The organism is Nocardioides fonticola, assembly GCF_039536805.1.
Classification (GTDB): Bacteria; Actinomycetota; Actinomycetes; order Propionibacteriales; family Nocardioidaceae; genus Nocardioides; species Nocardioides fonticola.
The window spans coordinates 18,419-76,089 of sequence record NZ_BAAAZH010000010.1 but is presented as its reverse complement, the minus strand read 5'-3'; the positions used below and the strand labels follow the sequence as shown (position 1 = coordinate 76,089).

Below are 57,671 nucleotides of genomic sequence, written 5' to 3'. Positions count from 1 at the left end.
GTGCGCGGCGCGGCGCCCGTGGCGATCAGCACGGCGTCGGCGTCGATGACCTCCTCGCCGCCGTCGTTCAGCGCGGCGACGACGCGACCGGGGCCCTCGAGGCGACCGCGACCTCGCACGATGCGGACGCCGTCCCGGTCGAGGCGCCGGGAGATGTCGGAGCTCTGCTCGGCGGCGAGCGCCTTGACACGCGCGTTGACGCGGGCCAGATCGACCCGGATCGTCGTGGCGGCGTCGCCCTCGCTGTCGTGGAAGGCGACCCCGAGCTCGGCGGCCGAGGACACCTCGGTCATCAGCTCGGAGGTGGCGATGAGGGTCTTGCTCGGCACGCAGTCGGTGAGGACGGCCGAGCCGCCGGGGCCGTCGGTGTCGACCAGGGTGACGTCGCTGCCGAGCTGCCGGGCGACGAGCGCCGCCTCGTAGCCGCCGGGGCCGCCACCGATGATCACCACGCCGTCCGCCATGGCCCTCATCCTCTCAACTGACGGCGCCGGACGCACATCGGGTCCCGGCCGACCGGCCGGGACCCGATGGGGGTGAAGCGTTGGACGCCGGAGCGGCTCAGAAGTTGATCATGTGCCCGGCGATGCCGTGCACGGCCTCCTTGACCGCCTCCGAGAGCGTCGGGTGCGCGAACACGTTGCGCGCCACCTCGTCGGCGGTGAGGTCCCACTGCTGGGCCAGGGTCAGCACCGGCAGCTGCTCGGTGACGTCGGGGCCGATCATGTGCGCGCCGAGGATCTCGTTGTGCTCGGCGTCGGCGACGACCTTCACGAAGCCGACGGCGTCGCCGAGGCCCTGCGCCTTGCCGTTGGCCGAGAACGGGAAGGTGGCGGTCTTGACGTCGTAGCCGCGCTCCTTGGCCTGCGCCTCGGTGTAGCCGAAGGAACCGATCTGCGGCTGGCAGTAGGTGGCGCGCGGGATCATGTCGAAGTCGATCGGCATGGTCTCGGCACCGGCGATGGTCTCGGCGGCGACGATGCCCATGGCCTCGGCCACGTGGGCGAGCATCATCTTGCCGGTGACGTCGCCGATCGCGTAGACGTGCGGCACGTTGGTGCGGCCGTACTCGTCGACCGCGATCGCGCCCCGCTCGGTGAGCGCGACGCCGGTGGCCTCCAGCCCGTAGCCGGCGGTGCGCGGCGCGAAGCCGAAGGCCGCGAGGAACTTGTCGGCCTCGAGCACCTGCTCCTCGCCGCCGCCCGCCGGCGCGACCGTCACGCGGACGCCGGAGCCGGTGTCGACGACCTGCTTGACCGCGGTCGAGGTGAGCACCTGCACGCCGAGCTTCTTGTAGTGCTTGGCGAGCTCCTTGGACACGTCGGCGTCCTCGGTGGGCACCATGCGGTCGAGGAACTCCACGATGGTGACGTCGACGCCGAAGTTCTTCATCACGTAGGCGAACTCGACGCCGATCGCGCCCGAGCCGCCGATGATGATCGAGCCGGGCAGCTGGTCGGTGAGGATCTGCTCCTCGTAGGTGACGACGTTCTGGCTCAGCTCGACGCCGGGCACGAGGCGCACGGTGGCACCGGCGGCGATGATGAGGTCGGTGCAGGTGTAGGAGGTCACCGAGCCGTCGGGGCCCTTGACGTCGATCGACTGCGGGCCGGTGAGGGTGCCCCAGCCGTCGATCTCGGTGATCTTGTTCTTCTTCATGAGGAAGTGGACGCCCTTGACGATGCCGGCGCTGACCTGCCGGCTGCGGGCGTGGGTGGGGCCGAAGCTCATGGTGGCGTCGCCCTCGATGCCGTACTTGGCCTTCTCGTGGGTGAGCACGTGGGCGAGCTCGGCGTTCTTCAGCAGCGCCTTGGAGGGGATGCAGCCGACGTTGAGGCACACCCCGCCCCAGTACTTCTCCTCCACCACGGCGACGGTCTTGCCGAGTTGGGCGGCGCGGATGGCGGCGACGTACCCTCCGGGGCCGGCGCCGAGGACCAGGACATCGAAATGGGTCACGCGGTCAGCCTAGTGCCGTCGCCACCCGCCGCCGAACGCGGGCGGCACGAGGCACTACGCTGCGATCCCGTGACGCTCTACGCCGCCTACGGGACCAATCTCGACCCGACGCGGATGAGCGAGCGGTGCCCGCACTCCCCTCTCCAGACGACGGGGTGGCTCCAGGGCTGGCGACTCACCTTCGGCGGCGAGGAGCACGGCTGGGACGGCGCGCTGACGACGATCGTCCAGGACCCCTTCGAGCAGGTCTTCGTGGCGGTCTACGACATCACCCGCGAGGACGAGTCGTCCCTCGACCAGTGGGAGCAGGCCGACCTCGGCCTCTACCGCAAGACCCGGGTGCGCATCTCCACGCTGACCGGCGAGCAGGTCGTGTGGACCTACGTGCTCGACGCCTACGAGGGCGGTCTGCCCTCCGCGATCCACCTGGGTCTGCTGGCCGACGCGGCCGAGGCCGCCGGCGCACCGGACGACTACGTGGCCGAGCTGCGACGTCGTCCGTGTCGGTCGACGGGGCTCTGAGCCTGCATCCACCGGTGCGCCGCGTAGCGAGCGGCACCAGGCGGGTGTCCTGGCAAGGCGCCGGCGCGACGGCGGTCTGGTTGCACCATCGAGCGTCGGCAACGAAGCCAGGGCGCCCGGATGGTGTCGCGCAGTAGCGGGGAACCGGTGGATTCAGGCTGAGGCGGCTGCAGGTTTCGCCCCTCACAGGTGACGGGAGTGGCGGAGGTGACTCCGCTCGATCAGACCGGGGTGGACGGCGTCCCGGCGGCCTCGACCCCGGCCACCTCGACCCCCGCCACCTCGACCCCGGTCATTTCCGCCTCGGCGAGCTCGGCGGCCTCCGCCTCGTCCTTGTGGCGGCGCACCGCCTCGACGCCGGGCAGCAGCAGGCTCGTGAGCGCCGCCATCCCCAGCGCGATGCCCGGCACCCACAGCGCGTTCAGCAGCGCGTCGCGGTAGACCTGCGGGGAGGGCACGCCCTCGGCGGTGTGGAAGAAGACCACGCCGACGACGGCCAGCAGCACCGCTGCCCCGACCTGCTGCACCGTGCCCAGGACGCCGGAGGCGGCGCCGGCCGAGCGGACCGGCACCGTGGCGAGGGCGACGTCGAGCAGCGGCACGGCGGCGAACGCGAGCCCGACGCCACCGAGGAACATCGGGCCGATGAGCTCCTTGGCCTGCAGCGCGTCGCCGTGGTGGGCGACGCTCTGGCCCAGCCAGCCGACGGCGACGGTGAAGAACGCCAGTCCGGTGAACACCAGACCCTTGCCGAGCCGCGTGACCAGCGGCACCGAGGCGCCGGAGGCGAGGAAGGCGCCGATGCTGAACGGAAGCGTGGCGAGCGCGGCCCGGATCGGGCTGAACCCCAGGCCGATCTGGAGGTAGAGGATCAGGCCGAAGAACATCGCCCCGATCGAGCCGAAGAACGCGAACGACGTCAGCGCGCCGGCGGAGTAGCCGCGGTCACCGAACAGCTGGAGCGGTACCAGCGGGTCGCCCCCGGAGCGCTCGAGCACCCGCTGGCTGAGCACGAAGACGCCGAGCAGGACGACGCTGGCGGCGAGCATCGTCCAGATCCACCACGGCCACCCCTGCGGCCGGCCCTCGATGAGCGCGAACACCACGAGGAAGAGCGCCAGCGAGGAGAGCAGGACGCCGCGCAGGTCGAGCCGGGCGGCGTGGTCGCTGCGCGACTCCGGGATCGCCGAGGAGCCGAGCACCATCAGCAGCACGCCGACGGGGATGTTGATGACGAAGATGCTGCGCCACTCCAGGCCCAGGACGTCGTAGGTGGTGAGGATGCCGCCGAGCAGCGGGCCCGCGACGGCCGCCGAGCCGGTGATGGCGCCGTACGCGCCGAGCACCCCGGCGCGCTCCTTCGGCGCATAGAGCACCTGGATGATCGAGAGCACCTGCGGCACCATCGTGGCCGCGAAGAGGCCCTGCACGAGTCGCGCTCCGACGAGCACCTCCGCCGTCGGCGCGAGGCCGGCCGCGGCCGAGGCCACCGTGAAGCCAGCGACTCCGACGAGGAACACCCGCTTGCGGCCCAGGAGGTCGCCCAGGCGCCCCGTCGTGATGAGCACGACGGCGAAGGCCAGCACGTAGCCCGAGACGATCCACTCCAGCTGGGACGGCGTCGCGTCGAGGTCGCGGGCGATCGAGGGCAGGGCGACGTTGACGATCGTGGTGTCGAGCAGGTCCATGAAGGAGGCCAGGAACAGCACGAGCACGGCGATCGCCCGTGCTCGGTGGGCGGTCGTCGGTGCGGCGGTCGTTCCGGGAGCGGGCGCAGGCGTGGTCACGGGTCGTCCTCGGGCAGCGTCGGATCCGGGGCGTCCCGGACGGGCAGGGGCGGGGGCGTGCAGCAGCGACGCCGTCGTCGCGGTGGGCGAACACCGAGGGGGCCGGGTGCATTCCCGCCGCCCTTCCGCGGCCTGGTGCCGCACTAGGGTGGGGCGGGTGAGTGCCACGATCCCGACCTCGCCCGCCGGTCCCGCCGATCCCGCCGCCCCCGGCGACCCTCGGGTCGCCGACGCCCTCGCCGCGGAGGCCGCCGCCCGGCTGGCCGAGCTCACCGGCGTCGAGCGTCACGACGTCGCCCTCGTCCTCGGGTCCGGGTGGCTGCCCGCCGTCGACGCCCTCGGCGAGGCCACCGCCGAGATCGCCACCACCGATCTCCCGGGCTTCTCCGCCGCGGCGGTGGCCGGGCATTCCGGCCGCATCCGCTCGGTGCGCGCCGGCGACAAGCAGCTGCTGGTGTTCCTCTCCCGCACCCACTACTACGAGGGCAAGGGCGTCGACGCGGTCGTCCACCCGGTGCGCACGGCCGCGAAGGCCGGCTGCCGCACGATCGTGCTGACCAACGGGTGCGGCGGCCTGAAGCCGCACTGGACCCCCGGCACGCCGGTGCTCATCAGCGACCACATCAACCTCACCGGCCGCAGCCCGCTCGTCGGAGCGACGTTCGTCGACCTCACCGACCTCTACTCCCGGCGACTGCGCGCGCTGTGCCGCGAGCTCGACCCGAGCCTCGAGGAGGGCGTGTACGTGCAGTTCACCGGCCCTCACTACGAGACGCCGGCCGAGGTGCGGATGGCCGGCATCATCGGCGGCGACCTCGTCGGGATGAGCACGTCGCTGGAGGCCATCGCCGCCCGGGCCGCGGGCATGGAGATCCTCGGCATCAGCCTGGTGACCAACCTCGCCGCCGGCATCAGCGACCAGCCGCTCGACCACGCGGAGGTGCTCGAGGCCGGTCGCGCGGCGGCGTCCCGGATGGGCGAGCTCCTCGGCCGGATCGTGCCGCGGCTGTGAGTGACGCGCCCCCCGCCGGTGCCGCGAGCACGGTGCTCTCCCGCGAGACCAGGGCCCGCCTGGTCGAGGCGGCAACCCGCGCCTTCGCCGCCCACGGGGTGCGCAACGCATCGCTGCTCGACATCACCCGGCAGGCGGGGCAGCGCAACCGCGGCGCGGTGCACTACCACTTCGGCTCGCGCACCGGTCTGCTGATCGCGGTGCTCGACCAGCACGTCGACTTCCTCGGCGTCCGCGAGCGGGAGCTGCTGGCGTTCGCGCGCACCCGCCCGGACGACGATCTGGCGAGCGCCGTCGAGGCGATCGTGCGACCGACCACCGAGCTCGCGGCCACCGGCTGGAGCGGCCGCTGCTTCCTCGTCATCGTCGCCGACCTCATCGCCGAGGAGGAGACCGCCGCGCTGGCCGCCGTGAGCGAGACCCTGGTGCGCAGCGGCGGGGTGGAGGTCTACGAGCTCATCGAGCAGCGCCTCCCGCCCCTGCCCGGCGAGCTGCGCGAGGAGCGGCTCGCGCTGATGACGGCCTTCGTGCTGCGGGCCGTGGCCGACCGCGCGCGAGCACTCGATGAGGACGTCGAGGCCGGACGCCTGCGGCGTCCCCAGCTCGACGACGAACGGTTCGTGGCGAACCTCGTGGCCATGACCGTCGCCATGCTGCGCGCCCCGGCCTGACCCTGCCCTAGGTCGACAGCGGACCGGCCGCGGGCCACCGGCGCATCACCCCTGAGGTCTTCCGTGCTCCCCGGACGCGCGGGAAGCTGGCGATCATGAGCATTCCGACCCGCACCCTGGGCACCGCCGCGCCCCTCACCGTCTCCGCCCTCGGCCTCGGCTGCATGGGCATGTCGGAGTTCTACGGCACCCCCGACGAGGCCGGCGGCATCGCGACGATCCACCGGGCACTCGACCTCGGCGTCACCTTCCTCGACACCGCCGACATGTACGGCCCCTTCACCAACGAGCAGCTGGTCGGCCGCGCGATCGCCGACCGCCGCGACGAGGTGCAGCTGGCCACCAAGTTCGGCAACCAGCGGCTGCCCGACGGCACCCGGCTCGGCGTGAACGGCAAGCCCGAGTACGTCCGCGCCGCCTGCGACGCCTCGCTGCAGCGCCTCGGCGTCGACCACATCGACCTCTACTACCAGCACCGGGTCGACAAGACGGTGCCGATCGAGGAGACCGTCGGCGCGATGGCCCAGCTCGTCGAGGCCGGCAAGGTGCGTCACCTCGGACTCTCCGAGGCCTCGGCCGAGACGATCCGGCGCGCCCACGCCGTCCACCCGATCACGGCCCTGCAGACGGAGTACTCGCTGTTCACCCGCGACCTGGAGGCCGAGATCCTCCCGACCCTGCGCGAGCTCGGCATCGGGCTCGTGCCGTACTCCCCGCTGGGTCGCGGCATCCTCACCGGCCGCCTGACGCCGGGCAGCCTCGAGGCCGGCGACTCCCGCAACAGCGCCTACTTCCCGCGCCTGAACGGCGAGGCGCTCGAGGCCAACCTCCGACTGGTCGACCGCATCGGCGCGATCGCGGCCGAGAAGGGCGTCACGCCTGGCCAGCTCGCGCTCGCGTGGGTACTCGCCCAGGGGGACGACGTCGCCCCGATCCCCGGCACGCGCCGCATCCCCTACCTGGAGGAGAACGTCGGCGCGGTGGCGATCGAGCTGTCCTCCGCCGACCTCGACGGGCTGCGCGAGGCCGTGCCCGCCGACGCCGTGGTCGGCGACCGCTACGGCGACCTCAGCACGATCGACGCCTGACGGACGACGTCCCGCCGTCGCCGGTGCCGGCAGCCCCGCCGCCGGGCGTTAGGTTCAGGGCATGAGTGAGTCAGCCGAGCTCCTGGACCGCGTCCGGCGGTGGGTCGCCGAGGACCCCGACCCGGCGACCCGCGACGAGCTCGGCGTCCTGCTCGCCGCGGCCGAGGCCGCGGGTCCGGACGCGCCGGCGGCACTGGACGATCTGGCCGACCGGTTCGCCGGCACCCTCGCCTTCGGCACCGCAGGTCTGCGGGGCGCGCTCGGCGGGGGGCCGAACCGGATGAACCGGGTCGTGGTCATGCGGGCGGCCGCGGGCCTCGCCGCCTACCTGCGCGATCAGGGGCACACCTCGGGCCGGGCGCGCGTCGTCATCGGCTACGACGCCCGGCACCGCTCCCTCGACTTCGCCCGCGACTCCGCGGAGGTCATCGCGGGCGCCGGTTTCGAGGTCGACCTCCTCCCCCGGCCCCTGCCGACGCCGACCCTCGCCTTCGCGATCCGCGAGCTCGACGCGGTGGCGGGCGTGATGGTGACGGCGAGCCACAACCCGCCGCAGGACAACGGCTACAAGGTCTACCTCGGCGACGGGTCGCAGATCGTGCCGCCCGCCGACGCCGGCATCGCCGCTCGCATCGCCGAGGTCGGCCCGGTCGCCGACCTCCCCCGCGGCACGAACGTGCGGGTGCTCGGGGAGGAGATCGTCGACCGCTACCTCGACGCCGTCGCCGATCTGGCCGCCGACGGCCCCCGCGACCTCGCGATCGTCTACACGCCGCTGCACGGGGTGGGCGCCGCTCCGGTGCTTCAGGTGCTCGAGAGCGCCGGCTTCGACGCCCCGTCGGTGGTGCCCGAGCAGGAGGAGCCCGACCCCGACTTCCCGACGGTCGCCTTCCCCAACCCCGAGGAGCCGGGGGCGATGGACCTCGCCCTCGCCCTCGCCGAGCGCACCGGCGCCGATCTCGTCGTCGCCAACGACCCCGACGCCGACCGGTGCGCGGCCGCCGTCCCGACCGGGGCCGGGTGGCGGCTGCTGCACGGCGACGAGATCGGCGCCCTCCTCGCCGATCACCTCGTCTCCCGCGGCGCTCGGGGCACCCTGGCCACGAGCATCGTCTCCTCGACTCTACTCGCGCGCATCGCGGCGGCCGCGGGGCTGCCGTTCACCGAGACCCTGACCGGGTTCAAGTGGATCGGGCGGGTGCCCGACCTCGCCTTCGGCTACGAGGAGGCCCTGGGCTACTGCTGCGACCCGGCCCGCGTGCGCGACAAGGACGGCGTCTCCGCACTGCTGCTGCTCTGCGATCTGGCGGCGCGGCTCAAGGCCGAGGGCCGCACCCTGGTCGACCGGCTCGACGACCTCGCCCGCGCGCACGGTCTGCACGCCACCGACCAGGTGAGCATGCGGGTCGCCGACCTCGGCCTCATCACGACCGCGATGGAGCGGCTGCGCAGCGACGCGCCGTCCGAGCTCGGCGGGCTGGCGGTCGAGCGGGTCGACGACCTCGGCACCGGCGTCGACAGCCTGCCGCCCACCGACGGGCTGCGCTTCGTGCTCGCCGGGGGCGCCCGCGTGATCGTCCGCCCCAGCGGCACCGAGCCGAAGCTCAAGTGCTACCTCGAGGTAGTGGTGCCGGTGGCGGCCGACGGCGACGTCGACGCCGCCCGGATCACCGCGGCGTCCCGTCTCGACGCCCTCGGGGGCGACATCCGGCGCGCGATCGGCCTGTGAGCCGATCTCCGATCCGTCCGATATCCGGAGTCACTTCTCAGGGGAAACTGTCACTTATCGGCCGAAGTTTTCCCTGAGGAGTGACAAATTCACCGGTGCACCGGTGAATTCGTCACGCCCCCTCAGACCGCGAACAGCACCCCGCTGACCACCCCGAGCAGCACCAGGGCGGCGATCTCCAGCCACGCCCACGAGCGGGCGACGGGCCCGGAGGGCACCCGGTGGACGGCGGCGTCCTGGCGCGCCCGCTCGATCCGGCCGAGCACCACCTCGGCCACCGAGGGCGCGGGCGCCCCGCCGGGCCGCTGGGCGTCGGGAGCGTTGAGGCTGCCCCACGGTCCGGTGCGCACGACGAAACCCGCGGCGGTGTCTCCCGGGCGGCGCTTGCCGCGCGTCAGCTCACGTCGCGAACGGCCGAGCGCGGTGGAGTGCCAGAGCCGATCGCCGGCGTGGACGACCAGGGTCTGGCGGACGTCGACCGAGGTCACCGCGGCGAGCGGGATCGAGACGGCGGAGACCATGCCCCGCAGCACGAGGTCGACCGGCACCTCGGCACCGCGCTGGGCGCGCTGCCGCAGACCCACCCGCGGGCGCACGAGCACCACCCATCCGGCGAGCGCGACGAAGGCCGCGGAGGTGAGGGCGGCGAGGCCGCCGGCACTCGGCAACGACGGTCCGGCCAGCACCACCAGGCCGCCGACCGCGATCACGGCCACCACGACCCCGAAGGTGTTGCCGCTCCCCGGCAGCCAGTGCACCGCACCGCCGGTGGGCATGGCCCCAGCGCCGCTCGGGTCGTCGCGCGGCCCCGTGCCCGAGGGGGTGGGAGCCGGGTTCGAGGGTTCGTCGCTCACGCCCACCAACCCTATGCTGGCGGCCATGGCGGCACCGGACACCACCCTCGACCTGCCGGACTTCAGCGACGTCACGAGCACCGACGCCGCCCTCCGTCGGTTCCTGCACGGTCTGCCCGGGGTCGACAAGGTCGGCGCCGATGCGCGGGCGGCGTCCCTCGGCACCCGCTCGATCAAGACCTCGGCCAAGGAGTTCGCGATCGACCTGGCCATCCGCATGGTCGACCTGACGACGCTCGAGGGTCAGGACACCCCCGGCAAGGTGGCCGCGCTGGCCGCGAAGGCGATGCGGCCCGACCCCACCGACCGCACGTGCCCGCCCACCGCGGCGGTGTGCGTGTACCCCGACCTCGTCCCCACCGCGAAGGCCGCGCTCGGCGACTCCGGCGTCCAGGTCGCCGCGGTGGCGACCGCCTTCCCCAGCGGCCGCGCGTCGATGGCGGTCAAGCTCGCCGACACCCGGGACGCCGTCGCGGCCGGCGCCGACGAGATCGACATGGTCATCGACCGCGGTGCGTTCCTGACCGGCCGCTACCTCCAGGTGTTCGAGGAGATCGAGGCCGTCCGCGCGGCGTGCGCCCGGCCCGACGGCACGGCGGCCCATCTGAAGGTGATCTTCGAGACCGGCGAGCTCCAGACCTACGACAACGTACGGCGGGCGAGCTGGCTGGCGATGATGGCCGGCGCCGACTTCATCAAGACCTCCACCGGCAAGGTGCAGCCGGCCGCCACTCCCCCGGTCACGATGATCATGCTCGAGGCGGTACGCGACTTCCGCGAGCAGACCGGCCGGATGATCGGCGTCAAGCCCGCGGGCGGCATCCGCACCAGCAAGGACGCCCTGAAGTACCTCGTGCTCGTCAACGAGGTCGCCGGTCCCGACTGGTTGAGCCCGCAGTGGTTCCGGTTCGGCGCCTCGACCCTGCTCAACGACCTGCTCATGCAGCGCAGCAAGCTGCGCACCGGGCACTACTCCGGCCCCGACTACGTGACATTGGACTGACGTGACCTCCGAGACCAGCACCCCCAGCCCGTTCGTCTACGCGCCGGCGCCCGAATCGCGGGCCGTCGTCGACATCCGGCCCTCCTACGGCCTGTTCATCGGCGGCGAGTTCGTCGAGGGCCGCGGCGGCTCGTTCAAGACCGTCAATCCGGCCACCGAGGAGGTCCTCGCCGAGATCAGCGAGGCCACCGACGCCGACGTCGACGCGGCGGTGAAGGCCGCCCGCAAGGCGCACGAGAAGGTCTGGGGCCCGATGCCGGGCCGCGAGCGGGCGAAGTACCTCTACCGGATCGCGCGGATCATCGCCGAGCGCAGCCGCGAGCTGGCGGTGCTGGAGTCGATCGACAACGGCAAGCCGATCCGCGAATCCCGCGACGTCGACGTCCCGACCGTCGCCGCCCACTTCTTCTACTACGCCGGCTGGGCCGACAAGCTGGAGTTCGCCGGCTACGGCACCACGCCGCTGGGGGTCGCAGGCCAGGTCATCCCGTGGAACTTCCCGCTGCTGATGCTGGCCTGGAAGGTCGCCCCGGCGCTGGCGTGCGGCAACACGGTCGTGCTGAAGCCGGCCGAGACCACGCCGCTCACCGCACTGCTGTTCGCCGAGATCTGCCAGCAGGCCGAGCTCCCGCCGGGCGTCGTCAACATCGTCACCGGCGCCGGCGCGACGGGCGCGGCGCTGGTCGCCCACCCGGGCATCGACAAGGTCGCCTTCACCGGCTCGACCGAGGTCGGCAAGGCGATCGCGCGCAGCGTCGCCGGCACCGACAAGCGCGTCACCCTCGAGCTCGGCGGCAAGGCGGCCAACATCGTCTTCGACGACGCCCCGCTCGACCAGGCCGTCGAGGGTGTCGTCGACGGCATCTTCTTCAACCAGGGCCACGTGTGCTGCGCGGGGTCGCGCCTGCTGCTCCAGGAGTCGGTGGCCGAGGAGTTCCTCGGCCGGCTCAAGCGGCGCATGGGCACGCTGCGCGTGGGCGACCCGCTCGACAAGAACACCGACATCGGCGCCATCAACTCCGCCGAGCAGCTGGCCCGCATCCGCGAGCTCAGCGACATCGGGGACGCCGAGGGCGCCGAGCGCTGGTCGCCTGCGTGCGACCTGCCCGCCACCGGCTACTGGTTCCCGCCGACGCTGTTCACCGGCGTCACCCAGGCCCACCGCATCGCCCGCGAGGAGATCTTCGGGCCGGTGCTGTCCGTGCTCACCTTCCGCACGCCGTCCGAGGCGATCGAGAAGGCCAACAACACCCCCTACGGCCTCTCGGCAGGCGTGTGGTCGGAGAAGGGCTCGCGCATCCTCGAGGTCGCGAACCGTCTCCGCGCGGGCGTCGTGTGGGCCAACACGTTCAACAAGTTCGACCCCACCTCGCCCTTCGGCGGCTACCGGGAGTCCGGCTACGGACGCGAGGGCGGCAAGCACGGCCTCGCGGCGTACCTGAAGGGAAGCGACCAGTGACGCGCCTCGACGTGAAGAAGACCTACAAGCTCTACATCGGCGGCGCCTTCCCGCGCTCGGAGTCCGGGCGCAGCTACGAGGTGCTCGACGCCAAGGGCCGCTTCTGGGCCAACGCCTCGCACGCCTCGCGCAAGGACGCCCGCGACGCCGTCGTCGCTGCCCGCAAGGCGTTCGGCGGCTGGTCGGGGCGCACCGCCTACAACCGCGCGCAGATCGTCTACCGCATCGCCGAGGTGCTCGAGGGACGCCGCGCCCAGTTCGAGGCCGAGCTGAAGCAGGCCGAGGGGCTCTCGGCGAGCAAGGCGGCCACCTACGTCGACGCCGCCATCGACCGGCTCGTCTGGTACGCCGGGTGGGCCGACAAGATCGCCCAGGTCGTCGGCAACGCCAACCCCGTCGCCGGCCCCTACTTCAACCTGTCGGTGCCCGAGCCCACGGGCGTCGTCGCGATCGTCGCACCGAAGGGTCCGCTGCTCGGCCTGGTCAGCGTCGTCGCGCCGGTCATCGTCACCGGCAACACCTGCGTGGTGATCGCCAGCGAGGAGCACCCGCTGCCCGCCATCACCGTCGCCGAGGTCATGGCCACCGCCGACGTGCCCGGCGGCGTCGTCAACATCCTCACCGGACGACGCGACGAGCTGGCGCCGCCGCTGGCCTCGCACCTCGACGTCGACGCCCTCGACCTCACCGGCATCGACGACCCCGCGCTGGCCGCCGAACTGGAGGGCCTGGCGGCCGAGAACCTCAAGCGCGTGCGGCGTCCCGGCCTCGAGGACCTCCTGGCCACCCCGCCCCTCTCCCGCATGACCGACGTCCTGGAGACCAAGACCGTCTGGCATCCGCAGGGCGTCTGACCGGGTGGCGCGCGTCATCGTCCTCGCCGGGCCGTCGGGGTCGGGCAAGTCCCGGCTCGCCGAGCGCCTGGGGCTGCCGGTGCTCCGGCTCGACGACTTCTACAAGAACGGCGACAACCCGACGCTCCCGCGCATCACGACGGGTCCCAATGCCGGCATCGTCGACTGGGACCACCCCGACTCCTGGCTCCTCGACGACGCCGTGACGACGCTGCTCGACCTGTGCCGCGACGGCCGGGCCGAGGTGCCGATCTACGAGATCGCCCAGGACGGCCGTTGCGGCTGGCGCACCCTCGACCTCGCCGGCTCGCCCCTCGTGGTCGCCGAGGGCATCTTCGCCCAGCGGGTGGTGCCCGCGGCGCAGGCCGCCGGCGTCCTGGCGCTGGCGGTGTGTGTACGGCGCTCGACGGCCGCCACCTTCTGGCTCCGGCTCGGCCGCGACCTGCGCGAGCATCGCAAGCCTCCCGTGGTGCTCCTGCGTCGCGGTCTGGCGCTCGCACGAGCACAGCGCACCGTCGTGGCGGACGCCGTCCGGCACGGCTGCGTGCTGATGAGCCCCGCGGAGGCCGCGCGCGCCGTCGCCGCCCTGCGCTGAACGGCCGGAACACCCGGAACAGCCGGAGGGGCCGGCGGATCCTCGCGGATCCACCGGCCCCTCCGGGTGTGCTTCGTCAGCAGCCGTAGTTCACGCCAGCGTCCGGGAACGCCGGCGAGGACTCGGTGCGGCTATCGGCCACGGACGCGACCTCCGCGTCACCCACCGCGCCGATCGCCACCGCGATGTCGATCAGACGCTGAGCGACCGTCGCGTTGTAGGTGGTGATCGTCTGGATGCCGTTCGAGGGCGTGCACTGGACGTACTTGTTGTACGAGCCGTACCAGTCCGCGAGTCGGTCACCCTGGACGCCGCCGGCGTCGGCCTGGTCGCCCTGCATGGCGTCCGGACCCGAGCCACCGAACAGCAGGTCGCTGCCGTTGACCGTGGTCTTGACGTTGTCCATGTCCTCGGTCGGAGCGACGGAGGTCCACAGCGCCGAGTCGACCGAGCGACGCTTGACGTCGAGGAAGTCGGCACCGGCACCACCGAAGATCCGGTCGTGGTCGGCACCGCCCCACAGGGCGTCGTCGCCGTCGCCGCCGAAGACCGCGTCGGCACCCGCACCGGCGTTGACCACATCGGCTCCGGCACCCGCGTGGATGGAGTCCACGCCGGTCTGACCGAGGATCACGTCGGCACCGCCCACGGTCGGCTGGGTGAGGGTCACGACCCGCACCAGCGTCCCGGTGACCCGGACGAGCTCCCGCGCGAAGGTGTTCGGGACCTCGATGGTGGTGTCGACCCGGCCCAGCGAGGCTGCCGCGGTCGGCACGTCGACACCCTGGTCGCCGACGAGGGCATCCTCACCGGTGCCGCCGTCGAGGATGTCGCCGCCCACGGTCTGACCCAGGTAGGTCAGCTTCGCCCGGTTGGAGCCGGTCGCGTCGAACTGGCCGTACAGGTCGTCGTCGCCCGCGCCGCCGGTGATCCGGTCGCTGCCGGCGGTGGCACCCGGTGCGGTGTCGCCCATGGCGACCTGACGCACCGCGAACACACCGGAGGCACCGGTCATCGACTGCCCGTTGCGGGTGATCCGACCGTTGTCGCCGAGCACCACGTCGGTGCCGTCGCCGCCGTCGATCGTGTCGTTGCCGTCGGTCACACCGGCCGCCGAGGAGTCCGTCGTGCCGTTCGGCGAGGTGAGCAACCGGTCGACGACCAGGTTGATGACCACGCCGTTGGCTGCCGAGGCGCCACCGAGCAGGTCGTCCTGGCCGGCGTCACCGTTGATCGAGTCGTCTCCGGAGTCGCCCTCGGCGTAGTCGTCGCCCGTGCCGGCCGAGATCTGGTCGTTGCCGACCTGGCCGAAGACGAGGTCGCGACCGTCACCGCCGGTGAGGACGTCACCAGCACCGACACCCGTGACACCGGTGGAGCCACCGGTCTGGACGTCGAAGAGGGTCACCCAGCGCGACAGCGAGCCGTCGAGTCGGATGTTGGCCGTCCGGTCGAGACGGGCGTTGTCACCCGCGATGACGTCGTCACCGAGGCCACCGTCGATCTGGTCGACGCCGTCCGGCTGACCGGTCGCGCTGCGATCGGCCGACATCTCGCCCGTCGCGGTGGAGTTGCCACCGGTCAGGGTGTCGTCGCCGGCGTCACCGGTGATCTGGTCGGCACCCGCGTCGCCCTCGACGATGTCGATGCCGTCGCCGGCCCGGATCGTGTCGTTGCCGGCCTGGCCGTAGAGACGGTCGTCGCCGGTACCGCCCACGATCAGGTCGCTGCCCGACACGTCCGCGGCCGCGGGCACGTCGGCGCGCAGCTGGATGTCGTACAGCTTGACCACCCAGGCGGGCGAGGTCGCGGTGACGTTGGCCGTCCACGGGTCGAGGCGGGCGTTGTCGCCGGCCACGATGTCGTTGCCCGCGCCCGCGTCGATGCGGTCGTCGCCGTCCGGCAGGTCGGCGCCGCTGCGCTGGTCGTTCAGCGCCCCGGCCGTCGAACCGCCGCCGATGATGGCGTCGTCGCCGTCGTCACCGGTGATCTGGTCGACACCGGCACCACCCTCGGCCAGGTCGTTGCCCGACCCGGAGAAGATGCTGTCGTTGCCGGCCTGGCCGAAGAGCAGGTCGTCCTCGGTGCCACCGCTGATGGTGTCGCCCGCAGCCGTCGACGTCGGGGCCGAGCGACCGGTGTCGAACAGGAACACCGACGGCTTCGCCCCGGCCGCGGACGGCGGGAGGATGCGCGCGTTGTCACCGGCGACGGCGTCCTTGCCGGTGCCGCCGTCGAGGACGTCGGCGCCGTCACGCTGGCCCTGACCCGAACGGGTCGCGTCGATCGCACCGTCCGTGGTCGAGGTGCCGCCGACGATGATGTCGTCGCCGGCGTCGCCGCGCACGGTGTCCGAACCCGACATGCCCTCGAGCTGGTCGTTGCCGCTGCCGCCGCTCAGGTTGTCCGAGCCGGACTGGCCGTAGACCTGGTCGTCGCCGTCGCCGGCGGAGACCACGTCGTCGCCGCCCACGTTGCTCGCCGCGGCGGCGCCGGCCGCCGGGACGTCGTGGAGCTTGACGATGTCGCGGAAGAAGATCGGGTCCTCGGTGATGGTGCCGTTGTCGGCCACCACCACGTCGTTGCCCGCACCCGCGGTGATCGTGTCGCCGATGCCGGAGACGTTCGCGTCGTAGGCGTTGGGGGTCCACGAGCCACCGATGATCTGGTCGTCGTCGTCGCCACCGCTGAGGGTGTCGGCACCCGAACCGCCCTCGAGGGCGTCCTCGCCGGCCTCGCCGGTCAGGACGTCGTTGCCGCCCTGGCCGAGCAGGAGGTCCTGCTTGGCGCCACCGGTGAGGGTGTCGTTGCCGCCGATCGTCGGCGCGACCGTGGTCGTGCCGTCGAAGAGCGTGACGTCGGCGGTCGGCATGATCCGCGGCCAGGTCGAACGCACCGAGCGACTCGGGTCGGCCGGGTTCATCCGGGCGTTGTCGCCGGCGAGCACGTCGATGCCGTCGAGGCTGTCGACACCCACGTCGCCGTTGACGGTGTCGTTGCCGTCGGCGATGCCGGCGCCCGACCGGTCGAGCGTGATCGCGCCGGAGGTCGACGAGCCACCCACGAGCATGTCGCTGCCGTCGTCGCCCTGGACCAGGTCGTCGCCCTGGTCGCCCTCGACGACGTCGTCGTCGGGACCACCGAACACGGAGTCGTTGCCCGTCTGACCGAACACCCAGTCGTTGCCGTAGCCGCCGTAGACGGCGTCGTCGGCACCCGAGCCCACCGGGGTGGTGAGCAGGGTGGCGCCGACCCCCGCGATCGCCGTGTTGGCGATCGGGGTACGCGAGAGCAGGGCGTTGCCACCGGCGAGGACGTCGTTGCCGCCGTCGCCGATGATCTCGTCCGTACCGTCGGTCGCACCGGCGACATCGGAGCCGCCGGCCAGCAGGTCGCTGCCCAGACCACCGCGGACGACGTCGTTGCCGGCGTCGCCGTAGGAGATGTCGTCACCGGCGTCGGAGACCATGAGGTCGGCCCCGGCGTCACCGTGCAGCAGGTCGTTGCCGTTGCCGCCGCGCACCAGGTCGTCGCCCGCGTCTCCGTGCACCGCGGTGTCGTCACCCTCGCCGGCGTCGATGTAGTCGCCGCCGGTCTGGCCCGAGATCGTGTCGGCGTCGTCGCCGCCCAGGAGGCAGTCGCCGTCGCCGATCGCACCGGCGTCGTTCGGGTTGCCCGTGCTGTTGAGCGTCATCCCGGCGAGCTGGAGCACGCCGGTGTCACCGAAGACGGTCACGACGCCGTTGACGCGCGCCCGCTTCTGGATGACGCCGTTGCCGTCGATGTCGGCCTGGCCGGACTTGAAGACCGTGCCGCCGAGCATGCCGGTGTAGAGCGCTCCGTTGACGCCGTACAGCTTGCCGTCCTGGACCCGCAGACCCTCGAGCGTGCCGTCGTCCAGCAGGTCACCGGACAGGTCGCCGTTGAGGTCGATCAGGCCGTTGACCACCGTCGTCGCCGGGGCGCAGACGATCAGACGCGCCGTCGACTGCGTGGTACCGGAGGAGGCGCCGCCGTCGCCGGTGAGGGTGTCCTTGCCGCCCTCGCCGAGCAGGAGGTCGCGACCGAGGCCGCCGTCGACGGTGTCGTCGCCGAGACCGGCGCGCACCAGGTCGTCGCCCGCGTCGGCGAAGACGTTGTCGGCACCGCCGCTGGCGTAGATGCGGTCGCCACCGGCGCCACCGCGGATCTCGTCCGCACCCTGCTTGGAGGTGACGACGTCGTCGCCATCGCCGATGAGCAGGTCGTCGCCGGACCGACCGCAGATGAGGTCGTCGCCGCCACCGCCGGTGAGCGAGTCGGCACCGCCGCCGCCCACGACGTAGTCACGGCCGTTGCCGCCGGTCACCGTGTCGATGACCAGACCCGAGACGGTGCCCGGCTGGGCGCACTCGTTGCGGATCGATGCCTCGGACGGAAGCGCGAGCGTCTTGATCGTGACGGTCACGTTGACCAGGTCGTCGACGTTGATGCCGGTCACCTTGACGGTGGTCGTGGCGTCGAACGACGGCGTGCCGCCGTACGAGCCGCCGACCACGACGTCGGAGCCGTCACCGCCGGTGATGTTGTCCGAGCCGTCGCCACCGACCACGAGGTCGCCGGCGTCGAGCACCGGAGCGATCTTCGCGGCCACCGAGGTCGGGAACAGCGAGTCGGGGTCGACACCGAGGCCGCCGTCGAGCGAGTCGTCGCCCGTCGAGCCCTCCACGTCGTCGGCACCCGGGCCACCGCTCACGCGGTCGCGGCCGTCGCCACCGTCGACGGAGTCCTGGCCGCCGGCACCGTCGAGGGTGTCGTCGCCGATACCGCCGATCAGGTTGTCGTTGCCGTTGCCGCCCTTGATGGAGTCGTTGCCGTCGCCGCCGTCGAAGGTGTCGTCACCCTCGCCGCCCTCGATGGTGTCGTTGCCGTCGCCGCCCTTGACGTCGCCCTTGAGCATGAAGGGGATGGAGTCGACGGTGATGCCGGAGGCGGTCGTGGTGACCGTCTGGCCCGGGTAGAGGCGCACGATGTCGGTGCCGCCGCCCATGTCGGCCTTGACGGTGCCGCCCTGCGGCACGTCGTAGCTCTGGACGACACCGAACGCGCTCACCTCGATGGTGACCTTGCCGTCGTGGACGCCGGTGGTCTGCTTGAGGGTGAACTTCTCGTTCGGATTGCCGACGCTGACCTTGCGCTGAGCGGCTCTGCTGCCCGCGTTGAGGATCAGGTCGTTGCCGGAGACCTCCGCGAGGACCGGCTTCTCGGTCTCGCAGCTGAACTCGAAGAGCGTGATGCGCGGGCTCTCCACGATCGTCCAGGACTCGTTGATCTCGGTGATGAAGAGATCGACGTTGAAGAACGCACGCAGGAAGAAGATCAGCCCGGAGGAGACGCTGAAGGCGCACTCGGCGTTGTCGGTGCCGACGAACTCGTCGGTGTAGATCTTGCCGTCGCCGTTCGGGTCGTAGGCGTCCAGACCGAGGTCCATGGTGACGCCGCCCTCGATGCCGGCGCTGGCGAAGCCGATGTCGATCTTCGCACCCGCCTTCACCGTGAAGGTCAGGTTGATCTCCGGGACGTCGGCGCCCGAGGAGTCGAGGTCGTCGATGTAGAAGCCGTCCTTGAAGATCTTCAGCGTGCCGCCGGCGTCGCTGAGCTCGTGGGTCGCGCCCTCGTCGGCGTTCTCCACCTGCTGGCTCAGCGCCCGGGTGTCGAAGCCGAAGGCGGCGCGCGCCTCGAGGCCCACGTCGAAGCCGATGAACGCGGTCACCGGCACCGGGCCGAGCATGATCGGGCCGTAGCTGTACTCGACGCCGGCGGTCGCCGAGGCAGTGCCGAGGTCGACGTAGGCCAGGGTGACGTCGCCGTTGCCGAGAAGCAGGTCGCTCATCTGCGAGGCGTCCTCGAGGATCGGCAGCGAGAGGCTGGCGCCGGTGTAGCTGGCCTCGGCCGAGAACGAGGTCGAGCCGGACGGCGGGTCCTGCGGAGCGAGGCCGGTGGCCTTCTTGAAGGTGTCGCCCGGGGCCTCGCAGGCCTCGACCTTGCCGCCCTTCTCGCCCTTCTTCTCACCACAGGCCGAGACCTTCATCGCCCCCGCGGAGACGGTGAACCCGTGGGTCTCACCGACCTTCACGAAGCGGTCGGAGCCGGTGTAGCCCGGGAGCTTCGCCACGGTGCTGATCAGCGAGACCAGCTTGGTGAACATCTCGATGGACCTGCCGCCGAAGGTCGCGAGCAGCGAGAGCAGGGTGACGGGGTCCTTGCCGATGAGCTCGGAGATGTCGCTCACGACCGGGATCGGCGCGTTGAGGACGTCGAGCACCGGGTTGAGCGGCTTGAGCCAGTCGACCGCCTTCGCCAGACCACCCACGGTCATGTCGTAGAAGGTCTTGGAGTCCATCGTCAGGTCGGACAGCTCGAGGCCGGAGTCGGCGAACTCGCCGTCCTTCCAGTCCATGTCGATGCCGCCGAGCAGGTCGAAGAAGCCGATCTCGGAGGCCCAGCCCTCGAAGTAGAGGTGCAGGCCGCCCTCGCCGACGACGGTGGTGCTGAAGGGCACCTTCACGTCGTAGAGCGCCGGGAGGAAGGACCGGTAGTCGTTGGCCGAGTCGCCGCCCGCGAGGGAGACGGTGACGACGGCGTCGTCGAAGCCGTTGGTCTCGTCGGTGCGCTCCACCAGGACCGCGGGCATCTTGCCGACGAACGCGTCGGCGCAGCCGGCGGCCTTGTTGGCGGGGACGGTGTTGGCGCCCTTGCCGTTGAGGTTCTCCCAGTTGTCCGCGCGACCCCACTCGTGGCAGTTCTGCGAGCTGTAGGGCGCGAGGTGGGCGCTGACCTTGGCGGTCAGGACGTCGACCTTCGAGGCACCGGCGTCCGGCTGGAGCTTGATGTAGGGGCCGCTGCCGCGCTTGATGCCGATGGCGACCTTGAGGGTCCACTTGGTGGTGGTGGGCACGTCGCGGTCGCTCTTGATCGGCGAGCCGCCGAGACCCGCGTCGAAGGTGACCTTCTCGTTGGGCGCGTTGCCGCTGATCTCCAGCGGCAGGTCGATGCTCGTGATGGTCGAGAACGCGGCCGAGTCGGCACACGGCGAGTCGTTGCAGATCAGCTTGATGTCGGAGGCCGCCACGTTCTTCGGCGTGATGTTCGGCGCCACGACGGCGTTGAAAGCCGTCGCCAGCTTCGTACGCAGCTGGGCCGCCGTCGTCGTGTCGGTGACCGCGGCGGAGTCGCGCAGGTCCGTCAGCTGGGTACGGGCCTTGGCGAGGTAGGCGTTGACCGCCGACGGGATGTCGGCGCCGCCGTCGAGGTCGGTGCCGATCAGCGGGAACGTCTTGTCGACGATGCTGCCGTCGAGGCCGTTGGCGAGCTCCTTGCTCAGACCGGTGAGCGAGTCGGCGAGGAACCAGTAGGCCAGCGGCTGGGCGGAGATGTCGTAGCCCGTGCCACCCGAGGAGTCGTCGGGGCCGAAGGCGACCTGGAGCTTGGGCAGGTCGGTGGCGCCGTCCATCGACTTCAGGGGCAGGTCGAGGCAGGCGGCCTTGCCCGGCGCGGTGTTGCCCGACGCGCAGGTCGCCGGGGTGCCGTCGATGGTGCGGGTCTGCTTCAGCGAGGCGAGCAGGTCGCCGATCGGCACCGTCGAACCGCTCGCGGCGACGGGGGCAGTCGACACCTTGATGCCGAGCTTGACGTTGATGTCGGCCGCAGCACCCGAGGTCGCCTGCGTCGAGCCGAACTCGACCGACTTGCCCGAGAGCTTGGTGCGCGCGGTGGAGACGCTGGAGGCGTCGTCCAAGGTGTGCACGGTCTGGGTCATCGCCGAGTCGGTGACGACGTCGGTCGACACGTCGGCCAGGTTGACCTGGAAGTGGACCTTGGCGGTCGAGGTCGGCTTGACCGCGATCTTGACCTGGTCGTCACCGGCGAGGATCCGCACCTGCGAGTCGCCGAGCGGGACGCGCAGCGGGATCGTGGGCTCGTTGCCGGCCGACGGCGCCGCCACGCTGAGGGCGGAGCTGAAGTCCAGGACGCCGCCATCGCGGACGCCGCCGCTCTGGAGGTTGATGGTCTGGGTGAGGCCCGGCGCGTAGAAGCGCATCGCGCTGAGCATGCCCTGGAGGGTCGAGACGTCCTTGGTCGGCGTCTCCGCGGAGGCGTCGGCCTGCACCTGCCCGATCAGCTTCGCGAGCGCCTTGGTGGCGTCGCTGACGTCGCCGGGCAGCAGGTCGAAGAGCGGCAGCGTCTTCGACGCGCCGTCGGCCTCGGGGCTCTGGAAGGTGGAGAGGATCGAGAGGTAGTTGCCGATGATGAGGTCGCGCAGCGCCTCGGGGTCGCCGTTGATGACGTACCCGTGACCCGGCTGGAAGACGTAGCCGGACTCGTTGGCGGCGGTGACCTTCTTCTCCGACGCGGGTCCGCCCACACAGGTCAGGCTGGTGGCGGAGTCGACGATGAAGCGGCTGCACAGGGTGCGGTCGTCGTCGATCGGGTCGGTGTCGTACAGCGACTTGTCGACGGTGCGCTCGGACTCGCTCATCGAGGCGGTGAGGCCGAACTGCTTGAAGAAGTCGGCGTTCGGGTCGACGAGAGTCGTCTTGTCGGTGTCGGCGCCCATGGTGCCCTGGCGCGACGGGACGACGTCGAGCAGACGCAGCTTCGCGTAGTCGCCCAGCGGCGTGGCCTTCGGCAGCTTGTTCGCGGCCAGGCTGTTCCACACGACGTCGACGCTGCCGGCGGCGCCGATCGGACGGGTGCCGCCCGCGTCGGGCGCGTCCTGCACCTCGAGGTGAGCGGTCGCACGTGCGCCGCGGATGACGGCGGGCTGCGCGGTGTAGGTGAGCAGGCGGGTGACGTCGATGGCGTCGCCGACCGAGCCGCCGTCGAGCGTGACGGTGCCGAGATCGTCGGCCTTGACCGCCACCTGGGCGGCCGGCTTGTCCGCGTCGGTGGTCAACGAGTAGTCGGTGACGTCGACGTCGACCTTGAGGAAGCCGATCCGGGCGGCCATCTTGGCGATGCCGTCGAGGGTCGCCGAGAGGCTGCCGAGACGCCAGATGACGCCGTCCGCACCGGGCTTGAGGTAGGTGACCGGGTCCTTGGGCGCCGGGTCGCCGGCACGCGGGGCGGCGGCGGGCGGCACGAGACCGATACCGAAGGTCGCCTGGAACCAGCGGTCCTCGCTCACCACGGTGGCCGAGCCGGCCTGCGGGTTCTGGGAGGAGTCGGGGTCCTTCACGACGCACTCGCGCGGGCTGACGCCGTCCTGGGCCTGGCACAGGCCCGAGAGGCCCGTCACGGGGGCGAGGTTGCCGCCGGCGCCGGTGGCGGCGTCCCTCTCCTCACGGGAGGTGTCGCGGGTCTGCACCGCGACCTCGAGGGAGTGGTTGTCGGCGTCGTAGGTGAGGCCGCCGTCGAGGCCGAGACCCTTGATGGTGCGGCTGAGCTCCTGGATCGACTGCAGCGGGGTGCGCGCGGTCATCTTCTTGCCGCGGCTGTAGAAGCTGACCTGGAGGACGGTGAAACCGGTGGCGCCGGTGACCTTCACGTTGGCGGTGGGGGTCTCGGCCGCGGTGCCGGCGGTCGTGCCGGTGATGCTCACGCCGTCGTCCGGAGTGCTCCACACGATCGGCTTGTCGGTGTCGACGGTGAGGCCGTTGACGACGGCCTGGCAGTACTGGGCCTGGCCCGGGCGCGGGGTGCCGGTCGGCGGGCTGGTGTCGGCCGCGCCGCAGGTGATGGTGGCGACCGACTGCTGCTGGAGGATCGAGGCGAGGTCGGCACCGGGCGAGAAGATGTCGGTGAGCGACAGGTCGAGCAGCGGGATCTGGGTGTCGACCGAGCCCTCGGCCGCCGAGACCGCCGCCGAGTAGCCGGCGTAGCTGGCCAGCGCCTGGGCGCGGGTCAGCGCGGTCAGGGAGAGCAGGCGGCCGTTGCGATCGGTCACCGGGTCGGCGTAGGGACCGGTGGCGTCCTCGGCGCGGGTGGTGACCTTGACGCTGCCCGCGGCGTCGGGGTCGAGCGGGGTGGTGAGGTCGACGTTCATGGTGACGTCGCCCGCTCCCGGCTGCTGCCGGGTCGCGAAGAGCTCCTCGGGCGTGGAGAACTGGAGGTCCTCGGTGGTCAGACCGCCGCGGCCGTTGGGGTCGCGCATCCGGATGACGGTCGAGGAGTCGATCTTGCCGGTGCCCTGGGCGCCGACCTCGATGAAGCCGTCGACCGCGGGGAACTTCTCGATCGGCAGGGTCTGCGCGGTGGTGCCGCTCGAGCCCGCGGTGCGGGTCCAGGTGCGGAAGGTCATGTCGGAGTTGCCGACGACCGAGAACTTGCGCAGCGGGATCGCGTTGGGGTTGTAGCGCACGCGGAAGTCGCCGGTGAGGCGGGTGACCGCCTCGCCGTCCTTCAGCTCGGCGGTGCCGAAGCGCAGCTGGCCGTCGTCGTAGGTGACCGCGACGGGGAGCGCGGAGTCGAGGCTGACGCGGAAGATCCAGTCGCGGCTACCCGCCGGGGCGTCGGCGAGAGACGCCGTCGGGATCAGCTCCAGCGCCGGGTCGTCGGCGAAGACGCTCGGCAGCTCGTTGATGCCGACGTCGGTCTTCGCGAGGAAGTCCTCGGTGACGCGCTCGCCGATGGCGGTGCTGAGCTCGAGGATCCGCGCCGGCGACACGTCGGTCAGCGGGAAGTCGGTGGCCAGCGCCGGCTGCACCGCGGCGCCGCCGACGGCGTTGCCGAGGTTGATCAGGCCGACGCGGACATCGGAGGCCGCCTGGTCGGCGACCGCCTGCGCGGGCGCGACCGGCACGAAGGCCATGAGCGCGGCGACGACGGCCACCACGGTCGGCGGGACCACCGTACGAGCGGTACGGCGGACGAACTGCATGTCGGAACGCTGAGAGCGCACCAGACCTCCCCATGTAGGTCGGCCGGACCTCAAGGGGGGCGGGTCCAGCCAGGTACAAAGCGCTTCACCTTAAAGAACCATGAGCGCAGCCTGAAGCGAGGACCGACCGCGGTCCAGACCAGTCGGTACAGACCGGTACATACCGCTGACAGGGAGGCGTCGATCGCTTACAAGGCGGCGTAGCCCGGCTTCACGACACCGTCGATGAGCGCGATCCGCTCGTCGAAGGGCAGGAACGCCGACTTCATCGCGTTGACGGTGAACCACCGCAGATCGTCGAGGCCGTAGCCGAAGGCCTCGACCAGCGACCACATCTCGTCGGTCATCGACGTGCGGCTCATCAGGCGGTTGTCGGTGTTGACCGTGACCCGGAACCGCAGCCGGGTGAGCAGGCCGATGGGGTGCTCGGCGATCGAGGTCGCCGCCCCGGTCTGCACGTTCGAGGCCGGGCACAGCTCCAGCGGGATCCGCTTGTCGCGCACGTACGCCGCCAGCCGCCCCAGCGTCACGGTGCCGTCGTCGGCCACCTCGATGTCGTCGACGATGCGGACGCCGTGGCCCAACCGGTCGGCACCGCACCACTGGAGCGCCTGCCAGATCGACGGCAGACCGAACGCCTCGCCTGCGTGGATGGTGAAGTGCGCGTTCTCGCGCTGGAGGTACTCGAAGGCGTCAAGGTGGCGGGTGGGCGGATACCCCGCCTCGGCGCCCGCGATGTCGAAACCCGCGACCCCGCGGTCGCGCCAGGCCACCGCCAGCTCGGCGATCTCCATCGAGCGCGCCTGGTGGCGCATCGCGGTGAGCAGCTGGCGGACGACGATCCGCTCCCCCGCCGGCGTGCGGGCGGCGTCCATGCCCTGCGCGAAGCCCTCGGCCACGGCCGCGATGACGTCGTCGAGGGAGAGCCCCTGCTCGACGTGCTGCTCGGGGGCGTAGCGCACCTCGGCGTAGACGACCCCGTCGGCCGCGAGATCCTCGACGCATTCGCGCGCCACCCGGGTGATCGCCTCGGCGCTCTGCATCACCCCGACCGTGTGCTGGAAGGTCTCCAGGTAGCGCTCCAGGGAGCCGGAGTCGGCGGCCTCGTGGAACCAGGCCGCCAGCTCGGCCTCGGTGCCGGCCGGCAGCGCATGCCCGGCCCGCGCCGCGAGATCGAGCACCGTGCCGGGCCGCAGGCCGCCGTCGAGGTGGTCATGGAGCAGGACCTTGGGCGCTCGCCGCACGAGCTCGCGTGTAAGTTCCACCTCGCCATCCAAGCACCCGGGAGAGATGATGCGGACCTTCACCAGCTTCGAGGACGTCGCCGCCGCCGCGAACAGCGAGATCGGCACCACCGAGTGGATCGAGATCACCCAGGAGCGGGTCGACACCTTCGCCGACGCCACCGGCGACCACCAGTGGATCCACGTCGACGTCGAGCGCTCGAAGACCGGCCCCTTCGGCGGCACGATCGCCCACGGCTACCTGACGCTCTCGCTCGTGCCCTACCTCGGCAGCCTCGTCTTCGCCCTCGACACCCCCGGCGCCAAGCTCAACTACGGCGTCAACAAGGTCCGCTTCCCCAACCCCGTGCTGGTCGGCAAGCGCGTGCGCGGCGTCGTCGCCTTCGGCGAGGTCACCGATCTGCCCACCGGCAAGCAGCTCATCATCAAGTACACCGTCGAGATCGAGGACGAGGCCAAGCCGGCCTGCGTCGCCGAGACGGTCGTGCTCCTGCTCGAGGGCTGAGATCAGCCGATCCGGTCGATGACCAGGGGCGTCAACTCGGGCCGGCTGCCCTCGGGGACGACGTCGTAGCCGCCCTCCAGGGAGGCCAGGGCCCGCTCGAAGCGATCGGGCTCGTCGGTGTGCAGGGTCAGCAGTGGCTGCCCGGCCCGGACGACGTCGCCGGGCCGCGCGTGCCACTCGACGCCGGCGCCCGCCTGCACGGCGTCCTCCTTGCGGGCGCGGCCCGCGCCCAGGCGCCACGCGGCCAGGCCGACGGCCATCGCGTCGAGGCGGGCCAGGACGCCGTCGGCCGGGGCGAGGACGACGTGCTGCTCGCGGGCGGTCGGCAGCGGGGCCTCGGGATCGCCGCCCTGGGCGCGGATCATGCGCCGCCACACGTCCATCGCGGTGCCGTTCGCCAACCGATCCGCCGGGTCGACGTCGGTGACGCCGGCCGCGGCGAGCATCTCGCGGGCCAGCGCGAGGGTGAGCTCGACGACGTCGGCAGGACCGCCTCCGGCGAGCACCTCGACGGACTCGCGCACCTCCAGGGCATTGCCGGCCGTCAGGCCCAGCGGGGTGGACATGTCGGTGAGCAGCGCGACCGTGCGCACCCCGGCGTCGGTGCCGAGCGCGACCATCGTCTCGGCGAGCTCGCGGGCCAGCGCCTCGGTCTTCATGAACGCGCCGGTGCCGACCTTCACGTCGAGCACGAGGGCTCCGGTGCCCTCGGCGATCTTCTTGCTCATGATCGAGGAGGCGATGAGCGGGATGGCCTCGACGGTGCCGGTGACGTCGCGCAGGGCGTAGAGCTTCTTGTCCGCGGGCGCCAGGCCGTCGCCCGCAGCGCAGATCACGGCGCCGACGTCGTCCAACTGCGCGAGCATCTCGGCGTTGGAGAGGGCCGCGCGCCAGCCGGGAATCGACTCGAGCTTGTCGAGGGTGCCGCCCGTGTGGCCGAGCCCGCGCCCCGAGAGCTGCGGGACGGCGACGCCGCAGGCCGCCACGAGGGGCGCCAGGGGCAGGGTGATCTTGTCGCCGACTCCGCCGGTGGAGTGCTTGTCGGCGGTGGGCCGCGTGAGCGAGGAGAAGTCCATGCGCTCCCCCGAGGCGATCATCGCCGCGGTCCAGCGGGCGATCTCGCGACGGTCCATCCCGTTGAGCAGGATCGCCATCGTGAGCGCCGACATCTGCTCGTCGGCGACGACCCCGCGGGTGTAGGCGTCGACCATCCAGTCGATCTGGCTGTCGGAGAGCGGGTGGCCGTCGCGCTTGGCGACGATCACCTCGACGGCGTCGTGGTTCTCGGCGGGCATGCTCCGACCCTAGTGGCGTGTGTGCGAAGTTCTTGAATGGTCCGCGTCGTCAGGGTGCGTGCATCGCAAGGCGGCGTCGCGAAGGGCTACCGGGCGTCACGCGAGCGATGCCGACGCTGCGAGGTGCGTGCCATGGCGGCGCCAACCGTCCCAAGATCTCGTGCACACGCCACGAGGCGAAACCGGGGGCCGATCAGACCTCGAGGTCCTCGGGCCCGAAGGCGTCGGGGAGCACCTCGGTCATCGGGCGCGGACCCGACGGCGTGAGGACGACGAGGTCGGCACCGCCGTTCTCCCACAGCAGCTGGCGGCACCGACCGCACGGCATGACCGGATGGGCGGGGCCGGGCAGGGCGCCGCCCACGCACGCGAAGTGCGTGAGGCGGCCTCCGCCGGTGATGTGGAGCTGGCTGACCAGACCGCATTCGGCGCACAGGGTCACGCCGTAGCCGGCGTTCTCGACGTTGCAGCCGGTGACGAGCCGGCCGTCGTCGGCCAACGCCGCCGCGCCGACCCCGAACCGCGAGTACGGTGCGTACGCGTGCTCGCGCGCCGCCCGGGCGGCGGTGAGGAGGTCATCCCAGAGGCCGTCGTCGTCGGGGGTCACGTCAACTCTTCACGAACGGGACGCCGTCGGCTGCGGGCGGGCGCACGCGCCCGACGAAGCCGGCCACGGCGATGACGGTCGCGAGGTACGGGATCGCGCCGAGCAGGTCGCCCGGGATGCGGTCGACGAGACCCAGCTGCGTCTCGAGGTTGCGCATGAACCCGAAGAACACCGCCGCGAGGGCCGCGCCGACCGGGTTCCACCGGCCCATGATCACCGCCGCCAGGGCGATGAAGCCGGTGCCGGCCGAGACGTCCTTGTCGAAGGCACCGGTGGAGCCGACCGTGTAGTAGGCGCCGCCGAGGCCCGCCAGGACGCCGCCGAGCAGCACCGCCTGCCAGCGCACGGCGTTGACCCGGATGCCGACGGTGTCGGCCGCCGAGGGGTGCTCGCCCACCGAGCGCACCCGCAGGCCCCACCGGGTCTGGTAGAGCAGGAAGGCCACGAGGGCGACCGCCGCATAGGTGAGGTAGACCAGCAGCGTCTGGTTGAACAGGGCGTCGCCGACGATCGGGATGCTCGACAGCCCGGGGATCTCGATCTGCTCGAGCCGCAGCGGGTTGTTGAACGTGCTCTTCTGGTCGTCGGGGATCTGCCCCAGCAGGAAGCCGGTGAGTCCGCTGGCGAAGGCCACGAGGACGACGCCGAGCACGACCTGGTTCACCTGGTAGCGCAACGCGAAGAGCGCGAGCAGCGCTGCGATGAGGACGCCCGCGATCGCACCGCCGAGCAGACCGAAGGCGGCGCAGGCCCCGACCGGGATGAACGGCAGCGAGGCGTAGGCGAAGCTGGAGAAGACCGAGGCGAGGAAGGCACCGGAGAGGAACTGGCCCTCGATGGCGATGTTGATGACACCGGCCCGCTCGCAGACGACGCCGGCCAGCGCCCCCAGCACCAACGGGGTCGCGATGCGCACGGTTCCCGGGATCGGGTTCGAGATCGCGGCCTGGAAGCTGCCGCTCTGGTCGGCGTAGGCCCACACCATGAACGAGACGTAGAACAGCAGACCGACGAGCACGCTGAGCAGCACGCCCGGCGCCTTGCGGGGATAGCGGTTGAGCGCGGCGAGGCCGAGGGCGAGCGCGGTGAGCACGAGCGCGATCACCCACGGGACGGTGCCGTCGAGCTCGCGGGGCTTGACGGTGGCGCTGCGCGACTCGCCGAGCAGGTAGGTCACCTGGAAGCTGTCGGTGGTGAGGCGGAAGACGACGAGCAGCAGCAGGGCGATCGCGAAGACCACCACCAGCTTGATCTGGCGACGGACGTCGGCGCGATCGCGCACGCCCTCGACCTCGGCGGTGGGGACGGCGGTGGCGGTGCTCATGCCGACCACCCCGAGGCGCCGACGGCCTGGTCGGCCCCGCCGGCCGAGGATCCCCGCAGGCGGAAGATGCCGCGCACCAGGGCGGGCGCAGCGACGAAGAGCACGATCAAGGCCTGCAGCACCTCCGAGAGTTCCGGCGGGATGCCGGCGGCACCCTGCATGGAGAGTCCGCCCGCCGACAGCGCACCGAAGAGCAGACCCGCGAGGACGGTGCCCAGCGGCGTGGCCCGCCCCAGCAGCGCGACCGTGATGGCGTCGAAGCCCACACTGCCGGCGACGTTGTCGGTGATCGGGTTCTGCTGGCCGAGCACGGTCATCGTGACGGCGAGGCCGGACAGCATGCCGGCCAGCGTCATGGCCGAGACGTAGACGCGGGTGACGCTCATGCCGGCGGTGCGGGCGGCGTCGGGGTTGGCGCCGACGGCTCGCATCTGGAAGCCGAGGGTGGTGCGGTCGAGCAGCCACCACACCCCCACCGCAGCCAGCAGGCTCAGCAGGATGCCGAGGTGCAGGCCGCCGATCGAGGGGTAGGTGGCGCTGTCGGCGACCGGCGGGGTCTGCTTGTTGTCCGACCCGGCGCGCTGGAAGGCGTCGAGACCGAGCAGGAACAGCGCCACGAACCGAGCGATGTTGTTGAACATGATGGTCGTGATGACCTCGTGCGCGCCGGTGCGCGCCTTCAGCACGCCGATGGTGCCGCCCCAGGCAGCGCCCGCGACGAGCGCCCCGGCGAGGGCGAGCAGCATGTGCAGGCCCGTCGGCAGGTCGAGCTGGAAACCGATCCAGCCGCAGAGCATCGCGGCCACGAGCATCTGTCCCTGGGCGCCGATGTTGAACAGCCCGGAACGGAACGCCAGGGTGACCCCGAGGCCGGCCGCGATGAGCGGTGCGGCGCGCTGCAGGGTGCGGGTGATCGCCGTCCCGGAGCCCAGCGAGCCCTCGAACAGCGCGCGATAGCCGTCACCGACGGCGGTGCCGGCGAACCGGAAGAAGTCCCAGGGATAGCTGAAGAAGTACGAGAGGGAGTTGAGCACCTCCTCGGTCGACAGCGCGATAAGGACGGCGCCGACGACGAGCGCGAGCACGACGGCGAGCACGGAGTCGGTCACGGTCGGCAGCCAGACCGTCAGGTCGCGACGGCGCGGCGCGGACGCGATCTCCTCGGTCGTGCCGGGGGCGGGGGTCTGCTGGCTCACGCGGCACCACCGGCCATGAGGAGTCCGAGGGTCTCGCGCGGGGTGTCGGGTGGCACCGTGTCGACGATGCGCCCGTCGTACATGACCGCGATGCGGTCGGCGAGGGCGACGATCTCGTCGAGCTCGGTGGACACGATGATCACCGCGGTGCCGCGGTCGCGCTCGGCGACGATCCGCTTGTGGATGAACTCGATCGACCCGACGTCGACGCCGCGCGTGGGCTGGGAGGCGATGAGGACCTTGAGCGGCCGGGAGAACTCCCGAGCCACCACGACCTTCTGCTGGTTGCCGCCGGACAGCGAGCTGACCGGGGTCTCCATGGATTCGGTGCGGATGTCGAACTCCTCGATGCGGGCCTTGGCGTTGGCCTCGATCGCGTCGAGGCGCAGCACCGGGCCCGAGGAGTACTGCGCGTCGCGGAAGAGGTCGAGGACCAGGTTCTCCCGCACGCTGAACGTGCCGATGTACCCGTCGTGGGAGCGGTCCTCGGGGATGTAGCCGATGCCGGCCTCGAGGCTCTCGCGGGTGCCCTGCCGGGTGATGTCGCGCCCCTCGAGGAGGATCTGGCCGGCGTCGGGAGCCACCAGCCCGACGAGGGACTTGATGAGCTCGGTCTGGCCGTTGCCCTGCACGCCGGCGATGCCGAGCACCTCCCCGGCGCGCGCGACGAGGGAGACCTCCTTGACGACCTGGCAACCGCGGGCGTCGATGACGGTGACGTCCTTGACCTCCAGCACCCCGTCGCCGACCTCGGGGGCCGCCTTGTCGACGGTCAACTGCACAGCGCGGCCGACCATCAGCTCGGCGAGCTCGGCCTCGGACGCCGACGGGGCGGCCGTGCCGACCACCTTGCCGCGCCGGATGACGCTGATGCGGTCGCCGACCGCCTTGACCTCGCGGAGCTTGTGGGTGATGAAGACGATGGAGGTGCCCTGCGCCTTCAACTCGCGCATGATGCCCATGAGCTCGTCGATCTCCTGGGGCGTGAGCACCGCGGTGGGCTCGTCGAGGATGAGCACCTCGGCGCCGCCCGCGAGGGCCTTGATGATCTCGACCCGCTGCTGGACGCCGACGGGGAGGTCCTCGACCTTGGCGTCGGGATCGACCGCGAGCCGGTACTTCTCGGAGAGCTCGCGCACGAGCCGGGAGGCGGCCTTGCGGTCCAGGACGCCGGCGCGGGTCTGCTCGCGCCCGAGCATCACGTTCTCCGCGACGGTGAAGGGAGGTACGAGCATGAAGTGCTGGTGCACCATCCCGATGCCGGCGGCGATCGCATCGCGCGGTCCGGCGAACTGCTGCGGGATGCCGTCGACCACGATCTCGCCCTCGGTGGGGTCGAGCAGGCCGTAGAGCATGTTCATGAGCGTCGACTTGCCGGCCCCGTTCTCCCCGAGCAGGCAGTGGATCTCGCCCGGTTCGATGGTGAGGTCGATGTGGTCGTTGGCGGTGAAGGATCCGAACCGCTTGGTCAGTCCGCGGATCTCCAACCTCACGTGGGATTCCCCTTCCGGTGCCTGCTCATGGGACAGGTCGTGGGTGGCGGACCGAGTCCGCCACCCACGACCGGGATGTGCCGATGGTGCTGGATCAGCCGACCTTGATGGTGCCGTCGATGATCTGCTGCTTGAGCTCCTCGACCTTGGCCTGGAGCTCGGCGTCGACGTCGTCGCTGAACGGCGCGAGGCCGACACCGTTGTTGGCGAGCGTGCCGACGTAGACATCGTTGGAGAAGTCGCCCTCGGCACCGTCGAGGATCGCCTGCTGGACGGCGACGTCCATGCCCTTCATGACCGAGGTCAGCAGGACGTCGCAGTACTCGGCGGCCGAGACGCAGCCGTCGGTGTCGACCCAGATGGCCTTGACGTCGTTGTCCTGGGCGGCCTGGAGGCCACCGAGACCGGCGGGACCGGCGACCGGGAAGATCACGTCGGCACCCTGCTTGATCATCTCCTCGGCCGTGGTCTGGCCGATGGTCTTGTTCTCGAAGTCGTTGGTGAACGAGCCGGCCTTGGGCTTGGCGGGGTCCCAACCGATGACCTGGACGTCGGTGCCGTTGTCCTCGTTGTACTTCTGGACGCCCTCGTAGAAGCCGGTCATGAAGATGGTGACGGTGGGGATGTTCAGACCACCGAACGTGCCGACGACGCCGGTCTCGGACTTCGCCGCGGCGACGTAGCCGGCGAGGTAGGACGGCTCACCGGTGTTGAAGGTCAGGCCCTTGAGGTTGGCCGGCGCCTTCTCGTAGGCGAAGTCGACGATCGAGAAGTCGATGTCGGGGTTCTTCTTCGCGGCCGCCTCGGTGGCGTCGCCGAGGAGGAAGCCGACGGTGGTGATCGAGTTGCAGCCCTGCGACACCATCTCGTTGATGTTGTCGGCGAACTGGGACGGGTCGGTCGACTCGACGTCGGCCTCCTGCATCCCGTACTGGGACACCGCGTTGTCCAGGCCGGCCTTCGAGGTCTGGTTGAACGACTTGTCGTCGAAGCCGCCGGAGTCGGAGACCATGCAGGCCTTGAAGTCCGGGTACTGCTGTGCCGCCGCCGACGTCGTGGCGGACGCCGTCGGCGTGCTGCTCTCGTCGGCGGTGCTGGACTCGTCGTCGCGGCTGCCACAGGCGCTGAGGCCCAGGGCGATCACGGCGGCGACGGATGCGATGCGTGCCGTCTTCTTCACGGCGATCCTCCTCAGGATGTCGTCCCACGCTCATGCCCAGTGGGGTGTGGGCACTGCGCAGCACCCTAAGGGCGTCCGGGGAGCCTGAGGAGAGCGGGCCGGAACATTTCGCGGTGTCGTTACCGCATGGTGACCGAATGTCGCTCGCGGAGGCGCCCGGTCAGGACGTTTCCCGCAGCGCGCCGTGGGCGGCGAGGGCGAGGATGCGCGCGCCGATGCCGATGGCCCGCTCGTCGACGCGCAGGTTGCCCTGGTGCAGGTCGTAGGTCGGCCCGCCCGGCGCGCGGGTGCCCAGGCGCATCATGGCGCCCGGGATGCGCTCGAGGTACCAGCCGAAGTCCTCCCCGCCCAGCGACTGGGGCGCGACCACGTGACCGTCGCGACCGAGCACCGCGGTGACCGCGTCGGCGAGCAGGCGGTGCGACCCCGCCTCGTTGACGACGGGCGGGACGCCGCGCTGGTAGTCGACGTGGGCGACGACGTCGTAGGGCCGCACGATGTCGTGCACCAGTTCGCGCACGAGCTTCTCGCAATCGGCCCAGGCGACGGCGTCCAGGATGCGCACGGTGCCGGCGAGGTGACCGTGGTCGGGGATGACGTTGGGGGCGGTGCCCGCGCTGATCGTGCCCCAGACCATCGAGACGCCCGAGCGGGGGTCGAGGCGGCGCGAGAGGATCGCCGGCAGCTCGGTGGTGACCTTGGCGAGGGCGAAGGTGAGGTCGCCGGTCAGGTGCGGTCGCGAGGTGTGCCCGCCCTGGCCCTCCAGGCGCACGTCGACGCGGTCGGCCGCGCTGGTGAGCGGGCCGAGCCGCAGCCCCGCCTGGCCGACGTCGACGCCGGGGTCGCAGTGCAGCGCGAAGATCCGCTCGACGTCGTCGAGGTGGCCGAGGTCGGTGACCTGCACGGCGCCCCCGGGCATCACCTCCTCGGCCGGCTGGAAGAACAGCCGCACCCGTCCGGCGAGCGCGCCTGCACGGTGAAGCGCGGCCAGCGCCTCGGCGGCACCGAGCAGGGAGGTCGTGTGGACGTCGTGGCCGCAGGCGTGCGCCACCCCGGGGACGACGCTGGCGAACTCCTCGCCGCTGGTGTCGTCGACCGGCAGGGCGTCGAGGTCGGCCCGCAGACCCACGCATCGCTCCCCCTCGCCGATCTCGGCCACGAGGCCCGAGGTCGGCAGGGGCGTGATGCGGTAGCCCAGCGGCTCGATGCGGCGCCGCACGAGCTCGGTGGTGCGGGTCTCGGACCAGCTCAGCTCGGGGTGGCGATGGAGGTCGCGCCGGACCGCGACGAGCTCGTCGGCCAACGCCTCCACACGCGTCGCGACGATCGCCGCGGCGGGATCGGCGGCGGAGGTCATGAGGGCGAGCCTACTCGCGGGCGGACGTCGTCAGCCGCGCGGCGGCGTCCTGCTCGAGCCAGGCGCGCACCCGCGAGGTGGGCACCCGCAGCGTGCGCGCGACCTCGGTGACGGGGTAGCCCGCGGTCACCGCGGTGACCGCGAACTCCCGTACCGAGGTGAAGGTGCGGCCCGCGAGCAGGTCGTGGCGTCGTTCGCCCTCGACCGGGCCCGGGGCGGGACCCGGGGGTGCCGGGGCGGGTGCGGGCGTGGGTGCGCCGGTCGCGTCGGGCGGGGTCGGGGCCGACAGCGGAGAACTCGTCGGGGCCGCCGGGGCCGCCGGGGCCGCCGGCGCGCGGTAGTCGGCGAGGGCCTCGCGGCCGCGACGCACGAGGGCGTCCTCGAGCAGGGCGCGCAGTTCGCGGTGCCGACGACGGCGGCGGCTGACGAACGCGAGCCCGAGGACGGGCACGACGAGCACGACGAGCAGCGGCACCGCACTGACGTGGGTCTCGACCCACAGCAGCGCCTGCGGACGCTGCGACCAGCGGTCGTCGACCTCGGACCCGATGACGGTGGCGCCGGTGCGTCCGACGAGCGCACCCGCACCGCGACCGGCGACGGTCGTCCCGCGCACCTCGACCCGGGTGACCCCGCCGGTGGCCAGGACGGCGTGCCCCTGATCGGCGCTCGCCCGCACACTCCCGCCGTCGAGACGCAGCACGCTGCGATCGACCTGCACGCCGGTCGGACCGCCCACGATCCGCGCGTCCACGACGACGACGTCGTCCAGCGAGGGGCCGACCAGCAGACCGGGACCGAGCGCCGACCGGGCGCCGTCCGCACCGGGATCGACACCGGGCTCGACACGGAGGTCGGCATCGGCGACCCGCAGCCCGCGGCCCGGGCCGGCCAGGCGCAGCGGGACGCCGTCCGAGGTCACGGCGGCGGTCTCGACGCGGACGTCGTCGAAGCCGGTGATCGAGATCCCGTCCCCGGCGGCGTCCTCGACGGTGGTATCGGTGAGCCGCAGTCCGCTCCGGTTGCCGGGTGCGTAGCCGGCCGGATTCGGGCCGTCGGCGAGGGACGAGCCGTCGGCACGCACCCCGTCCCCCGCGACACCGCCGACGCTCAGGCCGGTCATCGCGACGTCGTGCGCACCGTGGTCGACCACCACGCCGTCGCCGCCCGAGCCGCGCACGGAGACCGTGCGCAGGTCGACCGCCGCGGTGTAGTTGACCAGGACGACGCCGGCCAGACCGCTCGCGCCGAGGGTCAGATCGCGACCGACGACGTCGCGTGCGGCGGAGGCGTAGAGGCCGACGGTCAGCCCCTCGGTGACGACGCGCCGCAGGTCGGCGCTGGGACGGTCGACCGGAGCCGCGCTCGCGGACCCGGTGATGGCCAGCCCCCCGGTGCGCCCGCTCCAGAAGCCGAGATCGGAGAGCACGACGTCGTGGACGACCAGCCGGCCGTCCTTGACGCGCAGGTATCCGCGTCCGTCGTCGGGATCGGTGTCGGGGGCGCCGACCACACCCACCGCGCCGTCCCAGCCGACGATGCGGGCCGGGTCGTCGGGGGCTCCGCGCACCGTCAAGTCGCCGCCCCAGGCGACGATGCTGGTCGGGCGGCCCGGAGCGCCGAGCAGGCGGAGCTCGCGGCCGGGCAGATCGAGCACGAGGGCGGCGCCGCGCCGCACCACCACCGAACGGCGCAGGGTCCAGACGTCGCCGACACGATCGAGCACCCGCGCCGCGACGAGGTCGCGGGCGGTGTAGTCGCGGCGTCGCGCGGGCAGCACCAGCACACCCGATCGGACGGCGGGCCGCAGCCCGTCGCGACCGTCGGGTCCGAGGCGGGCCAAGCGTCGGTCCTCGCGCTGGAGGATGCCCACCTGGGCCCGCTCCCCCGCCGTCACCGGGACGACGGCGTCCGGTCGCCCGCGACCGTCGTCGGCCCGGGGTGGATCGTGCCGCGACACCGCGACGGCGCCGGCGCCGCCCGCGAGGAGCAGCACCACGGCCAGGCGCAGCACCCACCGGGCGGCGGCGGAGCGGACGCTCACGCGCGCGCCCCGGCGACCGTCGCCTCGCGCTGGCCCTCGCCGCCGACAGTGTCGTCGGAGCGGGTGAGCCAGCCCTGCTTGTTCATCGTGAGGAACGCGTAGGTCTTGATCGGCCCGGCGATCAGCAGCACGACCACCGTGACGAGCGGCAGGAGCAGCAGATCGGCCGGACGCCGCCACAGGTGGGTGATCCCCCGGATGCCGCGACCGACCACCATCCAGACCAGGGCGATCGCGAAGGCGCGCAGCGGCTCGTCGTCCCGCAGCGCCAGGAAGGTGTAGAGCACGTAGACCGCGGAGGTGAGCGGCGTCAGCAGGATCTGCATCACCGTGACCTGGCTGATGAGCGGCACCCGGAAGATCCAGCCGTGCCGGATCGCGGTGAGGTAGCAGCGGTAGCTGTTGCGGCTCCAGCGCACCCGCTGCTTGACGAAGGCGCGGAAGGTGTCGGGGAACATCGACAGGGCCCGGGCGCTGTCCTGATGCGCGACGCGGTAGCCCTGGGAGAGCACGAGCCAGGTGAGCCGGCCGTCGTCCCCGGCCACGCAGAGCCGGCCGCGGAAGTACTCGTGCTCGAGGTCCTCGATGCGGTCGCGGATCACCTCGTAGCGGTAGGCGCTGGTGCGACCCGATGCGCAGATGACACCGCCGTAGCGGCCCATCGCGGGGGCGTAGTCGTCGTAGCGCAGGTCGATGATCCAGTCGGCGACGCGACGCCACACGCTGGTCCACGGCCGGTAGACGTTCTGCCGCGTGCTCACCGCGCCGACGGCCGGGTCGACGAACGGCATCTGGATGTTGGCGAGCATCCCCGGCAGCCACACTGTGTCGGAGTCGATGAGGATCACGAGCTCGGTGTCGACCATCCGCAGGCCGACGCCGAGGGCGGATCGCTTTCCGGCATGGCGGAACATGACGGCCTCGACCTCGGGACGACCCAGCGCCTCGATCCGCTGCTGGGCCTCGGTGTCGGCGACGTCGAGGACGACGACGATCCGCGACGGCCCCTCGGCCAGCCAGGTGTCGAGGCAGCGCAGCAGCACGTCGGGGTCCTCGTGGAACGAGGGGACGACGATCGTCGTGGTGGTGCGGAAGTCGTTGACCACCGGCCGCGTCGCCACCGAGAGGAGCTTGCGGACCAGCCAGAAACCCCACGACACCAGACCGATGGCCCCGAAGGGGAGGAACCAGGTCGGCACGAGGCGCCACCGTAGTGGCCCGACACCCCCCGCGGGCCGTTATCGCCCGGACGATCCGGCTCCCCGCGGGCCTGCTGCCTGGCACACTCCTCCGCGTGCCTGCCTCCCCCCGGTTCGCGCGCCTCCTCGCGTGCACCGTCGCCTCCGCGGCCCTCGGGCTGACCGGTTGCGACTCCGCGCCCTCGGGGGCAGGCCCGACGAGCGCGAGCCCCGATCAGGGTGCCGGGTGTGCACGCCCGACGGTGCGCGACGACGCCGACCTGGTGGCCGCCCTGCGCTCGGCAAGACCCGGTGACCGCATCGTGCTCGCGCCCGGGCGCTACCGGCCGATCAGCATCGAGCGCGCCGGGCGGCGGGGAGCACCCATCACCCTGTGCGGACCGCGGACGGCGGTGGTGCGCGGCCGCAGCGTCGCGCACGGCTACGCGGTGCACCTCGACGGCGCTTCGCACTGGCGGTTGAGCGGCTTCAGCGTCGAGGGCGGACAGAAGGGCGTGGTGCTCGACGCCAGCGACGAGGTCGTGCTGCGCGGGCTGCGGGTCACCGACACCGGAGACGAGGCCGTGCATCTGCGCACCGGCAGCAGCGGCGTGCGGGTGATCGGGACGACGATCCGGCGCACCGGCCTGCGGATGCCCGCCTTCGGCGAGGGCATCTACGTGGGGAGCGCGCAGTCGAACTGGTGCGCCCTCACGGCCTGCCGCCCCGATCGCAGCGACCACGCGGTGCTGCTCGGCAACGACATCGCGGCGACGACGGCCGAGGCCATCGACGTCAAGGAGGGCACGACCGGCTGCCTCATCCGCGGCAACCGGCTGGCGGTCGCCACCGACGCCGTCGTCGACTCCGTCGTCGATCTCAAGGGCGACCGGTGCCGGATGGTCGGCAATCGCGTACGAGCGCGGCCCGGCGTCGTCGCCGTCCGCGTGCTGACGGTGCGGCCCGGCTGGGGCGAGGACAACGTCGTGCGGGGTGGCCGATGACCGGCCGGGAGGAGCCGGGGGTCGCCCTGGTGCTGCTCGCCGACTCCGGGGACGCCGACGTCCTGCTCACCGTGCTGGCCCGCGACGGCTTCGCCGTCGAGCAGCACCGCACCCTCGCGGGCGGGCTCGCGCGCCTGGGAGGTGGCGCGGGTCGGCAGCCGCGGCTGATCGTGATCGGCGGCGACCTCCCCGACGCCGGGGCCGCCGGGGCCGCCGGGGCCGTCGGGGCCGTCGGGGCTGTCGGCGCCGTGCGGGAACGCACCGACGGCCACGTGGTCGTCGTCCTGCAGCGAGACGAGGAGGAGACGGTGCTCGCCGCCTTGGGAGCAGGCGCCGACGACGTCGTCGTCGCGCCGCTGCGGCCACGGATCCTGCGGGCCCGGATCCATGCGGTGCTGCGCCGGCCGCTGCCCCGGCGCGAGCTCCTCGCTCCCCCGCAGCCCCCACAGCCGCCGGTACCGACCGCCACGGAGCTCGGCGGGACCGCCCTCGGACACGCCGGGCACGCCGGGCACGCCGGTCTGCTCGTCGCGGGCGACCGGCTGCTCTTCCACGGTCTCGATCTCGACACCGGATCGGGGCGCCTCCTCGTCGACGGCGTGGAGGTGCGGCTCCCGCAGATCCAGGTCGACCTGCTCGAGGTGATGCTCTACGCGGGTCCGGAACGGCGTACGCCCGGCGACCTGGACGCCGCACTGCGGGGCGAGGTGCGCGGGGGCGGCGACCCCCAGGCGCCGCGGCCGGACCTCCCGCATGTCACCGAGGCGATGGAGGAGCTGCTGCGCGCCCTGGGCGACGTCGGACCGGTGCCGCGCTGGATCGTCCGCGAGCCCGGGGCGTACCGGCTGGCCGGGGCCTAGGCGTCGGGTCCCTCAGGCACGTCAGGCCCGTCGGGATCCCCGGCGCCGTCGAAGGCGGCGAGCAGCCGGTCGGCGGCGACCGTGGCCGGCAGGTCGCCCGCGAGGACGGCGGCGCGGACGTCGTCGCGCACCGCGCGGACGCCGGGCGAGTGCCGCAACCGCTGGTCGAGCTCGTCGCGCACGAGCGCCCAGGTGAACTCGAGCTGCTGCTCGGCGCGCTTGCGGCGCAGACCCTCGGTGCCCAGGAAGTCGCGGTGGTCGAGGATGCGCCGCCAGAGGTCCTCGACGCCGACGTCGGTGAGGCCCGAGCAGGTGACGACCGGCGGGGCCCACTCGTCGTGACCGCGCACGAGGCGCAGCGCACCGGCGAGTTCGCGGGCGGCGCCGCGGGCCTCCATCTCGCGGTCGCCGTCGGCCTTGTTGACCGCGACGACGTCGGCGAGCTCGAGGATGCCCTTCTTGATGCCCTGCAACTGGTCGCCGGTGCGGGCGAGGGTGAGGAAGAGGAAGGTGTCGACCATGCCGGCGACGGTCACCTCCGACTGGCCGACGCCGACGGTCTCGACGAGCACGACGTCGTAGCCGGCCGCCTCGAGCACGGCCATCGCCTGCACGGTCGCGCGGGCCACGCCGCCGAGGGTGCCCGCGGACGGCGAGGGGCGGATGAAGGCCTGCGGGTCGGCCGAGAGCCGGCCCATGCGGGTCTTGTCGCCGAGCACCGAGCCGCCGGTGCGCACGCTGGAGGGGTCGACGGCGAGCACGCCGACCCGGTGGCCCGCGGCGGTCAGCCGCGAGCCGAGCGCCTCGATGAACGTCGACTTGCCGACGCCGGGCACCCCCGAGATGCCGACCCGGACGACGCCGTCCCCCGCGCCCGCGGGAGCGCCGGCGGCGAGTGCCGTCAGCAGCTCCCGCGCCTGGGCGCGGTGCTGGGGGCGGGAGGACTCCACGAGCGTGATCGCCCGCGAGACCGCCGCCCGCTGGCCGCTGCGGATCCCGGTGAGGAGGTCCTCGACCGAGGGCCGCATCAGTGCCCGAGCTGGTCGCGCAGCTTGGCCAGCAGGTCCAGCGCCGACTCCGCGATCACCGTGCCGGGTAGGAACACCGAGGCGGCGCCCATCTGCTTCAGCGTCGGGACGTCGTCGGGCGGGATGACGCCGCCGATCACCATCATGATGTCGGGGCGTCCCAGCTCGGCCAGGGCGTCGCGCAGCGCCGGCAGCAGGGTCAGGTGACCTGCCGCCAGGGAGCTGACGCCGACGATGTGCACGTCGGCGTCGACCGCCTGCTGGGCGACCTCCTCGGGCGTGGAGAACAGCGGCCCCACGTCGACGTCGAAGCCGAGGTCGGCGAAGGCGGAGACGATGACCTTCTGGCCACGGTCGTGACCGTCCTGGCCCATCTTGGCGACCAGGATGCGCGGACGGCGTCCCTCGGCCTCCTCGAACTCCTCGGTCTCCTTCAGCACCTGGCTGACGAGCGGGTTGCCGTTCTCGCCGAGGGCCGACTCGTCGCGGTACACGCCGGAGATCGTACGGATGACGGCCTGGTGGCGGCCGTAGACCTTCTCCAGGGCATCCGAGATCTCCCCGACCGTGGCCTTCGCGCGGGCGGCGTCGACGGCGAGGGCGAGCAGGTTGCCCTCCAGGCCCTGGCCGGTGCCGCGCTCGGCGGAGTTCGTGAGCGCCTCGAGCGCCCCGCGGACGGCGTCCTCGTCGCGCTCGGCGCGCAGTCGCTCGAGCTTGGCGACCTGCTGGCGGTAGACCTCGTCGTTGTCGACCTTGAGCACCTCGAGCGGGTCCTCCGCGGCGAGGCGGAAGGTGTTGACGCCGATGACCTTCTGGGCGCCGGCGTCGATGCGCGCCTGGGTGCGGGCCGCGGCCTCCTCGATGCGCATCTTCGGGATGCCCTGCTCGATGGCGCGCGCCATGCCGCCGGCGGCCTCGGCCTCCTGGATGTGCGCCCACGCCCGCTCGGCGAGGTCGTGGGTGAGCTTCTCGATGTAGTACGAGCCCGCCCAGGGGTCGATCGTGCCGGTGGTGCCGGACTCCTGCTGGAGCAGCAGCTGGGTGTTGCGGGCGATGCGCGCGGAGAAGTCGGTCGGCAGCGCGATGGCCTCGTCGAGGGCGTTGGTGTGCAGCGACTGGGTGTGGCCCTGGGTCGCGGCCATGGCCTCGATCGCGGTGCGGCCCACGTTGTTGAAGACATCCTGCGCGGTCAGCGACCAGCCGGAGGTCTGGGAGTGGGTGCGCAGCGAGAGCGACTTGGGGTTCTTCGGGTCGAACTCGCGCACGAGGCGGGCCCACAGCGCGCGGGCGGCGCGCATCTTGGCGACCTCCATGGCGAAGTTCATGCCGATGGCCCAGAAGAACGAGAGACGCGGGGCGAACTTGTCGATGTCGAGGCCCGCCTCGAGACCTGCGCGGATGTACTCGACGCCGTCCGCGAGGGTGTAGGCGAGCTCGAGGTCGGCGGTCGCTCCGGCCTCCTGCATGTGGTAGCCGGAGATCGAGATCGAGTTGAACCGCGGCATCCGCGCGGAGGTGAAGCTGAAGATGTCGGAGATGATCCGCATCGACGGCGCCGGCGGGTAGATGTAGGTGTTGCGGACCATGAACTCCTTGAGGATGTCGTTCTGGATGGTCCCCGCGAGCTGCTCCGGCTTCACCCCCTGCTCCTCGGCCGCGACGATGTAGAGCGCGAGCACCGGCAGCACCGCGCCGTTCATGGTCATCGACACCGACATCTGGTCGAGCGGGATGCCGTCGAAGAGGGTGCGGGTGTCGTAGATCGAGTCGATCGCCACGCCGGCCATGCCGACGTCGCCGCGCACGCGCGGGTGGTCGGAGTCGTAGCCGCGGTGGGTGGCGAGGTCGAAGGCGACCGAGAGGCCCTTCTGACCGGCCGCGAGGTTGCGGCGGTAGAAGGCGTTGGACTCCTCGGCGGTGGAGAAGCCGGCGTACTGCCGGATCGTCCACGGCTGGGTCGTGTACATCGTCGGGTAGGGCCCGCGCAGGAACGGGCTCAGACCCGGCAGGGTGTCGAGGGCGTCGAGGCCCTCGAGGTCGGCGGCCGTGTAGAACGGCTTGACCTCGATGCCCTCGGGGCTGTGCCAGGCCTCGGCAGCCGCCGGCGCCGAGGTGGCGGCCGCCGCCCCGGCGAGGTCGCCCGCGCTGAAGCTCTTCGGAACGGTCATGACAGCGCCTCCCGCGTGCGGGTGAGGAAGGCGAGGGCGTCGACGCCCATCGCGCAGGAATCGTCGGTGTAGTCGGTGGCCTTGCCCGCGATGATGACGCGGGTGGCACCGGCCGCGCGGAGGGCGGCCGCCGCGGCGGCACCCCACTCCTCGTAAGCGGTGTCGGCGCCGGCCAGGCAGACGACCGGCTGGCCGGTGTAGGCGGCGACCAGGTCGTCGGGGCCGCTCGTCGGGCCGGCCGCCTCGACCGCGACGCCGCCGGCGGCGAAGAGGTTGGCGGCGAAGGTGGCCCGCGCGGTGTGGGCGGCGATCGGGCCGAGGGTGGCCAGGAACACCGGCGTGGCCGGCGGGGTGGCCCGCAGCGCCTCGAAGCTGGCGCCGTAGGAGCGGACGCCGTCGAAAGCGCCGTCCGGCTGCCGCTCGGGCAGGGTCTCGGCGAGGTTCGGGAACTCCGAGAGACCGGTGATCGGGCGCTTGCGGGTGGCGACCTGCTTCTCCCGTTCGGCGACGGTGGCCGCCACCAGCGGGGCGATCGCCTCGTCGAGGGAGGAACCTGCCGACACCGCGGCGTCGAGGTCGACGAAGATCGCCCAGGCGGCCTGCGCGAGATCGTCGGTGAGCTTCTCCACCGCGTAGGCGCCACCGGCGATGTCGCCGACCTTGCCGAGGTGGGCCTCGTCGATGAGCAGGTGGCTGATGTTGCGGGCGATGCGGCGGCCGAACGCCTCAGGACGGCCGAGCGGCGCGTCGAAGGGCAGCACGGTGACGGCCTCGGCGCCACCGACGCCGGCGGCGAACGCCGCGACGGTGGTGCGCAGCATGTTCACGTAGGGGTCGTAGGCGCTCATCATCGGCCGGCTGGTGACGGCGTGCTGACGCTGGGCGCCGTCGGCGACCCCCGCGAGCTCGAGCACCCGCACCCACAGGCGACGGGCGGCGCGCAGCTTGGCGATGCTCGGGAACTGCTCGTCGGTCACCGCGATGCGGAACTCCAGCAGCGCGGCGGCCGCGGCGGTGTCGATGCCGGCGTCCTCGAGCACCCGCAGGACGCGGACGCCGGCGGCCAGGCCGTAGGCGAGCTCCTGGGCGTCGGAGGCGCCGCGGTCGTGCACCGCGGTGCTGTCGACGACGACGCCGAGCACGCCGGCGTCGGCGGCCAACCGGGCGACCGCGACGAGGGTGTCGGCCTCGGCGAGCGCGTCGGCACCGAGGTTGGTGCCCGGGGCGGGCTCGGTGCTCTCGAGGTGGCGCACGAACGCCTGGGCGACGGCGAGCGCCGCCGTCGGGGCGTCGAGCACGACGGGGGCGAGATCGAGGTAGACCCCGGCGAGGACGCCGTCGAGGTCGGTGTCGGCGTCGGCGCGCAGCCACAGCGAGGTGACACCGCCCTCGAGGTCGGCCAGCGCGGTCTCGTTGGCCGCGGCGGCGGCGACGCCGGGGGCGGTCAGGTGCGCCCGGATGTCCCAGGCGCCCACGCGGGTCGGCCGGCCGACGGTCGCAAGGCCCTCGAGGTCGGCGGCGCGGCCCAGCGGGGTGATCGCGATGCCGTCGAGGGTGGTCCGGGTCAGCTTGTCCCACACGCGGGCGTCGGGGTCGTCCTCGCCCAGGCGGCGGGACTTGCGCAACACCGTCGCGGCCTCGGCCTCCCAGTCGGACAGCGACCACGTGTCCGCGGGACCGGCCAGGCGCAGGTTGCCGTCGCTCTCGGTCATGGAGCGAACCTTAGAGACCTTGACAGCCCTGCTGTCACACCCATCGACGGGTGAGATGGATGCCACATCCTGCGCGCCGGGCGGGCCCGCAGGCGTCGGCCGCCCGTCGGACAGGGTTCACCCGAACGCCGCCCCCGCGCCGCCGGATGCATACGGGGGTGTCGGGCGGGGGCGCCAGCGTGGGCCCATGGGACTGCGGATCCTCCTGGCGACCGAGAGCTTCTACCCCGCCGTCGACGGCACGACCACCACCGTCAAGGCGACGACCGACGAACTCCTGGCCCGGGGCCACGAGGTCGCGATCGTCGCGCCGGCGCCCGGCCTGACGACCTACCGGCGCAGCCGGGTCACCCGGATCAGCCCGCTGGCCCCGGTCGCACCCCAGGTGCGCACGGCCATCGACTCCTTCCGCCCCGACCTGGTGCTCGCCGTGACCCCCGCGACCGGCCCACGCGGCGTCGGCCGCAAGGCGCTGAAGCACACCCGCGCCCTGGGCCTGCCGGCCGTGGTGCTCCAGACCTCCCCGCTGCCCGACCTCACCTGGGAGTACTGGCGCACGCGGGTGGCGGAGCGTGCCGATGCGGTCGTCGTGACGGCCTCCTGGCTCGCGTCCCGCTTCTCCGCGCTCGGCGTCTCCGCCCGCACGTGGCGGCCCGGCGTCGACCCGCTCGCCTTCACCCCGGCCCTGCGCGACGACTGGCTCCACGACCACTGGGCCCGCGCCCGCTCGGCGTCCGGCCCGCAGGTGGTCGTCGGCTACGTCGGCAGCCTGCACAAGCGGCACGGCGTCCGCTCCCTCGCCGCGCTGGCCGAGGTGCCCGGCATCCGCCCGGTGATCATCGGCGACGGGCCGCAGCGCGACTGGCTCGCGGGCCGTCTGCCGGGCGCGAAGTTCACCGGCGCCCTGGAGACCGGCGACCTGACGGTGGCGATGGCCAGCCTCGACGTCCTGGTGCACCCGGGCGAGCAGGAGACCTGCTGCCACGCCCTCCGGGAGGCCGGGGCGAGCGGGGTGCCGGTCGTCGCCCCCCGCAGCGGTGGCGCGCGCGACGTCGTCGTCCCGCTCGAGACCGGCCTGCTCCACGACCCCGGGGACGACGCCGCGCTGGCGCGGGCCGTCGCCGCTGTCGCGGCGGACTCCCGGCGGGGGCTGCTGGGCGCGCGGGGCCGCGAGATCGCGCTCGGCCGCGATTGGGCGAGCGCCGTCGACGAACTCGAGGCCCATCTCCTGGAGGTGGCCGGCCGAGTGACCGGGCCGGCAGTACGCGAGGCGGCCACCGAGCGGGCCGAGGACACTATCCGGACGCCGTCGGCGGAGTGACCGGACGGTAACCGGATCTATCTCACACTCCCCGTGGCCTCGGTCACTCGGTACGGGCGGTACCGTGGTCATTCGTGGCAACCCCGACTCTGGTCCGAGGAGCGCGCGCGACCCGATCGACGATCTCGCTGAAGATCGCGATGGCCGCCAGCGGCATCCTGTTCATCCTGTTCGTGCTGACGCACATGTACGGCAACCTCAAGGCGTTCTCCGGCGAGGAGGCGTTCAACGAGTACGCCCATCACCTGCGCACCATCGGTGAGCCGATGCTGCCCGAGTCCGGTCTCCTGTGGGTGATCCGGCTCGGCCTCATCCTCGCCCTGATCGTGCACGTCACGAGCGCCGCGATCCTCTCCAGCCGTGCCGCCAAGGCGCGTCCGGTGAAGTACGCGGTGAAGAAGAACATCCGCTCGTCGTTCTCCTCCCGCACCATGCGCTGGGGTGGCGTGACGCTGCTGGTGTTCCTCGTGTGGCACCTCCTGAACTTCACGATCGTGAAGATCAACCCCTCCGGTGGCGCCACCGACAACCCCTACCGGCTCATGGTCGACACCTTCGACGTGTGGTGGATGACGATCATCTACCTCGCGGCCATGGCCGCCCTGGCCCTGCACCTGCACCACGGCACCTGGAGTGCCCTGCAGACCCTGGGCCTCACCAATTCCCCGCTCGCCCGCCAGCGTGCCAAGTTGGCCGGCTGGGTGGTCGCCGTCGTGATCGCCGGTGGCTTCTCGCTGGTCCCCCTGTCCGTCCTGCTCGGCATCATCGAGAAGTAAGGAGCGCACGATGGCTGGTTCCACCCTCCACGACGGGCTCACCGCACTCAACGCGGCGCCCGACCAGAAGTCCGACGATGCCCACGGGTACTACACGCTCGGCGAGAAGATCGTCGACCCCGTCGCCCCGACCGGTCCGATCAAGGACCGCTGGACGACCCGCAAGTTCGAGAACCGCCTGGTCAACCCGGCCAACCGCCGCAAGCTGACGGTGATCATCGTCGGCACGGGTCTGGCCGGTGGCGCCGCCGCCGCCACGCTCGGCGAGGCCGGCTACAACGTGAAGTCCTTCTGCTACCAGGACTCCCCGCGCCGCGCGCACTCGATCGCGGCCCAGGGCGGCATCAACGCGGCCAAGAACTACAAGGAGGACGGCGACTCCGTCTTCCGCCTCTTCTACGACACCGTCAAGGGCGGCGACTACCGCAGCCGCGAGTCGAACGTTTACCGCCTGGCCGAGGTCAGCGCGAACATCATCGACCAGTGCGTCTCCCAGGGCGTGCCGTTCGCCCGCGACTACGGCGGTCTGCTCGACAACCGTTCGTTCGGCGGCGTGCAGGTCTCCCGCACGTTCTACGCGCGTGGCCAGACGGGTCAGCAGCTGCTCATCGGCGCCTACCAGGCCATGGAGCGCCAGGTCGCGGCCGGCACGGTCCAGCAGTTCACCCGTCACGAGATGCTCGAGCTGATCGTGGCCGACGGCAAGGCCCGCGGCATCATCGCCCGCGACCTGGTCACCGGCGAGATCGAGACCCACCTCGCGGACGCCGTCGTCCTCGCCTCGGGCGGTTACGGCAACGTCTTCTACCTCTCGACCAACGCGATGGGCTCCAACGTCACCGCCGCGTGGCGCGCGCACCGCAAGGGCGCCTACATGGCCAACCCCTGCTTCACCCAGATCCACCCGACCTGCATCCCGGTCTCCGGCGACCACCAGTCGAAGCTGACCCTGATGTCGGAGTCGCTGCGCAACGACGGCCGCATCTGGGTGCCCAAGCGGGCCGAGGACTGCGAGAAGGACCCCCGCGACATCCCCGAGGAGGACCGCGACTACTACCTGGAGCGGATCTACCCCTCCTTCGGCAACCTGGTCCCCCGCGACATCGCCTCGCGTCAGGCCAAGAACGTCTGCGACGAGGGTCGCGGGGTGGGCCCGATGGTCGGCGACTTCCGCCGCGGCGTGTACCTCGACTTCTCCGACGCCATCAAGCGTCTGGGCGAGGACGCCATCCGCGAGAAGTACGACAACCTCTTCGACATGTACGAGCGGATCACGGGTGAGAACCCCTACGAGGTGCCGATGCGCATCTACCCCGCCGTGCACTACGTGATGGGCGGCCTGTGGGTCGACTACCACCTGCAGTCGAACATCCCGGGCCTGTTCGTCACCGGCGAGGCCAACTTCTCCGACCACGGCGCGAACCGCCTCGGCGCCTCGGCCCTCATGCAGGGTCTGGCCGACGGCTACTTCGTGCTGCCGAACACCATCCGCGAGTACCTCGCCGACGGCCCGTTCCCGAAGGTCGAGGAGTCGCACCCGGCCGTGGTCGAGGCCCAGCAGGCCGTGAAGACCCGCGTCGAGCGCTTCCTCTCCATCAACGGCGACCGCACCCCGGACTCCTTCCACAAGGAGCTCGGCCACATCATGTGGGAATACTGCGGCATGGAGCGCACCGAGGAGGGTCTGCGCAAGGCGATCGACATGATCCGCCAGCTCAAGCACGAGTTCTGGAACAACCTGAAGGTCCTCGGCACCGCCGACAGCCTCAACCAGAGCCTGGAGAAGGCCGGCCGCGTGGCCGACTTCATCGAGCTGGGCGAGCTCATGTGCATCGACGCCCTCAACCGCCGCGAGTCCTGCGGCGGCCACTTCCGGGCCGAGTCCCAGACCGAGGACGGCGAGGCGCTGCGTCACGACGACGAGTTCGCCTACGTCGCCGCCTGGGAGTTCGGCGGCGAGGACGGCCAGCCCGTCCTGCACAAGGAAGACCTGATCTACACCGCGATCGAGATGAAGCAGAGGTCCTACAAGTGAGGACACCCCACGACGTTCTCGACCTCCCCCGCTCCGCTCCCCCGGCCGACAACGCCGCGGGGACCCCGGGGATCACGGGCGAATGTGCTTCATCCCAGGAAGGAATCCCCGCGTGAGCGACATGAACCTGACCCTCAAGATCTGGCGTCAGCCCAACGCCACGTCCGCCGGGGCCATGCACACCTACCAGGTCTCCGGCATCTCCGCCGACATGAGCTTCCTGGAGATGCTCGACATCCTCAACGAGCAGCTCTCGGCGCAGGGCGAGGAGCCCGTGGCCTTCGACCACGACTGCCGCGAGGGCATCTGCGGCTCGTGCTCGCTGATGATCAACGGCCAGGCGCACGGCCCGGAGGTCACCACGACCTGCCAGCTGCACATGCGCTCGTTCAAGGACGGCGACACCATCACCATCGAGCCGTGGCGCTCGGAGGCGTTCCCGGTCATCAAGGACCTCGTGGTCGACCGGTCGGCCTTCGACCGGATCATCCAGTCCGGCGGCTACATCTCGGCCAACACCGGCTCGGCCCCCGAGGCCAACTCGGTGCCGGCGCCCCGCGAGAAGGCCATGCGCGCCTTCAACGTGGCCACCTGCATCGGCTGCGGCGCCTGCGTGGCGGCGTGCCCGAACGGCTCGGCGTCGCTGTTCCTGGCGGCCAAGATCACCCACCTCGGTGAGCTGCCGCAGGGCCAGCCCGAGCGGTACTCGCGCGTGGTCGACATGGTCGGCCAGCACGACGCCGAGGGCTTCGGCGGCTGCACGAACATCGGCGAGTGCGCCTCGGCCTGCCCCAAGGAGATCCCGCTGGACGTCATCAGCCAGCTCAACAAGGACCTCCGCACGGCGATCAAGGCCGGTCGCTGACCGGTCCCCGTCGAACAGCCCCGTGATCGGCCCGTGCCGGTCCGCCGGGGCGGGCGACACCCCACCTAGTCTGGTGCCATGAGCGGCCAGCAGTCAGACGCCCTGCGCGTCAGGCTGCTGGCCGCTGCCGTTGCCGAACTGCAGACCCTCGAGCTGCCGGCGATGCTGCGCGGCATCGGCGTCCGCACCATCGCGAAGCGGGCCGGCAGCAGCCCGACGTCCTTCTTCCGCGAGTTCGGCGACGTCGAGTCCTTCGCCACCGCCCTGCTGGACTGGCTCTACGACACCTCGCGGTTCCAGCAGGCCTCCTTCGAGCAGAGCATCGGCTACGTCGCGCCGAGCCCGCTGCCGATGGACAACACCGCGACGTTCCACATCGCCGAGTTCCGGCGCCTGCGCGACGACGACGAGCAGCTGCTGCGCTCGACCCTGTGGGCCTACGCCGGGGAGGAGGGACGTCTCCGGTACCAGGAGTTCCTGCACATGGTCGACGACGCCTTCGTGCCGCACCTGGAGACCATGCTGGCGAGCTGGGGTCGCGAGACCCGCCCGCCGATCACCCCCCGCGACTACGTGGCGTTCAACACCGCCCTCGTCATGGGCTACGTCCTGCGTGATCGGGTCGACCCGGAGTCCGCCGACGTCGAGAAGTACTGGCGAGCCGCCTCGGCCATGGGCATGCTGCTGCTGCGGATCGTCGGCGACACCCAGGACCTCGACGACCGCCTCACCGAGGTGAACTACTACCCCACCGAGGCGCGCGCCCTGGCACGCCGCACCTCCGACCGCACCGGCACCCGGGGGGTCATCCTGCAGGTCGCCGCCGAGCTGTTCGGCGCCCAGGGCCTCGAGAAGGTCACGATGGCGCAGGTGGCCCGCTCGGCCGGCATCTCCGAGTCGACGCTCTACGGGCTCTTCCCGGGCAAGCAGCAGTTGGCGGCCGCGATCTTCCGCGATCAGGCCGCGCACCGCTTCGCGGGTCTCGACCCGGCCGGCGACCTCGTCGAGCACCTGGCGCGCGTCTGCGCCTTCACGGTGCCACGTCGGTTCACCGGCGCCCCCTACCTCGCCGACCTGAGCGTGCCGCAACCGCGCACCGACGACGACGTCCTGGTGCGACTGACCGCCGAGCAGCTCGGGATCGAGCCGGAGGACCCCCTCGCCGAGACCGTGGTCGCGCTCGTGGTGCGGCTCGTGCTCGCCGATCCCAGCGAGGATCCCACGCAGCTCGCCCGACGCGCGGCGCCCGCCGTCACCGCGCTCGCGGCCAGCATGTCGGGGTCGATGCATCGCCGGTGACGGCTGCGCTGAACGGGGGAGTCGTCGGCCGAGCGGCCCTCGAGCGGCCCTCTGCCGGCGCCGCGGCAGCCGCCACCGGACGGTCACGGTCGGCTCGGGCGCACGACCCCATGTTTCTCCCCATGCATGCGTGCGCACCGAGCCGACCGACGCATCCGGGCCGGGGGGATCCGGAGGCGACGAGACGATCCTGCCGCACCAGGCGGGCCTGACGGCCCCTCCGAGGACCGCGAACGCCCGGATCGGAGGATCTCCGACGCCGTCGCCACCCGGCCGACGGGGCGCGCGGCGCCGTCCGCGGATCGATCGATCCGCGAAAGGGGGCACTGGTCTGGACCGGTCAGGCCCGCCGGCGGCCGACGAGGGCGCCCGCCACCGCCCCCACCGCCGTGCCGACGGCGAAGGAGCGCCACGGCGGCACCTCCTCGGCGCTCGAGCGCGCCGCGTCGGGACCCGACGGCAGCGGCGGTCCGTGCACCGGAGCGACCACGGGCTCCGGTGCCGCTGCCCGGGCCTCGGCGGTGGTGGCCGCCCAGGCGGCCGCGTAGAGCACCAGGCGGCTGAAGTAGTTGATCCAGACGAGCAGGATCAGCGCGACGCCGAAGGCCTGGAAGGCCGGGGAGCCCGTGGTGGCGGCGAAGAGCAGCGTGGCGGCCTGCTTGAGCACCTCGAACAGCACCGCACCGAGCGCGGCCCCCGACCACAGCGACCGGGGCGGCACGGCCGCGGCGGCCAGCAGGCGGAACATCGCGAAGAACAGCACGGCGTTCGCGGCCAGGCCCAGCAGCACGGTGAGCAGGCGCACCACCCAGCCGAAGGTGGAGTCCAACCCGACGGCGTCCAGCAGGTCGCCGGAGAAGCCGCCGACGAAGCCGGCGACCGGCACGCTGACGAAGAGCACCAGGCCGAGCACGAGCAGGGTCGCCAGGTCGCGCAGCTTGCCGGCGAGGAAACCCGGACGCGCGGTCGGCGGAGTCTCGAAGACCGCCTCCAGAGCGCTGCGCAGCGCCGAGAGCCAGCCCAGGCCGCTGTAGAGGACGCCGAGCAGGCCGACCACGCCGGCGAGCCCGGAGAAGGTGCGGATGTCGTCGAGGGAGATGCCGTCGGAGCCGGAGAGCAGCCCGGGGAGCACGGAGTCGAGCGCGGAGGTCAGGGTGTCGTCGGCGTCGGGGTAGATGTGGGAGACCACCCCGACGGTGAAGAACGCCAGCGCGAGCACCGGGAAGAACGACAGGAATCCGAAGTAGGTGACCGCGCCCGCCTGCTGGGAGGCGCCGGTCGCGCCGTAGCGCTCCTGCATGCGGATCACGTGGTCGAGCACCGGATGGCGCTCGCGGAGCCGGGCGAGACGTTCCTTCACACGGGCGAGCCTGCCCGGTGCGGCATCGACCATGCCCGGGTCACCCCTGCGGTCGGAGCCGGAACCCGTGGGTGGGCTGCCACCCCTCCCCCGCGTCGTGTGCGTAGAGATGGAACTCCTCGACGGCGAAGCGGCACTCGAAGTCCGCGAGTTCGGCGAACGCGCGGTCGAGCGCGGCGTCGTCGAGGTGGTGGGCGACGGTGACGTGCGGGTGGTAGGGGAAGTCGAGGTCGACCTCCAGCGGGCCCCGGCGGACGGCGTCGGCCAGCTGCTCGCACTGGGAGATCCCCTCGGCGAGGGTCACGAAGACCACCGGCGAGACCGGGCGGAAGGTGCCGGTGCCGCGCAGGTGGACGGTGAAGCCGTCGGCCCCGGCTGCGACGTCCTCGAGGTGGCCGATGACCCGGGGCAGATCGTCGTCGGCGACCTCGATCGGCGGCACCAGGGTGATGTGGGTGGGGATCATCGCGGCGGTGGTGTCACCGACCGAGGCCCGGTAGGCCTGGAGCTGCGGACCCCACGGAGCGGGGATGGCGACAGCGACGCCGATGGTGACCACGCCCGCCACCCTACGAGGCGAGCCGGTCACGGCGCAGGCTCACGCGCCCGGGGCGACGAAACCCACGCGCTGGTAGACGTCGCGCAGCGTCGCTTCGGCAACCTCGTTGGCCCGGGCCGCGCCCTGCTTGAGCACGGTGGTGAGGTAGGTCTGGTCGTCGAGCAGCTCGAGGGTGCGGTCGCGGAAGGGCGTCACGAAGTTCACGACGATCTCGGCGAGGTCCTTCTTGAGGTCGCCGTAACCGCGGCCGGCGTACTGCTCCTCCAGCGCGCTGATCGCCTCGCCCGTGAGGGCGGAGTGGATGGTCAGCAGATTGCTGACGCCGGGCTTGGTCTCGGGGTCGAAGCGGATCTCGGCCTCGGAGTCGGTGACGGCCGAGCGGATCTTCTTGGCGCTCACCGATGGCTGGTCGAGCAGCTCGATGATGCCGCCCGGCGAGGACGCCGACTTCGACATCTTCGAGGTGGGGTCCTGGAGGTCGGCGATCTTCGCGGTGGCCTTGAGGATGTAGGGCTCGGGCAGCCGGAAGGTCTTCTTGTAGCGGTGGTTGAAGCGCTGCGCGAGGTCGCGGGTGAGCTCGAGATGCTGGCGCTGGTCCTCACCGACCGGCACGTAGTGCGGCCGGTAGAGCAGGATGTCCGCGGCCTGGAGGATCGGGTAGGTGAACAGGCCGACGCTGGCCGCCCCCTCCCCCTGCTTGGCCGACTTGTCCTTGAACTGGGTCATCCGGCGGGCCTCGCCGAAGCCGGTCAGGCAGTTGAGCACCCAGCCCAGCTGGGCGTGGGCGGGCACGTGGCTCTGGATGAAGATCGCCGAGCGCTCGGGGTCGATGCCCATCGCGATCAGCTGCGCCGCCGAGCGCAGGCACCGCTCGCGCAGCACCTTGGGGTCCTGCTCGACGGTGATCGCGTGCAGGTCGGCGATGAAGAAGAACGGCTGGTGGTCGCGCTGCAGGTCGACCCACTGGCGCAGCGCGCCGAGGTAGTTGCCGAAGTGGAAGGAGTCGGCGGTCGGCTGGATGCCGGAGAGCACCCGGGGTCGTGCGCCCGCAGGGGCGGCGGGGACGGCGAGGGCGGGCTCGACGTCGGGCGTGACGGACATGGGTGGCATTCTCCCCGATCGCTCCCCCACGCCGCGCCACCGGGTCCTGCCCGCCCGGGTGCGTCTGCGGGGTCAGCGGGGCGTGACCGTGACCCGCACCTCGCGGGCGCCGGGACGCTGCGCCACGACGAGCACCCGGGCACCGGGGCGCGAGACGACGCGGGCGCCGGTCGCCTCCACGCGGTAGCCGTCGCGGTAGACCGGCCGCGGGACGACGATGCGGGAGCGGGCCCCGGCGTCGAAGGTGCCGCCGCCGATGCGGGCGACGTCCCAGCCCGTGGTGAAGGTGCGGGTGCCGCGGTCGTAGGTCGAGCCGGACGGCGTCCCTGCGACGGCCTGGGCGTAGGGGATCACCAGGGCGCGCAGCTTCGCGCGGTCGATGTTGTCGCCGCGCAGGGGCGCGGCCGGATCGGTCACGAGCGCCTGCTCGGCGCCCGGCCCGGTCGTCGTCGGGTCGTCGCAGCCGCAATAGGCCCAGTACTGCCAGCCGACGTCGGCGGCCTGGGCGCGAGCCACCATGTCGCGCAGCACCGCGGTGTCGGAGGTCGCGCCGAACTCGGTCAGCAGGCCGGCATGGCCGGTGCCGGCGATGTGCGAGGCGGCGTTGCGCCATACGAGGTCGTCGAAGGTGCCGCACAGCGGGTCGTCCTCGCCCGTGGGCAGCCCCACGGCGTCCAGGCCGAGGTCGGCGGTGAGGCAGTAGTCGTGGAAGGAGAACCCCAGGTCGGTGCCCGTGGGCGTCACCAGCGTGGCGACGCCGTTGTTGAACAGCACGTTCGGCTCGTAGAACACCGGCGTGGCCGGGTCGACCGCGCGGACGGCGTCGACGACCCGCTGCGTGAAGGCCTCCAGGCGGCCGTCGAAGGTCGGGCAGCCGAGCGGGTTGATGCACAGCTGCCACCCCGTGCCCGGCCAGGGCTCGTTGAAGACGTCGATGCCCAGCACGCCGGGGGTGCCGCGGAAGAAGGTCGCCACGTGCGCCCATGCGGCGGCGTACCGGTCCTGGAGTCCGACGCCGCCCGGGCCGGCGGCGTTCGCCCAGAAGTTGTCGAAGGCCCGGTTGAGACCGAGGTTGACGAAGTAGTTGTTCGGGAAGCCGAGCTGGGGCTGCGAGGGCAGCCCGTCGTCGAGGACCGCCCAATCCGGGGCGCCCTCGCCCTGGAACCGCTCGTGGTAGAGGTCCTGGTGGAAATCGAGCAGCGTGCGGATGCCGTGGTCGGCCAACACCCGCGTCGTCCTGCGGATGCGGGCCAGGTAGGCGTCGTCGTACTGCCCCGGCTGGGGCTCGACGGCCTTCCAGATCAGCCCGAGGCGCACCGTCGTGAAGCCCTGCCGCGCGAGGAACCGGGCGTCGTCCCGGCCGAAGCCGAGCTCGTCGGGCGCGTAGGGGTCGAGCTTGGCGACCATGTTGACGCCGTGCAGCACGAGCACCCGGCCGAGGTCGTCGAGCACGCGGCCCTCGGCGATCTGGGGACGCGGGGCGGGCTCGGAGGCCTGCGCGGGTGCGGCGGGCGCAGCAGGCGCCACGAGCAGCAGCGGGGTGAGGAGCACGAGCGCCATGACGGCGCGACGGAGCGGGCGTGGGAGCACGCCCGCAACCTAGTGGGCGGCGGGCGCCGCCGTCTCGGCTCGACGGTGACTGGCCGCCGCGGCCAGCAGGATGCCGACCCCCAGCACGGCGAGGGCCGCACCGGCCAGCGCCGGTGCCCGGTAGCCGTAGCCGGCCGCGATGACCAGGCCGCCGATCCAGGCGCCGAGCGCGTTGGCGATGTTGAGGGCCGCGTGGTTCATCGCGGCGCCGAGGGTGACGGCGTCGCCGGCGACGTCCATCAGGCGCAACTGGAGGTTGACCACCAGCACCGAGCCGATGGCGGTGATGAGGAAGACGACGGGGAGCAGCGCCCAGCCGTACGGCGCGAGCAGCCAGAAGAGCACCATCACGACCGCCGAGCCGACGCCCGCGCCGATGAGGGAGCGGAAGACCGACCAGCCGGCCAGCTCGCCCGCGACCCAGGTGCCCGCGACCATGCCGAGGCCGAACGCCAGCAGGAAGACGGGCACGGTGCCCTCGCCGAGGCCGCCGATGTCGGTGACCGTGGTGGCGATGTAGGAGTAGACCGCGAACATGCCGCCGAAGCCGATCGCGCCTGCCGCCATGGTCCACCAGACCTGCCGGTTGGTGAAGAACGAGCGCGCCTCGCGGCGTCCGGTGGCCTCGGGGTCGCCGGGGCGGTCGGGCACGAAGAGCAGCGTCATCGCCACCGTGGCGAGCGCGATGCCGGCGGTGGACAGGTAGGCCGCCCGCCAGCCGACGTGCTGCCCCAGCCAGGTGGCGGCCGGGACGCCGACGACGTTGGCGACCGAGAGGCCGAGCATGACGCTGGCGACCGCGCGACCTTTGAGTTCGGGTGCCACGACGCTGGCGGCCACGAGGCTCGCCACGCCGAAGTAGGCCCCGTGCGGGAGGCCGTCGAGGAACCGGGCGGCGGTGAGGAGCCCGTAGCTGCCGGCGGCCGCGCTCACCACGTTGAAGAGCGCGTAGAACCCCATCAGCCCGACCAGCAGGGTGCGGCGCGGCAGGCCGGCGCCGAGGAAGCTGAGGATCGGGACGCCGACCACGACACCGAGGGCGTAGGCCGAGATCACGTGCCCGGCGGTGGGCTCGGAGACGCCCACGCCGTCCGCGATCTGGGGCAGCAGCCCCATGGTCACGAACTCCGTCGTCCCGATCGCGAACCCGCCGAGCGCCAGCGCCAGGATCGCGAAGGTGGCGCGGCGGGCGTCGAGCGGGGCGGGCGAGCGGTCGACTCGGGTCTCGGTGGACGAGGTGGCGGTCCGGGTCACGGTCACGATCCTCCAACCAGACCCGGTCTGGACCAATTCCCCGGCGCTCGCGAGGATGGCCACTCCCGGGAGGTGACATGACCCACGCCGTACGCCGTCACTACGACGATCGCGCCCCGACCTACGACGACAACCCCATGCACCGGGGCATCGCCGCCGAGGTCGCCGGCCTCGCCGCCGACGCGTCTCCCGGTGGCGTCGTGCTCGACGTCGGCACCGGCACGGCACTCGTGCTGCGCGCACTGCCCACCGGCGGACGCCGGGTCGGCATCGACCTCTCCCCCGGCATGCTCGCCCGGGCCCGGGCCGCCGATCCCACGCTGCTGCTCGCCCGGGCCGACGCCACGCGGCTGCCGTTGCCCGACGCCTCGGTCGACGTGGTCACCTGCGTGACGGTGCTGCACCTGCTGCCCGACCCGGCGGCCGCCCTGGCCGAGTGGCGACGCGTGCTGCGTCCTGGCGGGGTCGCGTTCACCGCCACGTTCGTCGCCGCCGGAGCACCCGGGCCGCGGCAGGACTTCCCCCGCGATCACGACTCCTTCCGCACCCCCGAGCTCCTCGGCGCCCGCGCCGAGGCGGCCGGCCTGCGGCTGACGGCGTCCCATCGCAGCGACCACGGCCTCGACACGCTGCTCGTGTGTCGGCTCGAGCGCTGAACGCCACGGAACGACCGGTCGAGGTGCGAGGAGCGCAGCCGCCGGTGGTCGAGGTGGTGCGAGGAGCGCCAGCCGCCGGTGGTCGAGGTGCGAGGAGCGCCAGCCGCCGGTGGTCGAGGTGCGAGGAGCGCCAGCGACGAGCCGCGAGACCCGGTGGGACGAACGCCGTGCGGTACCGGTGGGCGCTCGGGTGCGGGGGTCTCGCGGCTCGCTGGCGCTCGCACCTCGACCACCGGGACGGCTCGCTTGCGCTCGCACCTCGACCACCG

At 72.2% G+C, this 57,671-nt stretch carries 41 protein-coding genes (1 of these 41 cut by a window edge); 18 read left to right on the top strand and 23 right to left on the bottom strand.

Annotated features, from left to right (window positions below):
* On the bottom strand, nt 1-464 hold the start of the coding sequence (locus ABD671_RS05655) for an NAD(P)H-quinone dehydrogenase (protein ID WP_344732283.1). 931 nt of this gene lie to the left of the window's left edge; only the first 464 of its 1,395 coding nucleotides appear in the window; the start codon lies at nt 462-464; its stop codon lies beyond the left edge, outside the window.
* 97 nt (nt 465-561) lie between these two features.
* Nucleotides 562-1,959 carry a dihydrolipoyl dehydrogenase gene (gene lpdA, locus ABD671_RS05650; protein ID WP_344732282.1) on the bottom strand — a complete coding sequence of 466 codons (1,398 nt, stop codon included), beginning with the start codon at nt 1,957-1,959 and terminating at the stop codon, nt 562-564.
* Between the two features lie 69 nt (nt 1,960-2,028).
* On the opposite strand from lpdA, the gene ABD671_RS05645 reads away from it, so the two are divergent.
* Nucleotides 2,029-2,481, top strand: coding sequence for a gamma-glutamylcyclotransferase family protein (locus ABD671_RS05645; protein WP_344732281.1), 453 nt, complete (start codon nt 2,029-2,031; stop codon nt 2,479-2,481).
* A 221-nt stretch (nt 2,482-2,702) separates the two neighbouring features.
* On the opposite strand, the gene ABD671_RS05640 is transcribed toward ABD671_RS05645, so the two are convergent.
* A complete protein-coding gene (locus ABD671_RS05640; protein WP_344732280.1) occupies nt 2,703-4,268 on the bottom strand; it encodes an MFS transporter in 1,566 nt (521 codons plus the stop codon).
* A 157-nt stretch (nt 4,269-4,425) separates the two neighbouring features.
* Between ABD671_RS05640 and ABD671_RS05635 the strand changes: the two genes are divergently transcribed.
* From ABD671_RS05635 to ABD671_RS05620, 4 genes are all read left to right on the top strand, one after another.
* Nucleotides 4,426-5,280, top strand: a complete 855-nt coding sequence (locus ABD671_RS05635; RefSeq protein ID WP_344732279.1) for a purine-nucleoside phosphorylase — start codon at nt 4,426-4,428, stop codon at nt 5,278-5,280.
* Entirely contained in the window at nt 5,277-5,951 is a 675-nt protein-coding gene (locus tag ABD671_RS05630) for a TetR family transcriptional regulator (RefSeq protein ID WP_344732278.1), read from the top strand. Before ABD671_RS05635 ends, ABD671_RS05630 begins: the two co-directional genes overlap by 4 nt.
* Before the next feature lie 95 nt (nt 5,952-6,046).
* Entirely contained in the window at nt 6,047-7,039 is a 993-nt protein-coding gene (locus ABD671_RS05625) for an aldo/keto reductase (protein ID WP_344732277.1), read from the top strand.
* A 61-nt stretch (nt 7,040-7,100) separates the two neighbouring features.
* Nucleotides 7,101-8,768 carry a phospho-sugar mutase gene (locus ABD671_RS05620; RefSeq protein WP_344732276.1) on the top strand — a complete coding sequence of 556 codons (1,668 nt, stop codon included), beginning with the start codon at nt 7,101-7,103 and terminating at the stop codon, nt 8,766-8,768.
* 122 nt (nt 8,769-8,890) lie between these two features.
* Here ABD671_RS05620 and ABD671_RS05615 read toward each other — a convergent pair whose 3' ends face one another.
* A complete protein-coding gene (locus ABD671_RS05615) occupies nt 8,891-9,622 on the bottom strand; it encodes a hypothetical protein (RefSeq protein ID WP_344732275.1) in 732 nt (243 codons plus the stop codon).
* A gap of 25 nt (nt 9,623-9,647) precedes the next feature.
* On the opposite strand from ABD671_RS05615, the gene deoC reads away from it, so the two are divergent.
* From deoC to ABD671_RS05595, 4 genes are read left to right on the top strand one after another with little or no spacing between them, the layout of a single operon-like run.
* Complete coding sequence (gene deoC, locus ABD671_RS05610; protein WP_344732274.1) at nt 9,648-10,625, top strand: deoxyribose-phosphate aldolase; 978 nt, start codon at nt 9,648-9,650, stop codon at nt 10,623-10,625.
* 1 nt (nt 10,626) lies between these two features.
* On the top strand, nt 10,627-12,084 hold the full coding sequence (locus tag ABD671_RS05605; protein ID WP_344732273.1) for an aldehyde dehydrogenase family protein: 1,458 nt from the start codon (nt 10,627-10,629) through the stop codon (nt 12,082-12,084).
* Entirely contained in the window at nt 12,081-12,938 is an 858-nt protein-coding gene (locus ABD671_RS05600) for an aldehyde dehydrogenase family protein (RefSeq protein WP_344732272.1), read from the top strand. Before ABD671_RS05605 ends, ABD671_RS05600 begins: the two co-directional genes overlap by 4 nt.
* A 4-nt stretch (nt 12,939-12,942) precedes the next feature.
* Nucleotides 12,943-13,533, top strand: a complete 591-nt coding sequence (locus ABD671_RS05595) for a uridine kinase family protein (RefSeq protein ID WP_344732271.1) — start codon at nt 12,943-12,945, stop codon at nt 13,531-13,533.
* A gap of 76 nt (nt 13,534-13,609) precedes the next feature.
* On the opposite strand, the gene ABD671_RS05590 is transcribed toward ABD671_RS05595, so the two are convergent.
* Nucleotides 13,610-24,391, bottom strand: coding sequence for a beta strand repeat-containing protein (locus tag ABD671_RS05590; protein ID WP_344732270.1), 10,782 nt, complete (start codon nt 24,389-24,391; stop codon nt 13,610-13,612).
* A gap of 188 nt (nt 24,392-24,579) precedes the next feature.
* Nucleotides 24,580-25,656, bottom strand: a complete 1,077-nt coding sequence (locus ABD671_RS05585; RefSeq protein ID WP_344732269.1) for an adenosine deaminase — start codon at nt 25,654-25,656, stop codon at nt 24,580-24,582.
* A 28-nt stretch (nt 25,657-25,684) separates the two neighbouring features.
* Here ABD671_RS05585 and ABD671_RS05580 point away from each other — a divergent pair, with 28 nt between their 5' ends.
* Entirely contained in the window at nt 25,685-26,140 is a 456-nt protein-coding gene (locus ABD671_RS05580; RefSeq protein WP_344732268.1) for a MaoC family dehydratase, read from the top strand.
* A gap of 2 nt (nt 26,141-26,142) precedes the next feature.
* Here ABD671_RS05580 and ABD671_RS05575 read toward each other — a convergent pair whose 3' ends face one another.
* From ABD671_RS05575 to ABD671_RS05535, 9 genes are all read right to left on the bottom strand, one after another.
* Nucleotides 26,143-27,435, bottom strand: coding sequence for a thymidine phosphorylase (locus tag ABD671_RS05575; RefSeq protein WP_344732267.1), 1,293 nt, complete (start codon nt 27,433-27,435; stop codon nt 26,143-26,145).
* A gap of 193 nt (nt 27,436-27,628) precedes the next feature.
* On the bottom strand, nt 27,629-28,042 hold the full coding sequence (locus tag ABD671_RS05570; protein ID WP_344732266.1) for a cytidine deaminase: 414 nt from the start codon (nt 28,040-28,042) through the stop codon (nt 27,629-27,631).
* A 1-nt stretch (nt 28,043) separates the two neighbouring features.
* A complete protein-coding gene (locus tag ABD671_RS05565; protein WP_344732265.1) occupies nt 28,044-29,366 on the bottom strand; it encodes an ABC transporter permease in 1,323 nt (440 codons plus the stop codon).
* On the bottom strand, nt 29,363-30,562 hold the full coding sequence (locus ABD671_RS05560; RefSeq protein ID WP_344732264.1) for an ABC transporter permease: 1,200 nt from the start codon (nt 30,560-30,562) through the stop codon (nt 29,363-29,365). Before ABD671_RS05560 ends, ABD671_RS05565 begins: the two co-directional genes overlap by 4 nt.
* On the bottom strand, nt 30,559-32,055 hold the full coding sequence (locus ABD671_RS05555) for an ABC transporter ATP-binding protein (RefSeq protein ID WP_344732263.1): 1,497 nt from the start codon (nt 32,053-32,055) through the stop codon (nt 30,559-30,561). The genes ABD671_RS05560 and ABD671_RS05555 overlap by 4 nt, the downstream gene beginning before the upstream one ends.
* A gap of 94 nt (nt 32,056-32,149) precedes the next feature.
* Entirely contained in the window at nt 32,150-33,235 is a 1,086-nt protein-coding gene (locus tag ABD671_RS05550) for a BMP family lipoprotein (RefSeq protein WP_344732262.1), read from the bottom strand.
* A gap of 160 nt (nt 33,236-33,395) precedes the next feature.
* Nucleotides 33,396-34,592, bottom strand: coding sequence for an amidohydrolase (locus tag ABD671_RS05545; RefSeq protein WP_344732261.1), 1,197 nt, complete (start codon nt 34,590-34,592; stop codon nt 33,396-33,398).
* Nucleotides 34,593-34,602: 10 nt separating this feature from the next.
* Nucleotides 34,603-36,636, bottom strand: coding sequence for a right-handed parallel beta-helix repeat-containing protein (locus tag ABD671_RS05540; RefSeq protein ID WP_344732260.1), 2,034 nt, complete (start codon nt 36,634-36,636; stop codon nt 34,603-34,605).
* Nucleotides 36,633-37,835 carry a glycosyltransferase gene (locus ABD671_RS05535; protein WP_344732259.1) on the bottom strand — a complete coding sequence of 401 codons (1,203 nt, stop codon included), beginning with the start codon at nt 37,833-37,835 and terminating at the stop codon, nt 36,633-36,635. Before ABD671_RS05535 ends, ABD671_RS05540 begins: the two co-directional genes overlap by 4 nt.
* Nucleotides 37,836-37,930: 95 nt before the next feature.
* Between ABD671_RS05535 and ABD671_RS05530 the strand changes: the two genes are divergently transcribed.
* Together ABD671_RS05530 and ABD671_RS05525 are read left to right on the top strand one after the other, a co-directional pair.
* Nucleotides 37,931-38,818, top strand: a complete 888-nt coding sequence (locus ABD671_RS05530; RefSeq protein WP_344732258.1) for a right-handed parallel beta-helix repeat-containing protein — start codon at nt 37,931-37,933, stop codon at nt 38,816-38,818.
* The gene (locus ABD671_RS05525; RefSeq protein ID WP_344732257.1) at nt 38,815-39,678 is read left to right on the top strand and encodes a hypothetical protein; all 864 of its coding nucleotides are present in this window, start codon (nt 38,815-38,817) and stop codon (nt 39,676-39,678) included. The genes ABD671_RS05530 and ABD671_RS05525 overlap by 4 nt, the downstream gene beginning before the upstream one ends.
* Here the strand turns inward: ABD671_RS05525 and meaB are convergent.
* Genes meaB through ABD671_RS05510 form a run of 3 tightly spaced genes read right to left on the bottom strand, consistent with a single transcriptional unit; the run spans nt 39,675 to nt 44,586 of the window.
* Complete coding sequence (gene meaB / locus ABD671_RS05520) at nt 39,675-40,706, bottom strand: methylmalonyl Co-A mutase-associated GTPase MeaB (protein WP_344732256.1); 1,032 nt, start codon at nt 40,704-40,706, stop codon at nt 39,675-39,677. The two genes, ABD671_RS05525 and meaB, sit on opposite strands and share 4 nt — an antisense overlap.
* On the bottom strand, nt 40,706-42,874 hold the full coding sequence (gene scpA / locus ABD671_RS05515) for a methylmalonyl-CoA mutase (protein WP_344732255.1): 2,169 nt from the start codon (nt 42,872-42,874) through the stop codon (nt 40,706-40,708). The genes meaB and scpA overlap by 1 nt, the downstream gene beginning before the upstream one ends.
* On the bottom strand, nt 42,871-44,586 hold the full coding sequence (locus ABD671_RS05510; protein WP_344732254.1) for a methylmalonyl-CoA mutase family protein: 1,716 nt from the start codon (nt 44,584-44,586) through the stop codon (nt 42,871-42,873). Before ABD671_RS05510 ends, scpA begins: the two co-directional genes overlap by 4 nt.
* 187 nt (nt 44,587-44,773) lie before the next feature.
* Between ABD671_RS05510 and ABD671_RS05505 the strand changes: the two genes are divergently transcribed.
* The 5 genes from ABD671_RS05505 to ABD671_RS05485 all read left to right on the top strand — a co-directional run bounded on the left by ABD671_RS05505 (nt 44,774) and on the right by ABD671_RS05485 (nt 50,882).
* Nucleotides 44,774-45,907, top strand: a complete 1,134-nt coding sequence (locus tag ABD671_RS05505) for a glycosyltransferase (protein WP_344732253.1) — start codon at nt 44,774-44,776, stop codon at nt 45,905-45,907.
* A 74-nt stretch (nt 45,908-45,981) separates the two neighbouring features.
* On the top strand, nt 45,982-46,683 hold the full coding sequence (locus ABD671_RS05500) for a succinate dehydrogenase cytochrome b subunit (protein WP_344732252.1): 702 nt from the start codon (nt 45,982-45,984) through the stop codon (nt 46,681-46,683).
* 10 nt (nt 46,684-46,693) lie between these two features.
* Nucleotides 46,694-48,718, top strand: a complete 2,025-nt coding sequence (locus ABD671_RS05495) for a fumarate reductase/succinate dehydrogenase flavoprotein subunit (protein ID WP_344732251.1) — start codon at nt 46,694-46,696, stop codon at nt 48,716-48,718.
* A 121-nt stretch (nt 48,719-48,839) separates the two neighbouring features.
* Entirely contained in the window at nt 48,840-49,583 is a 744-nt protein-coding gene (locus tag ABD671_RS05490; RefSeq protein ID WP_344732503.1) for a succinate dehydrogenase/fumarate reductase iron-sulfur subunit, read from the top strand.
* Between the two features lie 78 nt (nt 49,584-49,661).
* Complete coding sequence (locus tag ABD671_RS05485; RefSeq protein ID WP_344732250.1) at nt 49,662-50,882, top strand: TetR family transcriptional regulator; 1,221 nt, start codon at nt 49,662-49,664, stop codon at nt 50,880-50,882.
* 340 nt (nt 50,883-51,222) lie between these two features.
* Here the strand turns inward: ABD671_RS05485 and ABD671_RS05480 are convergent, their stop codons facing one another.
* The 5 genes from ABD671_RS05480 to ABD671_RS05460 form a co-directional block, all read right to left on the bottom strand.
* A complete protein-coding gene (locus ABD671_RS05480; protein ID WP_344732249.1) occupies nt 51,223-52,242 on the bottom strand; it encodes a YhjD/YihY/BrkB family envelope integrity protein in 1,020 nt (339 codons plus the stop codon).
* A gap of 40 nt (nt 52,243-52,282) precedes the next feature.
* Nucleotides 52,283-52,801 (bottom strand): 2'-5' RNA ligase family protein, encoded by a 519-nt coding sequence (locus tag ABD671_RS05475; RefSeq protein ID WP_344732248.1) that lies wholly within the window; start codon nt 52,799-52,801, stop codon nt 52,283-52,285.
* Between the two features lie 39 nt (nt 52,802-52,840).
* Nucleotides 52,841-53,902, bottom strand: coding sequence for a tryptophan--tRNA ligase (gene trpS / locus ABD671_RS05470; protein ID WP_344732247.1), 1,062 nt, complete (start codon nt 53,900-53,902; stop codon nt 52,841-52,843).
* A gap of 72 nt (nt 53,903-53,974) precedes the next feature.
* The gene (locus tag ABD671_RS05465; RefSeq protein ID WP_344732246.1) at nt 53,975-55,492 is read right to left on the bottom strand and encodes a cellulase family glycosylhydrolase; all 1,518 of its coding nucleotides are present in this window, start codon (nt 55,490-55,492) and stop codon (nt 53,975-53,977) included.
* Between the two features lie 9 nt (nt 55,493-55,501).
* Nucleotides 55,502-56,746, bottom strand: coding sequence for an MFS transporter (locus ABD671_RS05460; RefSeq protein WP_344732245.1), 1,245 nt, complete (start codon nt 56,744-56,746; stop codon nt 55,502-55,504).
* Nucleotides 56,747-56,823: 77 nt separating this feature from the next.
* On the opposite strand from ABD671_RS05460, the gene ABD671_RS05455 reads away from it, so the two are divergent.
* Nucleotides 56,824-57,402 (top strand): class I SAM-dependent methyltransferase, encoded by a 579-nt coding sequence (locus tag ABD671_RS05455; RefSeq protein ID WP_344732244.1) that lies wholly within the window; start codon nt 56,824-56,826, stop codon nt 57,400-57,402.
* The last annotated feature ends 269 nt before the right edge of the window (nt 57,403-57,671 follow it).

Excerpts from the sequence above, each read along its gene's own strand:
- scpA (WP_344732255.1), bottom strand. The coding sequence starts at position 42,874 with ATGACCGTTCCGAAGAGCTTCAGCGCGGGCGACCTCGCCGGGGCGGCG.
- ABD671_RS05485 (WP_344732250.1), top strand. The coding sequence starts at position 49,662 with ATGAGCGGCCAGCAGTCAGACGCCCTGCGCGTCAGGCTGCTGGCCGCT.
- ABD671_RS05545 (WP_344732261.1), bottom strand. The coding sequence starts at position 34,592 with ATGACCTCCGCCGCCGATCCCGCCGCGGCGATCGTCGCGACGCGTGTG.
- ABD671_RS05580 (WP_344732268.1), top strand. The coding sequence starts at position 25,685 with ATGCGGACCTTCACCAGCTTCGAGGACGTCGCCGCCGCCGCGAACAGC.
- ABD671_RS05490 (WP_344732503.1), top strand. The coding sequence starts at position 48,840 with ATGAACCTGACCCTCAAGATCTGGCGTCAGCCCAACGCCACGTCCGCC.
- ABD671_RS05505 (WP_344732253.1), top strand. The coding sequence starts at position 44,774 with ATGGGACTGCGGATCCTCCTGGCGACCGAGAGCTTCTACCCCGCCGTC.
- ABD671_RS05575 (WP_344732267.1), bottom strand. The coding sequence starts at position 27,435 with ATGCCCGCCGAGAACCACGACGCCGTCGAGGTGATCGTCGCCAAGCGC.
- ABD671_RS05625 (WP_344732277.1), top strand. The coding sequence starts at position 6,047 with ATGAGCATTCCGACCCGCACCCTGGGCACCGCCGCGCCCCTCACCGTC.
- ABD671_RS05620 (WP_344732276.1), top strand. The coding sequence starts at position 7,101 with ATGAGTGAGTCAGCCGAGCTCCTGGACCGCGTCCGGCGGTGGGTCGCC.
- deoC (WP_344732274.1), top strand. The coding sequence starts at position 9,648 with ATGGCGGCACCGGACACCACCCTCGACCTGCCGGACTTCAGCGACGTC.
- ABD671_RS05510 (WP_344732254.1), bottom strand. The coding sequence starts at position 44,586 with ATGACCGAGAGCGACGGCAACCTGCGCCTGGCCGGTCCCGCGGACACG.
- ABD671_RS05590 (WP_344732270.1), bottom strand. The coding sequence starts at position 24,391 with ATGCAGTTCGTCCGCCGTACCGCTCGTACGGTGGTCCCGCCGACCGTG.
- trpS (WP_344732247.1), bottom strand. The coding sequence starts at position 53,902 with ATGTCCGTCACGCCCGACGTCGAGCCCGCCCTCGCCGTCCCCGCCGCC.
- ABD671_RS05455 (WP_344732244.1), top strand. The coding sequence starts at position 56,824 with ATGACCCACGCCGTACGCCGTCACTACGACGATCGCGCCCCGACCTAC.
- ABD671_RS05525 (WP_344732257.1), top strand. The coding sequence starts at position 38,815 with ATGACCGGCCGGGAGGAGCCGGGGGTCGCCCTGGTGCTGCTCGCCGAC.
- ABD671_RS05495 (WP_344732251.1), top strand. The coding sequence starts at position 46,694 with ATGGCTGGTTCCACCCTCCACGACGGGCTCACCGCACTCAACGCGGCG.
- ABD671_RS05565 (WP_344732265.1), bottom strand. The coding sequence starts at position 29,366 with ATGAGCACCGCCACCGCCGTCCCCACCGCCGAGGTCGAGGGCGTGCGC.
- meaB (WP_344732256.1), bottom strand. The coding sequence starts at position 40,706 with ATGCGGCCCTCGGTCGAGGACCTCCTCACCGGGATCCGCAGCGGCCAG.